Below are 56097 nucleotides of genomic sequence, written 5' to 3' on the forward strand. Positions count from 1 at the left end.
CGGTCGATGTCGAGGCGATCGGCTGCGACATGCTCTCGGCGACCGGCCGCAAGTTCCTGCGCGGGCCACGCGGCACAGGGTTCCTCTACGTTCGCCGCGACTGGCTGCGGCGGATGCAGCCGGTGATGATCGACCATGCCGCCGCGCCCTGGACCGCCCCCGGCGAATACACCCTGCGCGAGGATGCCCGCCGCTTCGAGAGCTGGGAGAACAATTATGCCGCGCGGCTCGGCCTCGGCGTCGCGGTGGATTACGCGCTGGAGGTCGGCCTGGAGAATATCGCGGACCGGTGCCGGCTGCTGAGCACGCGGCTGCGCGACGGGCTGGCGACGATCCCCGGGGCGCGGGTGCATGACCTCGGGCCGCACCCCGCCGCCATCGTTTCCTTCAGTCTGGAAGGGCGCGCCGCCGACACCGTGAAGGCGGCCATGGCGGCGCAGGGAATCAATCTCAGCACCTCCAGCCCCGGCAGCACGCTGCTGGACGCCGAGGCGCGGCAGCTGCCGATACTGGTCCGCGCCTCGCCGCACTACTACAACAGCGAGGCAGAAATCGACCGGCTGCTGGAAGCACTGGCCTGAGGCTCAGCGCCACATCGCCCGCATCTTCGCGGTCAGGTCGAGGCGCAGCGCCTCGGCCGCCGGGCGCGGCTCGTCCGAGGCGGCAGGCCACCAGCCGCGCTCGAACAGCGGCAGCAGGGCCGGGGGAATGAAGCGGCTGCGGCTGGCATAGACATGCCGGTCGCCCAGCGCGTTCTGCCCGGCGGTGAAGAAGCGCTGCGGCACCAGCAGCTGCAGCTCCTCCTTCGCCCGGGTCATGGCGACGTAGAGCAGGCGGCGTTCCTCTTCCAAGGCCTCGGCCTCCCCGGTGCCGAGGTCGGAGGGGATGCAGCCATCGACCAGGTTCAGCAGGAAGACCGCGCGCCATTCCTGCCCCTTGGCGGAATGGATGGTGGAGAGGGTGACGTAATCCTCGTCCAGCAGCGGCACGCCGGCCTGGCCGCTGGTGGCATCCGGCGGGTCGAGGGTCAGCTCGGCCAGGAAGCGGCCGCGCGACGGATAGCCCTGCGCCACCTGGCCGAGCTGCACCAGATCGGCGCGGCGCATCGTGGCATCCTCGTGCATCCGCTGCAGATGCGGCTCATACCAGTGGCGGGCGAGCTCCAGATCCTGCGGCCAGCCCGTCGGATTGCGGCGCAGCGCCGTCACCAGGGCGACGAAATCCTGCCAGGCGCCGCCGGCCCGCGGCGGGGTCGGCAGGGTGGCCAGCGCGCCGATCGGATCGACCGCCGGCGTCATCCCCTCCAGCACCCGCTGCGCCGAGGCCGGGCCGATGCCGGGCAGCAGCTGCAGGACCCGGAAGCCGGCGATGCGGTCGCGCGGGTTCTCGACGAAGCGCAGCAGCGCCAGCAGGTCCTTCACATGCGAGGCCTCGAGGAACTTCAGCCCGCCGAACTTCTTGAAGGGGATATTGCGCCGGGTCAGCTCGATCTCCAGCGGGCCGCTATGGCTGCCGGTGCGGAACAGCACCGCCTGCTGCTTCAGCCGCATCCCCGCCTCGCGGTTGGCCAGCAGCCTTTCCGCCACGTAGCGGGCCTGGTCGGCCTCGTCGCGCACGCCCATCAGCAGCGGCAGCGCCTCGCCGGGGCGGTCGGTCCACAGCGTCTTGGCATGGCGCTCGGGGCTCAGCGCGATCACCGCATTGGCCGCCGCCAGCACCGGCTGGGTGGAGCGGTAGTTGCGCTCCAGCGCGATGATGGTCGCCGGCGGCTCGAACAGCCCCGGAAAATCCAGGATGTTTCTGACGGTGGCCGCGCGAAAGGCATAGATCGACTGGGCGTCGTCGCCGACCACGGTGACGCCCTGGCCGTCCGGCTTCAGCCCCCGCAGGATCGAGGCCTGCAGCCGGTTGGTGTCCTGGTATTCGTCGACCAGCACATGGTCGAAGCGGCGCGACAGCGCGGCGGCCAGGTGCGGCTCGGCCATCATCTGCGCCCAGTAGAGCAGCAGGTCGTCGTAATCGAGCGTTGCTTCCCGCTGCTTCGCCTCGACATAGCCGGCGAAGATTTCTTTCAGTTGCGTGCCCCAGTCGGCGCACCAGGGGAAGTGGGTCGGCAGCACGACGTCCAGCGGCGCCTCGGCATTGACGCAGCGCGAATAGATGGCGAGGCAAGTGGCCTTGGTCGGGAATCTCTTCTCGGTCCTGGAAAAGCCCAGCTCGTGCCGGACCAGGTTCATCAGGTCGGCGGAATCCTCGCGGTCATGCAGGGTGAAGGCGGGGTCCAGCCCGATCTGCAGCGCATGGTCGCGCAGCAGCCGCGCGCCGATGGCGTGGAAGGTGCCGGCCCAGGGCAGCAGGCCGGGCAGGGGCCCGCGCGCGCCCAGGGCGGTGGCCGCCAGCCCCTCGACCCGGCGGGTCATCTCGGCGGCCGCCCGGCGCGAGAAGGTCAGCAGCAGGATGCGCATCGGATCGGCGCCCTGCCGGACGAGATGCGCGACGCGATGCGCCAGGGTCGCGGTCTTGCCGGAGCCGGCCCCGGCGATGACCAGCAGGGGAGAAGCGCCATGCTCGACCGCCCGGCGCTGCTCGGCATTGAGCCCGGCGAGAGGGTCCTCGGGGAGGGTCGGGGCGGCGGGCGATGGCGGGATCAAAGCGCGAACATAAGGCCCGATCGGGCCGCGCGGGTCAAGATTGCGGCGCCGCCTCCGGCCCGGCGCCCGGCGGATCGGTCAGCGCCGGCCCGTCCTGCCCGCGCATGCCCAGCCGCCCGAGCCCGGGCAGCTTCACCGCCGGCCGGCGGATGTCGAGCCCGGCGACGGCGCCCAGGATGTTCAGCTCGATCCCCTCGACCCAGCCCAGCGTCAGCCCGCCATAGCCGCCCAGCGTCAGCCGCAGCCCGGTGCCCGACTGCGTCACCCGCAGCCAGCGCCCGTCATGCGGGAAGTCCTTGCCGATGGCGGTGGGCGGCAGGGTGACGCCGATGCCCGGCACGGCGTCCAGGATGGCGGCGACGAAGGTATTGGAATTCGGCCCCGGCCAGGCCTTGTAGTCGCCGGGATGGCGCCAGGTGTAGCCGGCGATGGCGGCCTCGAAGCGCGGGATCAGGGCGGCGGCCTCGGCCCCGTCAGCCGCGAAGACGGTTTCGGGAAGCGCCCCGAACCAGCGGCCATCGGGCAGAAAACCGTCGCGGCGGATCGGATCGCCCCAGGCGGTGTAGTCGTAGCGGGTGTAGCTGCGGGCGCCCTCGGGCTTGAAGACGATCCAGCAATGCGTGGCGAAGATGCCGCGCCAGCGCACCGTCTGGGCGGCGAAGACCCGCACCACGGCGGGGCGGTGGCTGGCGGCAGGGGGCAGCAGCCCGGCGCTCGAGCGGTCGGCGGTGCGCCAGCCGGCGCCGCTGCCGCTGGCGGCGTAGAGCGCCGCGGAAACCGCCAGCGGCAGCAGGTAGAAGAGGGCGAAGAGCAGCAGGCCGAGGCGGAGGACGATCATGCCCGCTGCAGATTGGGGCCGTGGCGGCGGGGCGCAAGGCAGCGCTCAACCACCGCCCGCGCGACGCCGCCGGGCGAGCAGGATGAAGGACCAGGCGAGCTGCACGGCCAGCCCCAGCAGCATCGCCGGCGCCACGCCGATCCGCGGCAGCGCCAGGTGCAGCACCAGCAGCATCAGCCCGAAGCCGATCATCGCCTGCAGCGCCGAGGTGGCCAGCAGGGCCGAGGCGGCGGCACCGATGCGCGGCCGCAGGATGACGATCAGGCTGGACAGGCTGATCGGGAAGACCGCCGCCAGGCCGGTCGCCTGCGGCCCCAGCGCCCGGCTGGCCAGCACGACGAGCACGACGAAGGCCGCGACGCTCGCCGCCCGCAGCGGCAGGTCGCGCCGGCGCCGGGGCGGGGCCCCGGGCGCCGTGGGGGCGGGCGGCAGCCTGCGCAATGCTGCAAAACCAAGGGCGAAGGCGACGATGTTCAGCAGCGAGGCGGTCCATGGCGTCCAGGCCAGGGCACCGATGGCCGTCGCCGCCGCAGCCCAGCCGAGCAGCCCCAGCCCCAGCGAGCCGACCAGGCCCAGCCGGGTGGCCAGCAGGGCATAGGTGACCAGGAAGAGGGCGGTCGCGGCATTGGCGGCATAGCTGCCCAGGGCGCTGCCCGCCAGGAAGCCGGCATCGTGCTGCAGCGCCAGGAAGACATAGGCCGGCCCGGCCGAGACGGGCAGCGCCGCGATCAGGGCGCCCCAGAAAGGGCCCAGGCGTTCCGCCAGCCGCGCGGCGAGCACCACGATGCCGGCGGTGGTGGCCGCCTTCAGCAGCAGCGGGAGGAGGGTGTCCAAGCGGCGAGCCCCGATCCAGGCGGTGGAAAGATCCCGGCAGAGTCCTCACCGGCCACCGCCCTCCTGTCTCCCGTGCCGCCGGCCAGCCCGCCTCGTCAACCGGGGGGCAATGAAAGAGTGATCGCCCTGCCGGTCGCGGCGGCGCGAACAGGGCCGGGCCGCGGCCACCGGTGGTTCCCTGGCGCCGCGGCCTGGTGCCATGCTGGCCGCCCGCCACCTGATCCGGAGCCGCCGCATGGATATCCTCGCCTCCACCGATGCCTATGAGGACTTCCTGCGCCAGGAGCTGGGCGCCGAGGTGGTCGAGGAGGCGCTGCTGGAAAAGCGCGCCCGCATGGCGGGCGGCGCCTTTCCCTTCCTGCGCGCGACCTATTGGCGCTGGGCGGAGCAGGTGGCGGGTGTCGCCCCGGCGCTGATGGAGGCACCGGCCGTGCTGGCGGTGGGCGACATCCATCTGGAGAATTTCGGCACCTGGCGGGATGCCGAGGGGCGGCTGATCTGGGGCGTCAACGACTATGACGAAGCCGCCGAGATGCCCTACACGCTCGACCTGCTGCGGCTCGCCACCAGCGGGCTGCTGGCCGACCCCGAGGCCGATGCGCGGGAGATCGCCCGGCCGCTGCTGGCCGGCTATGCGGCCGGGCTCGACCAGCCGCGGGCAGCGGTGCTGGACCGCGAGCTCGCCTGGCTGCGCGCCCTGGTCGTGGTGCCGGAGAGCCAGCGCGCCGAATTCTGGGCCAAGCTGAAGAAGAAGCGGAAGAAGTTCCAGGCGCGCGACGACGCGGACCGGCCGGTCCTGTGGCCGCGCTACCGCGAGGCGCTGCTCGCCGCCCTGCCGCGCGGCGCCGGGCCGCCGGAGATCTGGTACCGCAGCGCCGGCCTCGGCAGCCTGGGCCGGCCGCGCTGGGTGGCGCGGGCGCATTGGCGCGGCGACTGGGTGATCCGCGAGGCCAAGGGGGTGGTGCCCTCGGCCTGGACGCGCGGCCGCCCGGGCGGGCGGGCGATCCGCTGCATGGAGATCGCCAGCGGCCGGCATCGCGCGCCGGATCCCTGGTACCGCGTGGTGGATGGGGTCGCGGTGCGGCGGCTCTCGCCCAACAACCACAAGATCGGCACCGACAAGCTGGTGGCGCATCCGGATGACGAGGAGGGCGAGGAGATGCGGCTCGGCCATGAGCTGCTGCTGCAGCCGCAGATGCTGGAGGCGATGGGGCGCGAGCTGGCGGCGATCCATCTGGGCCAGGGCCATCCGGAGCAGGCCGACCCGGCCGCCGCCATCGCCGCCGATCTCGCCGCCCGGCCGAAAGCCTGGCTGGCCGAGGCCGCCATCGCAGCGGCGCGGGACACCCAGCGCGACCAGGCGCGCTTCGCCCAGGCCTGGCACGGCTGAGGCCTGGCAAGGCTGAGACCCCGTCAGAGTCCTCGCCGCGGGGTGAGGACTCCAGCGGGAGAGGGGAGGCGCCGGCCGGCCCGCGCGGCGGGAGGTCATCGGACCCGGAAATCTGATATCGATACCAGAAAAGGAATTGTCGGACGATCCTTCAGCGGGCAAGCTGGGCCACGACCAAGAAAATCCCTGGAGGGGAGAAGACCGCCATGCCCGTGATCACCCGCCGCGCCCTGCTGGGCGCCGCCGCGGCCCTGCCGCTCGCCCGCCCCGCTCTGGCCGCCTGGCCGGAGCAGCCGATCCGCGTCATCGTCCCCTGGAATGCCGGCGGCCTGGCCGATATCGTCATCCGTGCGCTGAGCGGCCCGATGTCCGGCCCGCTGGGCCAGCCGGTGGTGATCGAGAACCGCCCCGGCGCCAATGGCGCGGTCGGCACCCAGGCGGTCGCCCGGGCCAATCCGGACGGCCATACGCTGATCCTGGCCAATGCCGAGACCCATGCGATCAACCCGCTGATCTATCCGAAATTGCCCTACAATCCGGTGACCGACTTTACGCCGGTCACCCTCTTCGCGCGCGGCCCCTTCGCGCTGATCATCCGCCCCGGCCTTGGCGTCGAGAATTTCGCCGGCTTCCTGGCCAAGGTCCGCGCCGAGCCCGGCAAGCTGACCTTCGCCTCCTGGGGCATCGGCAGCACGCCGCATCTGGCCATGGAAGGCCTGCTGAAGCAGAACGACCTGCAGATGCTGCACGTGCCCTTCACCGGGGCGGCGCCGGCCAGCACCGCCGTGGTCGCCGGCCAGGTCGATGCGATGTTCCTCAATGCCGGCCCGGCCGAGGCGGTGTCGCGCGACGGCAAGGTGAAGATCCTGGCGCTCGGCGCCGCCGAGCGGCTCTCGACCCTGCCCAATACCCCGACGCTCGCCGAACTCGGCCAGCCGATCGAGGCGGGCAACTGGTTCGGCCTGCTCGGCCCGGCGAAGATGTCGCCCGCCATCGCCGAGCGCATCGCGGCCGTGGTCGCCGAACAGCTGAAGCCGGCCCCGATGCGCGAGATCTTCCGCACCCAGGCCGCGGTGCCGACCACCACCACGCCGGAGGAGATGCGGAAGTTCATCGCCGAGGACACGGCGCGGTGGTCCTCCGTCGTGAAGGACCTCAACATCCGGCTCGACTAAACAGAAAGAAGGCCGGGGGAAGGAATTCCCCCGGACCCCCCTCTTCCTTCTGTCAGATTTCGACGCCGGCCCACTGCTCCACCACTTTCGCGATGGACGTGAAGTCGCTGTCCGCACCATATGTCGCGCTGGTCACGGCCAGCATCTGCCGCACCGCGCTGCCCACCACCATCGGCACGCCCATCGCCTCGGCCTCGTCGACGCAGAGCCGCACATCCTTGTGCGACAGCCCGGTGGCGAAGCCGAAATCGAAGCTGCGCGGGATGATGGCGCGCGGGAACTTGTCCTGCGTCGCGCTGTTGCGCCCGCTGCTGGCATTGATCACCTCGCACATCAGCGAGGGATCCAGCCCGGCCTTCACCCCCATGACGATCGCCTCCGAGGAGATCGCCAGCGCCGCCGCCGCCAGCAGGTTGTTGGCCAGCTTCAGCACCTGCGCCTGGCCGGCCTTCTCGCCGCAGAAGAAGGGTTTTCCCAGGACCGCCAGCACGGGCTCGATCTCGGCGAAGGTGTCGCGCGGCCCCGAGACCATGATCGCCAGCCTGCCCGCCGCCGCCCCGGTGATGCCGCCGGAGACGGGCGCGTCCAGCGCCACCCGCCCGGCCTCGGCGAAGGCGGCGCCGACCTGCTGCGCGATGCGCGGCCCGGTGGTCGAGAGGTCGATGAAGCGCCGCGCCCGCTGGCCCTGCAGCACGCCATCGGCCCCCAGCGCCACCTGGCGCACCACGTCGGGCGTCGGCAGGCTGCCCAGCACGACATCGGCGAGGTCCGCCACCTCGCGCGGGGTTTCGGCGCGCCGCGCGCCGGCGGCGACCAGCGGCGCGACCGAGGCCTCCACCCGGTCGCAGACCACCAGCGAATACCCGGCCTCCAGCAGGCGCAGCGCCATGCGGCTGCCCATCTGCCCGAGACCCACGAAGCCCAGCACCGGCTGCGTCATCACGTCCTCTCCCTGGGCTCCCGCGGCCCTCGCTGCCGGTCTAGGCAGCGGCGGGGCGGCGCACAAGGCAAAACATGATATCGATAACAGGATTCAGGAGCTGGCGCGCTGGATGATCTCGAAGCGCAGGTCGATCCGCATCCGCTCCGCCGAGCGGCCCTGGATGCGGTCCAGCAGGATCTCGGCGCCGCGCCGGCCGATCTCGGCGCGCGGCAGCCGCAGCGTTGTCACCGGCGGCACCATCTGGCCGAGGATCTCGAAATTGTCGAAGGCGGCCAGCGCCACGCGCCCGGGGATCGCCCAGCCGCGCCGCTGGCATTCGAAATGCGCGCCGATCGCCAGCACGTCGCCGGCGAAGAAGATGGCATCCGCCTGCGCGCCTTCCACCAGCCGCACCACCGCCTCGGCGCCCGAGGGCAGGCCGGGCGGCATTTCCAGCATCAGCCGCGGATCGGCCGGCAGGCCGAGCTCCTGCAGCGCGGCGCGGAAGCCGGCCTGCCGCGCCCGGCTGCGGTCGTTGCGCGCCGCCGGCAGCGTCACCAGCGCGATGCGGCAATAGCCCAGGCGATGCAGGTGCAGCACCATCGCCCGCGCCGCCTCCTCGTTGGAATAGCTGACCACCATGTCGATGGGATCGGCCGCCATCTCGCCGGTCTCCACCACCGGCACGCCGGCGCGGGCCAGCATCTGCCGCGCGCTGTCGGCATGGCGCGTGTTGTGCAGCATCAGCCCGGCGACGCGCTGCGCCAGGAAGGCGGTGATCAGCGCCGCCTCGTCCTCCTCGCGATCGCCGCAATCGGCGACCATCAGCTGGTAGCCCTGCCGCCGCAGCACCTCGGAGACGCCCTGGATGGTCGGCGCGAAGAGCGAGTTCTCCAGGCTCGGCACGATCAGCCCGATCACCCGGCTGTTCTGCGAGGAGAGGCTGCCGGCCAGCCGGTTCGGCACATAGCCGATGGTGGCCACCGCCGCCTCCACCCGCCGGCGGATCTCGGGCGAGACCTTCTCCGGATCGCTCAGCGCGCGCGAGACGGTCATGGTCGAGACCCCCGCCTGCTGCGCCACGTCGCGCATCCGCGCCGCCGCGCCCCGCTTGCCCTCGGCCGCCGTCACGGCCGACACTCCGCCTCAATCACGCAGCGCGCCGGAGGCAACCGGCGGCGCAGGGAAGGACTCCAGGCCCCATGACCGACACTGATGACGATGTCTATGCGATCCATGCCGTCAAATATGCGCATCACGACCGTCCGGCCTATGAGAATTTCATCGGGGCCGACCCGCATGACAATGCCAACATGCCACTCGACTACTTTGTCTGGGCCATTGTCGGGCGCAGGCGGACCTTCGTGCTGGACACCGGCTTCGATGCGCCGACCGCGCGCAAGCGCGGCCGCCAGCTGCTCTGCACCCCGGCCGAGGGGCTCGCGCGCATCGGCGTCCAGGCTGACCAGGTGCAGGACGTGGTGCTGTCGCACATGCATTACGACCATGCCGGCAACAGCGACATGTTCCCGGCGGCGCGCTACCACCTGCAGGACAAGGAGATGGCCTATTGCACCGGCCGCTGCATGTGCCACCAGGTGTTGCGCGCGCCCTTCGAGCCGACCGACGTCCAGGCCATGGTCGGCCGCCTGTTCGAGGGCAGGGCGCGGTTCCACGACGGCAGCGCGGAACTCGCCCCCGGCATCAGCCTGCACCATGTCGGCGGCCATTCGCTCGGGCTGCAGGTGATGCGGGTGAAGACCCGGCGCGGCTTCGTCGTGCTGGCCTCGGATGCAACGCATTTCTACGCCAATTTCCAGCAGCGCCGGCCCTTCCCCATCGTCGCCGACGTGGCGCAGATGCTGGAGGGCTATGACACGCTGCACCGCCTGGCCAGCTCGCCCGACCACATCATCCCGGGGCATGACCCGGCGGTGCTGGACCTCTACCCGGCCTCGGCGCCGGGGCTGGAAGGGCAGGCGGTGCGGCTCGACGCCGATCCGCGGCAGGGCGCGATGGCCTGAGGCGGGATCGCCGGAAAGCCCGGCGCCCGCCGCCGCGGCTAGACGGCGCGCACCCAGCCGCCATCGACATCCAGGACGGACCCCTGGATGTAGCTGGCCTCGGGGCCGAGCAGGAAGGCGGTGGCGGCGGCGATCTCATCCGGCTCGCCGAAGCGGGCAACGCCGGTGGCGGCCGCCAGCGCCGCGGCCGCGGCCTCGGCGTCCAGCCCCTGCTCCTGCTGCACGGTGGCGATCCGCCCGGTCAGCCGGTCGGTGCGGATGCTGCCGGGATTGATGGCATTCACCCGCACGCCGTCGCGCACGCCGCGATCGGCCAGCGCCTTGGTCAGATTGGCCAGCGCCGCATTGACCGCACCACCCACGGCGAAGTCGGCGCTGGCCACGCGGCCGCCGACCCCGGCGATCAGCACGATCCTGCCGGAGGCGGCCTGCAGATGCGGCCAGGCGGCGCGGCACAGCCCGGCGCCGCCGAACAGCTTCAGCGCGAAGCCCTGCTGCCAGGCGTCGTCGTCCAGCGAAAGAAAGTCGCCGCGTGGGGTGGCGCCGGCGCTGTGTACCAGCAGGTCCAGGCGGCCGAACTGCCGCACCGCCTCGGCCACCGCCTGCGCCGCGGCACCGGGCGCGGCGAGGTCGGTGGCGAAGGCGGCGGCGCCGGGCAGGGCGGCCGCCTCGGCCTGCAGCGCCGCCGCCGAGCGCGCCACCAGCAGCACGCGCGCCCCCTCCGCGGCGAGGCGGCGGGCGATGGCGAGGCCGATGCCGCGGCTGGCGCCGCTGACCAGGGCGGACTGTCCGGAAAACATCATGGGGTGACTCCAGGCTCGTGGGGCATCGCGGCCGATGGTGTCATCGCGCGGCCGGCTTGGACACCGGCGCGCTGCGCCACGCTGCCGCTTTCCGCCGCCCGCCAGGCCCGCGGTCGCCCCGGGGCCGCCGGGCGCGGCGCGAAACCCGCGGCCGGCGCCGGCCGTTAAACCCGCTCACCAGGAGGAAATCCGATGAGCGGCATCGAGATGAATCACGGCGGCACCGCCGACCGCAGCGGCGACGTGGAGCGCGACGAGACGGCCAGCCTGATCTCGTCCGAGAAGGTCGAAGGCACCGCGGTCTATGACACCGAGGGCAACAAGCTGGGCTCGATCCACAGCGTGATGATCGGCAAGCGGGACGGCAAGGTGTCCTATGCCGTGCTCTCCTTCGGCGGCTTCCTCGGCATCGGCACGGACTACTACCCGGTCCCCTGGAATCAGATGAAATACGACACGCGGATGGATGGCTATGTCATCGGCATTACCCGCGAGCAGCTCGAGGGCGCGCCGCGCTACGGCTCGAGCTCGGACTGGCAGGCGGCCAGCCGCGGCTGGTCGGGTGATGTCGATCGCTACTACACCGGTCCGGCCTTCCCCTCGCCGTAACGGCACCGTAGCCGTGCTGCCGTCTGGCTCCCTCCGTCCGAGAGGGGGCTGGATGGCGTGGCGCGTGCTCGCGCTTAGCGCGACCGGCGGAGCCGCCGCAGCCGGCCGCGGAACAGGCCGCGCCGGCTGAGCGCCTCGAACATCTCCTCCGGCCCCTCGGGGTCGAGCACCTCATGGTCGGCCAGCCAGGCCTCCACCGCGCCGAGGTCCGGCTCCTCGTAGGGCCGCAGCGACCGGCCGGGCCCGCGCAGTGCCTCGATGGCGGCGATCAGCGATCCCTCACGGGCAATGGCCTCGGCGACCGCCTCTTTCGGCACGCCGACATGTTCGGCCAGCAGGTCGTCGCGGGTGTCGCGGATGCGCGCCGACAGTTCCTCCGCCTCCGCCGGCGCGCCGGCATCGATGGCGACGTCGCATTCGGTGTCCAGGCGCATCGAGCGGTTGTTGAGGTTGGAGGAGCCGATGCGCAGCACCCGGTCATCGACGATCATGATCTTGGCGTGGCAGTAGATCGCCTCGCCTTCGGCGGTGAAGGGGTGATAGAGGCGGAAGCGCGTGCCCGTGGTATCGAGCCGCCGCAGCGCCTCGTGCAGCCGGGCGCGGGCGGTGTCCATCGCCACCGGCTCCAGCCAGCCCTGGGCGCTGACCGGATTGACCAGGACGATCTCCGGGCCGTCGGGCTCGGCCAGCCGCCTGGCGATGGCCTCGGCGACGCGGCGCGAGGCGAAATACTGGCTCTCGGCATAGATGCAGTGGCGCGCCGCGGCGATCAGCTCGAGATGCAGCCGCTCCACCTCGCGCACCGCCTCGCGGTCCGGCGTTTCCGGGCTGGAGCGGGCGATCGCCACCCGGACATCCTCGAATTGCGGCCGCAGGGTCGCGGGCCAGCAGCTGCCGCCCGCTGGAATCGATACCAGCGGCTTGCCCCCGGCGGCCAGCCAGCGCGCCTCCGCCAGCTCGCCCAGCGCCGCGGCCGCCTGGCCCTCCAGCGCCGTGGTGGCATCGTGCCAGGGCTTGTAGGGCCGCCCGCCGGGATTGACCCGCTGTGGGTCGTGGTCGCGATGCGCGCGCGTGTCCCAGCGCTCGCCCGTCATGTCGATGCCGCCGCAGAAGGCGGTGCGGTCGTCGAGGACGACGATCTTCTGGTGGTGCGAGGCCCCCGTCGGATGGGCGCCATCCAGCTTGGTGTGGATGCGGTCGTGCCACATCCAGCGCGCCAGGGTGAGGATGGTGCTGCCGCGGAACACCGTCTTGATGGCGCCCAGATCCCAGCGCAGCAGATAGACGTTCAGTTCCGGCCGCTTTCGCACCAGCCAGAGGATGAAGTCGCCGAGCTGGTCCGGGGCCTCGTCCTGGTTGCCCAGGCCCAGATGGATGCGGGCATCGAAGTCCCAGCCGATCAGCAGGATGCGGTGGCGCGCGGCCAGCATGGCGGCGCGGGCGACCCGGAAATACTCATCCGCGTCGACGATCACCGCCAGCTTCTCCGCCGGCTCGATGCGCCAGCAGGTCTCGCCCGGCCGAAGCAGGGATGCCGGGCCGGAAGAGGGCATCATGGACTCCATGTGCCCTTTAACCAGATTACGACGGCCTTGACGATGCCGCCGCCGGCTTTCCGCAGCGCGGAAGCGCCGTCCTTCCAGGCCAAGTCATTCCAGGCTGATCCGGGCGTCGCGCACCACCGTGCCGATCTTGTCGCGCTCGGTCAGCATGAACCGGACCAGCTCCTCCGGCGGGGCGGTGGTGACCTCGGCGCCCATCTCCAGCAGCAGGGCGCGTTCGGCCGGCGTGCCGATGATGGCGTTGATCGTGGCGTTCAGCTTCGCCACCACCGCCGGCGGCATCCCGGCCGGGCCGATCACCGCGTACCACTCGTCGATGGCGAAGCCGGGCAGGCCGGATTCGGCCAGGGTCGGCACCTCCGGGAGATAGGGCGCCCGGTTGGCCGAGGTCACCGCCAGGGCGCGCAGCCGCCCGTCGCGCACGAAGGGCAGGGTGGAGCTGGCATTGCCGAACATCAGCTGCAGCGACCCGCCGGCGAGATCGGCCAGCGCCGGCCCGCCGCCACGATAGGGCGCATGGGTCATGCTGGTGCCGGTCGCCAGCCGGAACATCTCGCCGGAGATATGCACGGCCGAGCCGATGCCGGGCGAGCCGAAGGCCAGTTCGCCGGGCTTCTGCTTGGCCAGCGCGATCAGCTCGGCGACGCTGGTCACCGGCAGGCGCGGATTGACCACCAGGATATTGGCCACCCGCGCATGCAGGGCGATCGGCGTGACGTCGCGGATCGGGTCGTAGCTGGCCTGGCGCTGCATCGCCGGCATGGAGATCAGCGTGCTGGTCACCATGCCGATGGTGTGGCCATCGGGCGCGGCGCGCGCCAGCTCCACCGTGCCGATGGCGCCCGAGGCGCCGCCGCGGTTGTCGATCACCACCGGCTGGCCGAGCGCCGCCGAGAGCGGCGCCTGCAGCTGGCGCGCCAGGATGTCGGTGGTGCCGCCGGGCGGCCAGGCGACCACCAGGCGGATCGGCCGGCTGGGCCAGCTCTCCTGCGCGAGGGCGAGGCCGGGCGCGGCAAGCGCTGCGGCCAGCAGGGCACGTCGTTGCATGGTCTTCCCTCCCATGTTGCGGCCGCGCCTCTGGGCCGGGCGCGGTCCGCGGGTCAGATCAGGCGGCGGACCAGCCGCCATCCACCGGCAGGGCGGCGCCGGTCAGGTCGGCCGCCGCCTCGCTGCAGAGCCAGGCGGCCAGCCCGGCCACCGCGCCGAGGCCGATGAAGCGGCCGGTCGGCTGCTTGCCGTGCAGCACCGCGGCCGTCGCCGCGTCGCGCAGCTCGCCGCGCTGCATGGCCGCCTCGATGCGCGATTCGATGCCGGGCGTCAGGCTGGTGCCGGGGCAGAGCGCGTTGCAGGTGATGCCCTGCCGCGCCGTCTCCAGCGCGACCGCGCGGGTCAGCCCGATCAGCGCCGTCTTGGTGACGACATAGCCGACCCGGTCGACGGCGCCGACCAGCCCGTAGATCGAGGACATGTTGAGGATGCGGCCCCAGCCCGCCGCCTGCATCGCCGGCAGCGCCAGGCGGATGGTGTGGAAGGCGGCCGAGAGGTTCACCGCGACATCGGCGTCCCAGTCCGCAGCCGGCATTCTTTCGACAGGCCCGAAATGGCGGGTGGCGGCGTTGTTCACCAGGATGTCGAGGGGGCCCACGGCGGCCATCAAGCTGGTGATGGCGGCCGGGTCGGCCAGGTCGGCATGGTGATAGGCGACGGCGACGCCATGCCGCGCGGCCAGATCGGCGCGCACCGGCTCCGCCGCCTCCGGCGTCGCCAGCCCGTGCAGATGCAGCGCGCAGCCTTGCGCGCCCAGGGCTTCGGCCACGGCCAGCCCCAGCCCCCCGGTCGAGCCGGTGACCAGCGCCCGGCGCCCCTGCAACGAACCTTCGGCTTCACCCAATTGACCGTCCCTCCCGGATGCGCCACCTTGATATCGATAACATAAGGGCGCGGCAAGCACCCGATCACCGGAGAGGAGCCTTCCACCATGCCCCGCATCCCCCGCCGGCCGCTGCTCGGCGGCGCCGCCGGCCTGCTGGCCTGCCCCAGCGTGCTGCGCGCCCAGTCGCGGCCCATCCGGCTGCTGGTGCCCTATGCCCCGGGGGGCGGCACCGACATCTTCGCGCGCGCCCTCGCCGAGGGGCTGACCGAGACGCTGGGGACGACGGTGCTGGTGGAGAACCGCGCCGGCGCCAATGGCTCGATCGGCTCGGAGGCGGTGGCGCGGGCCGAGCCGGACGGGCAACTCTTCCTGGTCGATACCGGCAGCCACGTCATGAACAGCTACACCATGCCGAGCCTGCCCTATCAGCCGCTGCGCGATTTCTCGCCGGTCGCCCTGCTGTCGAAGTTTCCGCTGCTGCTGACGGCCTCCGCCAGCGCGCCGTTCCGCGACGTGGCCGGGCTGATCGCGGCGGCGAAGGCCGCGCCGCGCAGCATCGGCTTCGGCACCTCGGATGCGGCGATCTCCTATGCCGGCAATCTCTTCACCCGCCTGGCCGGCATCGAGATGGTGGAGGTGCCCTATCGCGGCGCGGCCCCCATCCTGAACGACCTGGTGGCCGGGCACCTGCCGACGGGCTGGAACAGCACGGTGGCGGCGGCGCAGCATCTCTCCGCCGGACGGATCCGCGCGCTCGGCGTCACCACCCCGGCGCGCAGCCCGCTGCTGCCCGAGGTGCCGACGCTGGCCGAGGCCGGCGTCACCGGCTACGATTTCGCCGGCTGGTACGTCATGGTCGGGCCGGCGAAGCTGCCGGCGGCCACCGCCACGCGCATGCACGAGGCGGTGCTGAAGACGCTGGAACTGCCGCGGGTGCGCGAGCGGCTGCTGTCCATCGGCGCCGATCTCGGCGTGCTGGGGCCGGCACCGCTGGCCAGCTTCCTCCGCGAGGAGGATGCGCGCTGGGCCCAGGCCGCGCGCGACGGCCTGATCAGCCGGATGCAGTGACCATGACCGACCAGGATTATGCCGGCGCTTCGCTCGGCCGCTTCATCGCCGATCATCCGGCTGACGGGTTCTCGCCGGCGCTCTGGCATGAGGGGCGGCGCTCGCTGCTGAACTTCTTCGGCGGCGCGCTGGGGGTGGCGCGGGACCCGGCGGTGGAGACGGCGCTGAAGGTGATGGCGCCCTTCTCGGGGCCGGAGCGCGCCACGCTGATCGGGCGCGGCGAGAAGCTCGACGCCATGGGCGCCGCCTTCGTCAACTGCATCGCCGCCAATCTGCTCGACTTCGACGACACGCATCTGGAGACGGTGATCCACCCGACCGCCGCCGTCGCGCCGCCGCTGCTGGCCCTGGCCGAGCTGCGCGGCTTCTCCGGCACCGCGGTGCTCGAGGCCTTCCTGATCGGCGCCGAGGTGGAATGCCGCCTGGGGGTCGCGGTCTCGCCCGGGCATTACGCGCGGGGGTGGCACATCACCTCGACCTGCGGCGTGTTCGGCGCGGCGGCCGGCTGCGCGCGGCTGCTCGGGCTGGATCCGGTGCAATGCTGGACGGCGCTCGGCATCGCGGCCAGCCAGTCGGCGGGGCTGGTGGAGAACCTTCCCTCGGCGGCCAAGAATGTCGGCATGGGCAATGCGGCGCGCAACGGGCTGCTGGCGGCGCTGTTCGCCGAGGCGGGCTATGGCGCGGCGCCGGCGGCGATCGAGGGCAGGCTGGGCTGGGCGCGGGCGATGGGCGACGTGCCCGACCTGGCGCGGCTGGTCGGCGGCCTGGGCGAGCGGTGGGAGATCGCTCGCAACACCTACAAGCCCTATCCGGCCGGCATCGTCTTCCATGCGGTGATCGATGCCTGCCTGGAGCTGCGCGCCAAGCTGGGCGACGGGCTGGGCGAGGTGGCGGAGATCCTGGTGGAGGGCGACCAGCTGCTGCTCGACCGCGGCGACCGGGTGCTGCGCAACGAGCGCGACGCCCGCGTCAGCATCCACCACTGCGTCGCCGTCGCGCTGCTGCGCGGGCGGGCCGGGGTCGAGGATTTCTCGATGGCCGCGGTGCAGGACAGCCAGGTGGCGGCGCTGCGCGGCAAGGTGCGGGCCGGGCTGGATGCCTCGCTGCCGCGCGGCGCCGCGCGGGTGAGTGTGCGGCGGGCAGACGGTTCGCGGCAGGTGGCCGAGGTGCGCGAGCCGCGCGGCAGCGAGGGCCGGCCGATGTCGGATGCCGAGCTGGAGGCGAAGTTCCTGGCCAATGGCGGCTCACCCGCTCAGGCGGCCGCCGTCTGGGGCCTGGACCGTTGCGCCTCGGTCGGCGCCGCGATGCGCCTGTTTGCTGTCTCGTAGAAGAAGATGATGGGGGTATGGGGGAAGAATTCCTTCTTTCCCCATGCTTGCCTATCTGTTCCTTGCCAGCATCCGCTTCGCCGCGACATAGCCCCAGGTCATGTTCGGCCCGATCGTGGTGCCGGCGCCAACGGAGCGGGTGCCGAGCGGATTGGCCATGGCGACGCCGGCGCAGAACAGGCCGGGGATGATGCTGCCATCGGCGCGCAGCACTTCGGCCTGGTCGTTGGTGCGCGGGCCGCCCTTGGTCGCCAGGATCGAGCGGTTGAAGGGCATCGCCAGGAAGGGCGCGGTCGCGATCGGGTCCAGCCCGGCGCGCCGGCGCTTGTCGACGGCGGCGGCGTCGCGGCCGGCGGGGCGGCCGAAATCGCGGTCCTGGCCCGCGGCGGCGGCGGCGTTGAAGCGCTCGACCGTCGCCCGCAGCGTCGCCGGATCGAGGCCGATCTTCTGCGCCAGCTCGTCGAGGGTCGCGGCCTGGCGCAGCCAGGCCGGATCGTGCCGGGCGGCCCAGCGCACCAGCGGCAGGCGCTTCAGCATCGCCGCGTCGCTGATCACCCAGGCCGGCAGGTGCAGCGGCTGGCCATCGGCGCCGCGGCCATCGATGAACTCGCCGATGTTGAAGCGCAGCTCATTGACGAAGCGGTGGCCGTGGCGGTTGACCAGGATGGCATTGGGCTCGGTGTGGAAGGGCACCGGCATGGCCAGGACCCTTCCCTGATAGCGCTTGGGGATCGAGGGCGTCAGCGTCGCCTGGTCCATATGCGCGAGCTCGGCGCCCACCGCCGCCGCCATCTTCTGGCCGTCGCCGGTGTTGCTGTCGGGACTGCCGAGATAATCCACCGGCCCCGGGAAATGCCGCTGCAGCAGGGAAGCGTCCCATTCGAAACCGCCGGTCGCGATCAGCACGCCGCGGCGGGCGCGGTATTCCTTCCGGACACCGCGCTGCTCGACGATGGCGCCGGTGACGGCGCCGGTGCCGTCGGTGGTCAGCGAGACGGCCCGCGCCCCGCGCTCGATGGTGCAGCCGCTGTCCAGGCAGCCGCGCAGCAGGCCGATGATCAGCGCCGTGCCCTTGCCGCCGGTGCTGGTCAGCACCCGCCAGAGCAGCCGCGGCCAGAGCTGGAAGGCGGTGCGGATCGGATGGTGGTAGAGATCGGTCTCGACCGCCTCGTGATAGGTGAAGACCTCCGGGATGGTCGAGCGGCGCACCGCGAAGCCGAGCCGGCCGAGCCGCCAGCGGCTGAGCGGCAGCGGCGACATCATGCGGCCGCGCGGCTTGGCGCCGGGCAGGTCGCGCAGCGGATCGGGCTCGGGGGTGAGCGCGAAGCGCAGCGGGCTGTGCGCCTCGACGAATTCCAGCATTTCCGGCGCGGCCTCGACGAAGCGCTGCCAGAGCGCGTCCTCGGTCGCCGCCCAGCCTTCGGGCGCGGCGGCGCGGATATAGGCCAGGGCTTCCTCGGCGCTGTCCTCGATGCCGGCGGCGCGGGCATGGTGGCTGGCCGGGATCCAGGTGCCGGCACCCGACATGGCGCTGGTGCCGCCCAGCACCTCGGCCTTTTCCAGCACGGTGACGGACAGCCCGCCGACAGCGGCGGCCAGCGCCGCGGTCAGCCCGGCGGAGCCGGAGCCGAGGACGAGGACATCGGTGTCGATCGGGGCGGGCATGCTCATGCGCATCGCTTCTAGTCGGTTTTCCCAAACCGTAAAGTTTCCCAGGGCGCAAAGCTTGCCCTGGCTCCGGAACGAAGGCAGAATCATTCGCCCGCGACAGCGCCGTTGCGGAGGCTCCCGGGACACAGAGAACGGCCCATGAACAATTGCGAGCATCCGGCGCCGGGGCGTGGTAGGATCGGCGCATGAGCGACACGAGTGGGCCGCGCCGCCCCCGCCGGCTGCCCTGGGACTTCCATCCCTCGCTGACCGAGGAGCGGCTGATCGCCGCCGCCGGCCTGCTGGTGCGCGGGCGCGAGGATGCCGTGGCGCAGGCCGACTACTGGGCCGGCGATGATGCCTGGTCGATCGGCTGCCGCGCCTATTCCTTCACCAAGCACCAGGTGCGCGCGGCGGCCGAGGGCGGCCGCTACCACTGGCTGAAGGTGCTGGACCACACGCATCATTTCGTCTTCATGATCGACGACGTGCCGGTGCGCTTCTACCGCGGCGACGCCGAGGATCCCAGCAAGCGCACCCTGCTGCGGCAGCAGCTGGAGGCGGACCAGATCTCCATGGTCTTCGGCCGGGAATTCGAGGAGGAGGGGGTGATGTTCCGCCTCGCCATCGAGACCGACGAGGACGGGCATGTCAGCCGCGTCGTCTTCCTGGCGCTGCGCGGCGAGCAGGGCGTCGTCGAATGCTTCTGGCCGGTGCCGATGGCCGAGCGCGCCGCCGCCAAGGTCGAGGCGCCGCGCGGCCGCCGCAACAGCGCCGCCGCCCTGCAGCTGCCGCTACTGCCGGGGGCGGGGCCGGCGCTGCCCTCGGCCGCGCAGGGCAAGGCCGGGCGCCGCGCCGGCGGCCGGCCGGCACCGTCGCGCAAGACCGGCTAGGCCGTCAGCGGCTTGCGGCCCTCCAGCGGATAGGCCGGGTCGTTGTAGCCGGGCGTCGAGGGGTGTCCCGGCGGCACCAGGGAGTCGACCAGCGCCTCGTCCTCGGCCGTGAAGGTGTAGTCGAGGGCGCCGAGATAGTCCTGCCACTGCGCCTCGGTGCGCGGGCCGGCGATGGGCGCGGTGACCAGGCGGTTGTTCAGCACCCAGGCGACGGCGAACTGGCCGGCGGTGATGCCGCGGCTCTCGGCATGGGCGCGCAGCCTCTGGGCGATGGCGATGCTCTCCGGCCGCCACTCGGTCTCCAGCATGCGGCGGTCGGCGCGGGCGGCGCGGCTGCCGGGCTCGGGCGCCGCCTGGCTGGCATATTTGCCGGTCAGCACGCCGCGCGCCAGCGGGCTGTAGGGCACCACGCCCAGGCCGTAATAGGCGCAGGCCGGCAGGTGCTCGACCTCGGGCATGCGGTTCAGCGCGTTGTAGTAGGGCTGGCTGACCACGGGCCGGTCGATGCCGGCCTCGTCGCAGAGCCGGCAGATCTCCGCCACCCGCCAGCCGCGATAGTTGGAGACGCCGAAATGCAGGATCTTGCCGGCGCGCAGCAGGTCGGCCAGCGCCCGCACCGTCTCGGCCAGCGGCGTCGCATGGTCCTCCTTGTGCAGGTAGAGGATGTCGATGGTCTCGGTGCCGAGGCGCCGCAGGCTGTCCTCGGCCGCCTGCAGCACGTGACGCCGCGACAGGCCGCGGTCGTTCGGGCCGGGGCCGACCGGATTGGCCAGCTTGGTGGCCAGGACCCAGTGGCGGCGATGGGCGCGGATGGCGCGGCCGACCACCTCCTCCGAGCGGCCGCCATTATAGGCATTGGCGGTGTCGATGAAGTTGATGCCGTGATCGCGGGCATGGTCGATGATGCGGGCCGAGGTCGGCTCGTCGGTGGCCTCGCCGAACATCATGGTGCCGAGGCAGAGCGGCGAGACCTTCAGCCCGCTGCGGCCGAGGGGGCGGTACTTCATGGGGTTTCCTTCCTGGGGCTTCAGCGCAGCTCGCGGACCGGGGCGCCGGCGCGCCAGGCGGCGATGGCCTCGACCATGTCGGGGAAGAACTGGGCGTAGCTGCCCTCGGTGACATAGCCGAGATGCGGGCTGAGCACGGCGTTCTTCTCGGTCCGCAGCGGATGGTTCTCCGGCAGCGGCTCGATGTCGTAGACGTCGAGGCCGGCGGTGATGCGGCCCTGCCGCAGGGCGTCGAGCAGCGCGGCCTCGTCGACCAGCGGCCCGCGCGAGGTGTTGACCAGCACGGCGCCCGGCTTCATCGCCGCCAGCTCGGCGCGGCCGACAATGCCGCGCGAGCGCTCGGACAGCACCAGATGCAGGCTGACCACGTCGGAGCCGGCGAAGAGTTCTTCCTTGCTCACTTGGCGCACGCCGAGCTCGGCGCAGCGTTCGGCGGAAAGGTTCTGGCTCCAGGCCACCACCTCCATGCCGAAGGCGCGGGCCACGGGGACCATCTGCGCCCCCAGCCGCCCGAGGCCGGCGAGCCCGAGCACCCGGCCGTGCAGAACGCGGCCGATGCTGGCCTGCCACAGCCCCTGGCGCAGGCGCGCATCCTCCTGCGGCAGCTGGCGCATCGCCGCCAGCATCAGCGCCCAGGCGAGCTCGGTGGTGGCGTAGAGGGATTCGCCGCCGCGGGTGTGGCAGACGGTGACGCCCTGGGCGCGGGCGGCCGCCACGTCCAGCGCGCGGTTATGCGCGCCCGTGGTCACCAGCAGCCGGAGATTCCTCAGCTGCGCCAGCAGCGCGGCCGGCATCGGCTGGCGCTCGCGCATCAGGCAGACCACCTCATAATCGGCGAGGATCTCGGCGGCCTGCTCGCCCAGCGGCTGGTCGAAGAAATCGACCTGGGCCTGGTCGCCGAGGGACTGCCAGTCGGCGAGCGTCGCCCCCACCCGCTGATAGTCGTCGAGAACCGCAATGCGCATGGCTTCCCCCGTGGCTTTGGGCGCGCATCCTGCGCCCGGTTCCGCCGGGCCGCCAAGGGGGGGAGGGAGGATCGGCGCCGCCACCGCGGCGGCGCCGGAGAGGGAAGGGCCTATTCGGCCGCCTGTCGGTCGGCGGCCAGCAGCCCCTGGCGCCGGGCTTCCGCCAGGCCGATGTCGAGCACCTCGGCGACCACCGAGAACAGCTCGTCGACCTGGGCCTTGGTGATGATCAGCGGCGGGCAGAAATAGACGGCATCCGGGCTGGCGCGGACGATCAGCCCCTTCTCCATCGCCGCGGCCTGGATCATGGCGCCGATCCCGGCGGCGGCCGGCAGCACCGTGCGGCTGGCCTTGTCGGTCACCAGCTGCAGCGCGCCGATCAGGCCGACGCCGCGCGCCTCGCCGACCAGCGGATGGTCGAGGAAGCCGCGCAGCTTCGCCTGGAAATGCGCGCCCACCTCGGCGACATGGCCGATGATGTCGCGCTCCTCGTAGATCTTCAGCGTCTCCAGCGCGACGGCGGACGACACCGGATGCCCGGCATAGGTGAAGCCATGCGCGAAATTGCCGAGCCGGCCGGCGAGCCCCGTGATGGCCTCCGCGATCGGCGCGCTGATCAGCGTCGCCGAGATCGGCAGATAGGCCGAGGACAGCGCCTTGGCCACCGTCATGATGTCGGGCTCGATGCCGAAGGTGTCGCAGCCGAACATCTGGCCGGTCCGGCCGAAGCCGCAGATCACCTCGTCGGCGATCATCAGGATGTCGTGCTGGCGCAGCAGCGCCTGGACGCGCGGGAAATAGTCGCGCGGCGGCACGATGACGCCGCCGGCGCCGTTCACCGGCTCGGCGATGAAGGCGCCGATGGTCTCCGGCCCCTCCCGCAGGATCAGCTCTTCCAGGTTCTTCAGCAGGCGGTCGGTGAACTGCGCCTCGCTCTCGCCCGGCTCGCCGTAGAGATAGTGGCTGGGGCAGTCGGTGCGCAGCACCGGCCCCATCGGCAGGTCCCACGCATTGTGGTTGTGCGGCAGGCCGGTCAGGCTGCCGGAGAAGACGGTGATGCCGTGATAGCCGCGATGCCGGCCGATGATCCGCTTCTTGTTCGGCCGGCCGAGCGCGTTGTTGTAGAACCAGACCAGCTTGGCGGCCTGGTCGTTGGCCTCTGAGCCGGAATTGGCAAACAGCACCTTGGACAGGCTCTTCGGCGCGATCTTCAGCAGCGCCTCGGCCAGCTCGATGCTGGGCTCGGTCGAGCGGCCGCCGAAGATGTGGTAGGTCGGCAGCTGCTCCATCTGCCGCACCGCCGCCTCGATCAGCCGCTTCTCCGAGAAGCCGAGCGAGGTCGACCACAGCCCGGCCATGCCCTCCAGATAGCGCTTGCCGGAATCATCATGCACATAGACGCCGTCGCCGCGTGCCATGATGGTCGGGCCGCTCTCCTTGTGCTTCTCCAGGTTGGTATAGGGGTGGATCAGCGTGGCGACATCGCGGGCGGCGAGCGAATTCGGGTTGCTGGTCATGGCGCGGGCTCCAGGGCGGCTTGCGTGGTGAATCGCTAGCCCGCCGGCCGGGCGTCGCGACAGGGCCAGTTGCGCGAATTCAACCCGGCCAGCCGGCCACGATCTCGGGAAGGCCCTGGCGCGCCGCGCGGATCTCCGGCCGCAGCGTCTCCAGCGCGCGGCCGAGCCCGGCCAGCCCCGGCTCGATCCGCTCGGTGCCGATCGACGAAAAGCCCAGCCGGAAATTCCCCAGCCCCTGGCCCGGCTCATCGTAGAAGAATTCGCCGGGCTCGATGAGGACGCCCTGGCCGCGGGCGATCTCGGCCAGCTGCCGCGCCGACACGCCGGACGGCGCGGTGACCCAGACGCTGCTGGCGCCGACGCCGCGCTGCGTCCGGCAGCCCGGCAGATAGGCCGGCAGCAGCCGGTCCATCAGCCGGGCGCGCTCGGCCAGCACCCGCCCGACCCGCCGCAGATGGCTGCGGTAATGGCCGAGGCCGATGAAGCAGGCGAGGCTCCGCTGGTTGTTGCCGGGCGGGTGCCGCATGATCAGCCGGCGCAGTGCGCGCAGCTCGGCGATCACCGGCGGCGGCGCCACGACGAAGCCCAGCCGCAGCCCCGGCGACAGCGTCTTCGAGAAGCTGCCCACATGGATCACCCGCCGCGTCGCATCCAGCGCCCGCAGCGGCGGCGGCCGCACCCCCTCGGGGAAGAGGTCGGTGTCGTATTCATCCTCGACCAGGATGATGTCGCGGGCCCGCGCCAGCCGCAGCACCGCCTGGCGCCGCTCGGCCGACATCACCGCCGAGGTCGGGCTCTGGTGGCCGGGGGTCAGCAGCACCAGCTCGCACCCCGCGAAGGCCGCATCCGGCACCGCGCCCTCGGCATCCACCGCCAGCCGCCGCAGCCGGTCGGTCTGCAGCCGCGCCATGCGGCGCAGGTCGGGATAGCCGGGCTCCTCCATCCCCACCACGGTCTGCCGCCCGGCGAAGAGCCGCAGGATCAGGTAGAGCGCCTGCTGCGCGCCCAGCGTGATCATCACCTCGGCCGGCTCGGCCCAGATGCCGCGCCGCGGCAGCACCTGCTGGCAGAGCTGCTCGATCAGCGCCGGGTCGTCCTCGTCGATGCGGTCGACCGACCAGCTCTGGATGGCGCCGGCGCTGGAGGCGATCTTCACCGCCTCGCGCCATTCGGCGGCCGGGAACAGCCCGGGGTCCAGTTCGCTGGACAGAAAGGGGAAGCGGTAGCGCTGCCAGTCCACCGGCTTGGAGAAATGCGGCGTGCGGCCCGGGCGTACCGCGAAGCGCGCCTCCCAGCCCTCCTGCGGCGGCAGCGCCGCGGCCAGCCCGGCCGGCGCCGCCTCCTGCGGCGCGACATAGATGCCGCTGCGCTCGCGCGCCGTCAGCAGCCCCTCATCCACCAGCTGCTGATAGACCTCGACCACGGTGATACGGGCGACGCCCAGCAGCCCGGCCAGCTGCCGTCCCGAAGGCAGCCGCGTCCCCGGCGCCAGCCGCCGCGCCGCCATGGCCTGCAGCAGCGCCTGGCGGATCTGCGGCTTCAGCTGCCCGCCGGCACGGTCGATGCCGGCGAAGAGGCCGGTCCATTCAAGCTCGGGGTCGCGCGACATGCGGGCCATGATCGGCAAACGCCGCGCCAGGGGCAAGCGACCTCGACAGCCGCGCGGCGCCGGGCTCTGATGCGGCACCATCAGGACGGAGACCCACCGCATGCCCATGATCCGCGTCGAAATGTTCCCCGGCCGCACCGCCGAGCAGAAACGCGCCCTCGCCAAGGCGCTGACCGAGGCCTTCGTCACCCACGGCAAGACCACGCCGGAGGCCGTCAGCATCATCTTCGTCGACGTCGCCAAGGAAGACTGGGCGACGGGTGGCGTGCTGGCCAGCGACAGGCAGTAAGGTCGGGGGGAAGTATCCCCCCGAATCCCCCCTCTATTTCTGTCGGAAAGAGAGGGAGGGGTGCCGGGCCGGCCTCTGCTGCCGGTTGTTCCTCATTGGCCGTTTCGCCTGCCTGCTTCCGCCGAGGCAACCGCCCGGGCCAAGGCCGCGTTGCCGCTGCGGCAGGGAGGGATGTGCCATGCGCCTCGGTGGACCGGAAAGCGACAATATCGAGGATCGGCGGGGCCGCGGCGGCGGCGGCCGGGGCGGCATCGCCGTCGGCGGGCTGGGCGGCGTCGCCATCCTGCTGGTCTGCCTGTTCCTGGGCATCGACCCCTCGGTGCTGTTCTCGGACGGCCAAAGTCCGGCCCCGGCGCCGACCCAGCGCGAGGCCAGTCGGGAGCCCGGCCGCGATCCTGGCGCGCGCAACGCCGCGCCGCAGGAGGACGCCGGCCGCCGCTTCATCGCCCAGGTGCTGGGCGAGACCGAGCAGGTCTGGACCACCCAGTTCCAGGCGATGGGCCGGCAATACCAGGCGCCGGTGCTGGTGCTGTTCAGCGGCGCCACCCAGTCCGGCTGCGGCGGCGCCCAGGCGCAGATGGGGCCCTTCTATTGCCCGAACGACCGCAAGGTCTATATCGACCTCGACTTCATGGCCCAGCTGCAGCAGCAGCTCGCCGCCCGCGGCGATTTCGCCGCCGCCTATATCGTGGCGCATGAGGTCGGCCATCATGTGCAGAACGAGCTCGGCGTGCTGCGCCGCGCCGAGGAGCTGCGCCGCAGCAACGACGCCAATGCCGTGCAGGTGCGGGTCGAGCTGCAGGCCGACTGCTTCGCCGGCCTCTGGGCCAAGCGCGCCAATGATGCCCGCCAGATCCTCGAGTCCGGCGATGTCGAGGAAGGGCTGAGCGCCGCCGCCGCCGTCGGCGACGACCGGCTGCAGCGCCGCGCCGGCGGCCGGGTGCAGCCCGAGAGCTTCACCCACGGCTCCTCCGAGCAGCGCGTCCGCTGGTTCCGCCGCGGGCTGGACAGCGGCGCGCTCTCCGCCTGCGACACCTTCGCGAACGGGCGGGGCTGAGCCCCCGCCCGTCCGCGTCCCGGCTACCTGAAGCTGCCGGCCAGCGCCTCGGTCACCTTCCGCGCGAAGGCGGCCGGGTCGCGCGGCGCATCGCCATCCTGCAGCCGGGCGAGGTCCAGCAGCGTGCCGGCGGCCTCGGCCAGGTCGGTCTCGCTGCTCTCGGCCAGCTTGCGGATCAGCGGGTGGCGCGGATTGACCTCCAGCACCGCGAAGCTGCCGCCCGCGCGCCCGGCGCGGCGCAGCAGCCGCTGCATCTGCAGGTCTGGCCCCATCGCCGAGGCGGAGAGCAGAACGGCGCTGTCCACCAGCCGGTCGGAGGCGCGGACCTCGGCCACCTCCTCCTTCAGCGCCTCGGTCAGCTTCGGCAGCAGCGAGGACAGATCGGTGGGCTCCGCGGTCTCGCCTTCCAGCGGCAGCTTGCTCAGGTCGATATTGCCCTGGGTGATGCTGCGCAGCGGCTTGTCCTCGAAGCGGTCGAGCCGCTCCGGCCAGAAGCTGTCGATCTGGTCGGCCAGCAGCAGCACCTCGACGCCGCGCGCCCGGAAACCCTCGAGCTGCGGCGACTTGGCCAGCGCCTCGGTGTCATCGCCGACCAGATAGTATATTTCTGTCTGTTCCGGCTTCATGCGCGAGACGTAGTCGGCCAGCGACGTCCAGCCCTCGGCGGACGAGGACCTGAAGCGGATCAGGCCGGCAAGATCCTTGCGGTGCTCGGCATCCTCGTAGAGGCCTTCCTTCAGGATCGGGCCGAAATTCTCCCAGAAGCCGGCATAGCTCTCCGCCTCCTTGGCGCGGCTCTTCAGCTCGCCCAGGACCTTGCTGGTGACGGCGCGGCGGATGCGGGCGAGGACCGGCGTCGCCTGCAGCATCTCGCGCGAGACGTTCAGCGGCAGGTCCTCGGTGTCCACCACGCCGGTGACGAAGCGCAGCCAGGGCGGCAGCATCCCCGCCTGGTCGGTGATGAACATGCGGCGGACATGCAGGCGGACGCGGCTCTCGCGCTCGCCCTCGACCGCCTGGAACGGCTTCATGCCGGGGACGAAGAGCAGGGCGGAGAAGTCCAGCGCGCCCTCGGCCCGCCAGTGCAGCGTCGCCCAGGGCTTGTCGAAGGCATGGCTGACATGGCGGTAGAACTCGGCGTAATCGTCCTCCGAGATCTCCGACTTGGGCTTGCGCCACAGCGCGGTGCCGGCATTGGCCGGCTCCTCCTCGCCGTCATGCACCAGCACGATGGGCACGGTGATGTGGTCGGCCCATTTGCGGATGATGGTCTGCAGCCGGATCGGCTCCAGGTATTCGCCGGCATCCTCCTTCAGGTGCAGGACGATGTCGGTGCCGGGCTCGGCGCGGCTGGCCGGCGCCAGGGTATAGTCGCCGCGGCCCTCGGAGGCCCAGGTCCAGGCCTCCTCGCTGCCGGCATGGCGCGAGGTCACCTCGACCCGGTCGGCCACCATGAAGGCCGAGTAGAAGCCGACGCCGAACTGGCCGATCAGGCTGGGCCGGTCCTCGGCCTTGGCATCGGCCACCTTGCTGGCGAAGGCGAGCGTGCCGGAGCGGGCGATGGTGCCCAGGTTCTGCCCCAGCTCCAGCTTGGTCATGCCGATGCCGGCATCCGAGATGGTGATGCTGCGCGCCGCCTTGTCCGGCAGGATGCGCAGCTTGCTGTCGGCCGGGACGGCGAGCTCCGCATTGACCAGCGCCTCGAAGCGGCGCTTGTCGATGGCGTCGGCGGCATTGGCCACCAGCTCGCGCAGGAAGATCTCGCGCTCCGAATAGAGGGCGTGGACCACCAGGTCGAGCAGCCGCCCCACCTCGGCGTTGAATTCATGCCGCTCCACAGTCTCGCTCACCGGTCCTTCTCCTTCAGGGTCGATCGGGCGGGCCACGATATGCGGGAGGCGGGGCCGGGATTCAACCGGGCACGACCCGCCGCCCGCCCTTGGCACCCACCCCCTGGTATCCGGCGCCGCTTCGGGGCATGCATCGGGGATGCAGCCCGAGACCCTGACCCGTGACGACGCCGCCCGGCTGGAGGCCATGGCCGAGCAGCTGACCGCCAGCGGCGAATACCGCGTGCTGCGCCGGATCGCTCCCCGTGCGCCGATCATCCCGCCCGAGGGCGTTCCGGTGCGGCAGGGCATCGTGCTGGATCTCGAGACGACCGGGCTCGATCCGACCCAGGACGAAATCATCGAATTCGCCATGCTGCCCTTCACCTATGGGCTGGACGGCACGCTGTATGCGGTGGGGGAGCCCTTCAACCGGCTGCGCCAGCCCTCGAAGCCGATCCCGCCGGCGATCACCAAGCTGACCGGCCTGACCGACGAGATGGTGGCCGGCCAGGTGCTGGACCCCGCCGAGGTGCGCCGCTTCGCCGAGCCGGCGGCGCTGGTGATCGCCCACAATGCCGGCTTCGACCGCCGCTTCGCCGAGAAATTCTCCGACATCTTCGCCATCAAGCCCTGGGCCTGCTCGCTGACCCAGGTGGACTGGAAGGCGGAGGGCTTCGAGGGCAGCAAGCTCGGCTACCTGGCGATGAAGCTCGGCCTGTTCTTCGACGGCCACCGCGCGCATCACGACTGCCAGGCGACGCTGGAGATCCTGGCCCGCCCGCTGCCGGAATCCGGCCTGCCCGCCCTGGCGCGGCTGCTGGAGACGGCGCGGCGCCCGAGTTTCCGCCTCTGGGCCGAAGGGGCGCCCTTCGAGGTCAAGGACCGGCTGAAGGCGCGCGGCTATCGCTGGAACGGCGACAACAACGGCCAGCCGCGCGCCTGGTGGATCGACCTGGACGAGGCGGCGCTGGAAGCCGAGCGGGAGTTCCTGGCGGCCGAGGTCTATGGCCAGATGCCCCGCCTGCCGGTGAAGCGGCTGACCGCGCTGGACCGTTTTTCCGAGCGCGGCTGAGGCCATCCGCCGGTGCCGGCCCAGCGTTGATTAGCAAACTGGCGATAAATTCCTGAGCAATATGTAAAAAAGTGAACGGCCACGCCGCGTCGCTGAGAGGCCGGCGGTGATGGCCGTGGCCTCGCCGGACCCGGTGCGAGGCCGGGCGCCCCGTCGCCGGAGAACCTCCGAAGTGAGCCTGACCGTGAACCCCGACGCCCTCGCCGTGCGCGAGTCCGACGCGCTGTACCGCCAGATGGTGCAGGGGGTGAAGGATTACGCCATCTACCTGATTGATCCGGCCGGCGTGGTCAGCAATTGGAATGCCGGGGCGCAGCGCGCCAAGGGCTATACCGCGCAGGAGATCGTCGGCCAGCATTTCTCCCGCTTCTACACCGAGCCGGACCGTGCGGCGGGCCTGCCGCAGCGGGCGCTGGACCGCGCGCTGCGCGAGGGCAAGTTCGAGGGCGAGGGCTGGCGGCTGCGCCAGGACGGCAGCCGCTTCTGGGCGCATGTTGTCATCGACCCAATCTTCGGCGAGGAGGGCGGGCTGCTCGGCTACGTCAAGATCACCCGCGACTTGACCGCCCAAGTCGAGGCCAGCCGCCGCACCACCGAGCAGGAGCGGCTGTTCCGCCTGCTGGTGCAGGGCGTCACCGACTATGCCATCTACCTGCTCGACCCCGAGGGCGTGGTCAGCAACTGGAATGCCGGGGCGCAGCGCGCCAAGGGCTATACCGCGCCGGAGATCGTCGGCCAGCACTTCTCCCGCTTCTACACGCTGGAGGACCGCCGCAGCGGCCTGCCGCAGCGGGCGCTGGCCACCGCCCTCGCCACCGGCAAGTTCGAGGGCGAGGGCTGGCGCCTGCGCCGCGACGGCAGCCGCTTCTGGGCGCATGTCGTGATCGACCCGATCCGCGACGAGATGGGCACCCTGGTCGGCTACGCCAAGATCACCCGCGACCTGACGGTGCAGAAGCAGCAGTCGGACCGGATGAAGGCGGTCTCCGACAATCTCGACCTGGCGCTGGCGCATATGTCGCAGGGCCTCTGCCTGTTCGACGCGCAGGAGCGGCTGGTGCTGAGCAATGAGCGCATGCGCAGCCTGCTGCAGCTGCCGGAGACCGCGATCCCGCCCGGTGCGACGCTCACCGACCTGCTGTGGGAGCTGCATGCCGACCCCGCCATCGACTACGAGGAGACGGCGGCCAAGGTCCGCGCGCTCCGCCTGGCGCATCTGGCGGCGCTCGCCGCGACACGGGAGACGGTGAACGAGGAGATGCTGCGGCAGGACCGCTACCTCTCGGTCAGCCACCGCGCCCTGCCGGCCGGCGGCTGGGTCACCACGCTCGACGACATCACCGAGCGCCGCCAGATCGAGGACCGCATCGTCCACCTGGCGCATCACGACACGCTGACCGCGCTGCCCAACCGCGTCACCTTCCGCGACCGGCTGGAGGCGGCGCTGGCCGCGGGCGCCCAGGCACGCTGCGCGCTGCTCTATCTCGACCTCGACCGCTTCAAGCCGGTCAACGACACGCTGGGCCATCCGGTCGGCGATGCGGTGCTGCAGAAGGTGGCGCAGCGCATCACCGCGCAGCTGCGCAAGAGCGACGTGGTGGCGCGGCTGGGCGGCGACGAATTCGCCGTGCTGATGGATGGCTGCGACCGGGTGCAGGAGGTCAACCAGCTGGCCGACCGGCTGATTCGCGAGATCAGCCGGCCGATGCAGGTGAACGGCCAGCAGGTGGTGGTCGGCGTCAGCATCGGCATCGCCTGCGCGCCGCGCCACGGCACCGATCCCGACCTGCTGCTGCGCAAGGCCGACCTGGCGCTGTACCGGGCCAAGGAGCATGGCCGCGCCTGCCACCGCGCCTATGAGCCCGACATGGAGCTGGTGGTGCAGCAGCGGCGTGCGCTGGAGCAGGATCTGCGCCGCGCCCTGGAGCTTGGCGAGTTCGCCCTGCATTTCCAGCCGATGGTCGATACCGGCCGCGGCCAGGTCACCGGCTGCGAGGCCCTGCTGCGCTGGGAGAGCCCGAAGCGCGGCCGCGTGCCGCCCGGCGACTTCATCCCCTTCGCCGAGGAGATCGGGCTGATGGCGGAGATCGGCGACTGGGTGCTGCGCGCCGCCTGCCACGAGGCTGCCGCCTGGGCCCAGCCGCTGACCGTCTCGGTCAATCTGAGCACGACGCAGTTCCACCGCGAGGACCTGCTGACCCGCGTCGTCCAGGTCCTGGCGGAGAGCGGGCTGCCGGCCGAGCGGCTGGAGTTCGAGATCACCGAGACCGCGATGATCGAGGACATGGCGGGCGCCACGGCCATCCTGGAGCAGCTGCGCCATCTCGGCATCCGCATCGCCCTGGATGATTTCGGCACCGGCTACTCGTCGCTGAGCTTCCTGCGCAACCTGCCCTTCACCCGCATCAAGATCGACCGCAGCTTCGTCCAGGACCTGGGCGTCAAGCCGGAGGCGGCGGCGATCGTGCGGGCGGTGACCGGCATGTGCGAGAGCCTGAAGGTCGCCGTCACGGCCGAGGGCGTCGAGACCGAGCGGCAGATGGCCATGCTGCAGGCGGAGGGCTGCGCCGAGGTGCAGGGCTTCCTGATCAGCCGTCCCTGCCCGGCGGCGGAGCTGGCGGTCTGGATCGAGGATTACGCCCGCGCCCAGGCCGGCGAAGCGGAGGAAGTGCTGGCCTGAATCAGGCGAAGCGCAGGATATGCGTCCCCACCAGGCAGGTCCTGCCTTCCTGGTTGGTCACCTCGAAGCGCGACAGCGACCTGGCCGGGCTCTCCTCGACCGCCTCGATGGTATAGCGGACGGTCAGGGCATCGCCGGCGAAGACCGGATGGGTGAAGCGGATGCGGTCATAGCCGGCCGAGACCGGCGTGCCGCGGCAGCCGGCGGCCGCCGCCCGCCGCGACATCAGCGACGAGGCAGCCGAGACCAGCGCCATGACATGCGCGCCATGGGCGATGCAGCGTCCGAAGACGGTGCCCCTGGCGAAGTCGGCATCGACATGCACCGGATCGTCATCGCCGCTGAGCGCGGCGAAGGCGATGATGTCCTCGGCCGGGAGCGCCCGCTGGAACTCGACGCTGTCGCCCGGCGCCAGCCCGGTCGCGCTGCTCATTCCGCCGCGACCAATGTCGAGAAGCGCTCCAGCGCGGCCCGCGACCGCGGCGCGCCCAGCCTTGCCGCCAGCCCCATCGGCCCCTCGGCGAAGAGCGACGGCTCCATTCTGCGCAGGGTGGGCGAGATCGCCGGCACGAAGCCCATCTGGTCGATGACATCCTTCTGCAGGTCGGCATCGGGCGCGATCTCGACCAGCTCCGGCCCCTGCTCGCCGAGGCGGAAGACGGCGCGCTCGGTGACATAGAGCACCGGCTGGCCACGCTCCCGCGCGAAGGCGCCGGAGAAGGTGACCTGCTCGACCTGCCGCACCGCCTTCGGTGCGCCATTGGCGGTCAGCGTGCCGCCGAAGACCACCGCCTTGGCGCCCTGGCTGATATTGACGAAGCCGCCCGGACCGACGATGCGCCCGCCGAAGCGGGAGACGTTGACATTGCCCGCCGCATCGAACTCGGCAAAGGACAGAAAAGCGAGGTCGAGGCCGCCGCCATCGTAGAAGTCGAACTGGTAGGGCTGGTCGACCTGGGCATCGGGCGAGCGCGCGGCACCGGCCTCGTTGCCGCTGGCCGGGGCGCCGCCGATATTGCCCTGTTCATTCGTCAGGCAGACGCGGCGCAGCACGCCCTCCTCGGCGGCGACATTGGCGATGCCGGTCGAGATACCGGAGCCCAGGTTGCAGATGGCACCTTCGAACAATTCGAGGGCGCCGCGCCGGGCGACGATGCGCCGCGGGCCGGCGGGCAACCGAGGAATATCTTCCAGGGCGACGCGCAGATGGCCGGAATAGGCGGCACTGTCCTCGGTCTCGAAGGTCTGCCACTGGTCGGGATCGACCACCAGCGCATCGACCAGGATGCCCGGCACCTTGACCATCTTCGGATGCAGGCTGCCGCGGGGGACGATGCGCTTGACCTGCGCCACCACCAGCCCGCCGGCGCGCCGCGCGGCCTGGGCGATGGAGAGCATCTCCAAGGTCACCGCCTCATGCTCCATCGAGATATTGCCGTCCTCGTCGGCGGCCGAGCCGCGCACGAAGGCGATATCCACCTTGAAGGGCTTGTAGAAAAGATGTTCCTCGCCGTTGAACTCGCGCAGCTCGACGAGGTCTTCGGTCGCCGCCTTGCTCTGGCGGCCGCCCTCCAGCCGGGGATCGACGAAGCTGTGCAGGCCGATCCGCGTCAGCAGGCCGGGGCGGCCGGCCGCCATTTCCCGCATCAGCTGGGACAGCGACCCCTGCGGCAGGGTATAGGCCTCGATCTTCTCCGCCAGCGCCAGGGCCGCGACGCCCGGGCTGTTGACGAAGGTGCCGGAGACGACGCGCTTCAGCAGCCCTTCCTGTGCCAGATGCCCGGCACCGCGCGTCTTGCCGTCGCCGAGCCCCACCGGATGCAGCGCGGTGAGGGCGCGCGGATGGCCGCTGTCGCGGAACCGCGCGCCGACCGCGGCTAGCAGCGCATCGGGCACCGCATGGCCGCCGCCGGAGCCGCCGATCAGCAGGGTGTCGCCGTCGCGCAGCAGCTGTGCGGCCTCGGCCGCGGACATGCGCCTCATGATGCGCTCCTTCGCGGAAGGGGCGCCAGCGCCCCGGGGAAATGGCAGGCCAGGCGATGGCCCGGCGTGACCTCTCTCAGTGGCGGCAGCGTGCCGCAGATGTCCTGCGCCACCGGGCAGCGCGCGCGGAAGGCGCAGCCCTGCGGCAGGCGCAGCGTGCTGGGCGGCTCGCCGCCGAGCAGCACGCGCTGCCGCCCCGGCTCCGGGATCGCGCTGGTCAGCGCCACCGTATAGGGGTGCAGCGGGCGGGTGATGACCTCGTCGGCCGGGCCCTCCTCGACGATGCGGCCGAGATACATCACGGCCACGCGGTCGCAGAAGGCGCGCACCACGGCCAGGTCATGCGCGATGAACAGGTAGGAGAGGCCGAGCCGCTCGCGCAGCGACAGCATCAGGTTCAGCACCTGCGCCTGGACATTGACGTCGAGCGCCGAGACCGGCTCGTCCGCCACCACCACCGCCGGCTCCAGCGCCAGCGCGCGGGCGATGGAGATGCGCTGCCGCTGCCCGCCGGAAAACTCGTGCGGGAAGCGGCTGGCGAAGCCCGGCTTCAGCCCGACGGTGTCGAGCAGCGAGCCGACCCGTTCCGCCGCCGCCGCGCGCGACGGCACGCGGCGATGCGCCAGCAGGGGTTCCGCCAGGATGTCGCCCACCGTCATGCGCGGGTTGAGCGAGGCATAGGGGTCCTGGAACACCATCTGCAGCCGCGGCCGCAGGCTGCGCAGCGCCGCCGGCGTCGCGGTGGTGATGTCCTGCCCCTCGAAGGTGATGCGGCCGGCGGTGGGCGCGTGCAGCCGCGTCAGCAGCCGGGCCAGGGTCGACTTGCCGCAGCCGCTCTCGCCGACGACGCCCAGGCTCTCGCCCCGGTGCAGCACCAGGTCGACGCCATTGACCGCATGCACCATCGCCGGCTGCGCGAAGATGCTCTTGCGCGGCAGGGCGAATTTCTTTTCAAGGGCCTCCGCCTGCAGCAGCGGCGGTTCCGCGACAGCTGGCGCGCGGCGCTCGGCGGCGGCGGGCACCGTCGGGCGCGGCAGGCTGCGGCCATCGGCGGTGACCCAGCAGCGCGCGCGGCGGCCCGGCGCCACCTCCATCAGCGGCGGATGCTCGCTGTCGCAGCGGGCGATGCGGAAGGGGCAGCGCGGCGCGAAACGGCAGCCGGGCAGCGGGTTCAGCGGATCGGGCGGCGTGCCCTCGATGGCGGTCAGCCGGGCGCCGGCCGGCGCCTCCAGCCGCGGCACCGCATTGACCAGCGCCCAGGCATAGGGGTGGCGCGGATCCTCCAGCACCTCTGCCGTCACGGCCTCCTCCACCACCTCGCCGGCATACATCACGGCGACGCGCCGGCAGACGCTGCCGATGACGCCGAGATCGTGGCTGATCAGCACGATGGCCGTGCCGAATTCCTGGTTCAGCCCGCGCAGCAGGTCGAGGATCTGCGCCTGGATGGTGACGTCGAGCGCCGTGGTCGGCTCGTCGGCGATCAGCAGGGCGGGATCGTTGGCCAGGCCGATCGCCATCATCACCCGCTGCCGCATGCCGCCGGAGAATTCATGCGGGAAGGCGGCGGCGGCGCGTTCGGGCGCGGCGACGCCCATGCGGCGCAGCAGCTCGATGCCGCGGCGGCGGGCCGGCCTGGGCGCCATCTTGCCGTGGCTGACGATATGCTCGGTGACCTGGCCGAGGATGCGCTTGACCGGGTTGAGGCCGGTCATCGGGTCCTGGAAGACCATGGCTGCGCGGTCGCCGCGCCAGTCGCGCAGCTCGCGCGGCGACATGGTCAGCACCTCGCGTCCCTGGAAGCGGATCGAGCCGCCGATGATGCGCGCCGGCTCCTGCAGCAGCCGCAGCAGCGACAGCGCGGTGACGCTCTTGCCCGAGCCGCTCTCGCCGACGATGCCGAGGGTTTCCCCCGGGCCGAGGGTGAAGGAAACCCCGTCCACCGCATGCACCGGGCCGGCATCGGTCAGGAAGACCGTGCGCAGCTCCTGCACATCGAGAACCGGGGTGGTGTCCTGCGCGGTCGGCGTCTGCGGGGCGGCCATATGGTTCACTGCGTCCGCCCCTTGGGATCGAGCCAGTCGCGCAAGCCGTCGCCGCAGAAGTTGAAGCCGACCACGACGGTCAGGATGGCGAGGCCGGGAAAGGCCGCGACCCACCACTGCTCCACCAGCTCGCGCCCTTCGGCGACCATCGAGCCCCATTCGGCCACCGGCGGAATCACCCCGAGCCCGAGGAAGGAGAGGCCGGCGAAGGTCAGGATGGCGTTGCCGAGGTCGAGGGTGATCAGCACGGCGAGCGGCCCCAGCGTGTTCGGCATGATGTGGCGCAGCAGGATGCGGCGCGGCCGCAGCCCGAGCACCGTCGCCGCCTCGACATATTCCTGGCTGCGCTGGACGAGGGCCAGGGCGCGGCCGAGGCGGGCGAATTTCGGCCACCAGACGACCAGCATGGCGAGCACGGTGTTCAGCGGCCCGATGCCGAGCGCCGCGGCGATGGCCAGCGCCAGGATGATCGGCGGGAAGCACAGCACCAGGTCGGTCAGCCGCATCAGCCCCTCATCCCACCAGCCGCGCGCCCAGGCGGCGATGGTGCCGATGGCGGTGCCGAGCAGGGCGCCCAGGATGACGACGGAGAAGCCCGCCGTCAGCGACAGCCGCGCGCCATGCAGCAGGCGGGAGAAGACGTCGCGCCCCAGCGTGTCGGTGCCCATCCAATGCGTGGCCGAGGGCGGCTGCAGCCGCGCCGTGACATCGACCGCGTTGGGCTGGTAGGGCGAGATCCAGGGCGCCAGCAGGGCGATCAGGATCCAGGCCAGCACGATGCCGCCGCCGAACCAGGCCGGGCCGTAGCGGCGCAGCCGGCGGCGCCAGCGCGGCGTGGCGCGGGGCAGGGCCGCGGCGGTGGTCGCGCTCACCGCCGCACCCGCGGGTCGAGCAGGGCGTAGGACAGGTCGACCGCCAGGTTGACCAGCAGGAAGGTGACCGAGACCACCAGGGTGATGCCGACGATCGCCGGGAAGTCGAGCGCCGCGGCGGAGCGGAAGGTGTAGCGGCCGAGCCCCGGCCAGGAGAAGACGGTCTCCGTCATCACCGCCCCCGCCAGCAGGTTCGCATAGGCCAGGCCGCCCAGGGTCACCACCGGCACCAGCGCATTGGGCAGCGCATGGCCGAGGATGGTGGCGCGCTCGCGCAGGCCCTTGGCGCGGGAGACGCGGATGTAATCCTGCTGCAGGCTGTCGAGCATGGCGGCGCGGGTGGTGCGGGTGATCAGCCCGATGGTCGCCGCCGCCAGCACGATCGAGGGCAGCACCAGATGCGCCACCGTGTCGCCGAAGGTCTCCCAGTCGCCGGCGACCAGGCTGTCCAGCAGGAACAGTCCGGTGGGTCCCTCGGGCGGGAAGGCGACCGGGTCGAGGCGTCCGGGCCCCGGCGCCCAGCCCAGCGCGCCATAGAAGATGGCCAGCATGATGAAGGCCAGCCAGAAGGTCGGCGCCGAGACGCCGAGCAGCGAGACGACGCGCGCCACGCTGTCGATCCAGCCGTCGCGCCAGACGGCGGCGGCGATGCCGAGCGGGATGCCGATCACCAGCGACAGCAGGAAGGCCACCGTGGCCAGCTCGATCGTCGCCGGGGCGTATTGCAGGATGTCGTCGAGCACCGGCCGCCGCGTGGCGATCGAGGTGCCGAGATCGCCCTGCACCAGCCCCTGCAGGAAGATGCCGTAGCGTTCCCACAGCGGCAGGTCGAGGCCCCATTTGGCGCGCCAGCGCGCCACCGTCGCCGGGTCGCTGGCGGCGATGTCCCCGAGCTGCGCCAGCACCGGATCGCCGGGAACGAAACTGGCGATCAGGAAAATCACAGCGCTGGCCAGGATCGCCATCATCGCGGCGGTCACCAGCCGCTGGACGATGTAGCGAGACATCGGCCGCAACCCTCCCTGCATGATTGCTTGCTTGGCACCGAGCCTTGCCGATCGACGGCGGCCGATCAACCCTCTTTCTGGGCTTGGCGGGTGAAAAATTGGAACGTTATAATCCAGGAAAACGCGCCCGGGGGAGAGGATGGCCATGCAAGGCGAAGTGCGGCTCGGCATCGAGGCTGGCGTGGCCGAGCTGCTGCTCGATCGTGCTGCGAAGCACAATGCCATGACGCCGGAGATGGCGGCGCAGCTCGCCCAGCATGCCCGCGCCATCGATGCCGACGACCGGGCGCGCGCCGTGCTGATCCGTGGCGCCGGCGAGCGCGCCTTCTGCTCCGGCAGCGACCTCAATTCGCTCGCGGCCTATGCCTCGGCCTGGCATTTCCGCAACCGCGTGGAATATGCGGCGGCGCTGCGCGGCCTCCGCAAGCCGGTGGTGGCGGCGCTGCAGGGCTGGACGCTGGGCGGCGGCGCGGAGCTGGCGCTGGGCGCCGACTACCGCATCGCCGCCACCGGCACGCGCATCGGCTTTCCCGAGGTGCAGCGCGGCTGGGTCGGCGGCGGCGGTGCCTCGCAACTGCTGCCGCGGCTGATCGGCCATGCGGCGGCGACCCGGCTGCTGATGCTGGCCGAGCCGGTCGAGGCGGAGGAGGCGCTGCGCCTCGGCCTGGTGCATGAGGTGGTGGCGCCCGAGGCGCTGCTGCCGCGCGCGCGCGAGGTGGCGGCGAAGCTGGCCGGCTTCAGCCCGGTCGCGGTGCAGTCGGTGAAGGCGGCGCTGCGGGCGGCGATGGAATCCTCGCTGAGCGCCGGCATCGCCTATGAGAACGAGATGAACGTGCTGTGCTTCAGCGCCGGCGACCACCTGGAAGGCATCCGTGCCTTCAACGAGAAACGCCCGGCCGACTTCGCGCGATGAGAGGGGGCCCGGAGCGCGCGGCGCTCCGGGCGTTTCATGTCAGGCCAGCGTGACCTTTCCCATGTCGAGCTGCCAGCCGGCGGCCGTGAGCGGGAAGGTCTTGATGCTCTTGCGCACGCCGACCTGGTAGGTGGGCTGGAACAGGATGAAGTGGTTGGCCTGGTCGACCACCTTCTTCTGCCATTCGATCCAGAGCTTCGCGGCCTCGCCCATGTCCTGCGATTCGGAGGCCTGCTTGACCAGCGCCGCCATCTCCGGCGGCACCTCCCAGCCGACGCGCTTGGCGACGCGCTCGACCACCGCCGAGGCCCAGAGATCGTTGGACACGGCCGGCGGGTTCCAGAAGGTCAGCAGCCCACCCTGCATCTTGCCGGTGGTATAGACGGTGCGCAGATTGACCTGGTCCATCGGGTTCAGCTTGGCGCGGATATTGACCCGCGCCAGGTCCGACTGGATCTTCTGCGCCAGCACCTGGTAGGAAACGCCGGCCACCGCGGCATTGCCATAGGCGATCTCCATCTCGAAGCCATCGGCCAGCCCCGCCTGCTGCAGCAGCGCGCGCGCCTTGTCGAGGTCCTGGTGGAAGCCGACCTCCTTCGCCACCTCCTCGGTGCTGCCGACCACGCCGATCGGCAGGAAATGCGCCGCCCGCGTCGCCGCGCCGCCCAGCAGGTTCTTCAGAATGCCGTCATAGTCGATGGCGAGGCCGATGGCGTGCCGCGCCTCCTTCTTCGACAGCGCCGGATTGGCCGCCGGATTCTGCGTCAGCGCCATATAGACGTGGTCGAGGCTGGGCAGCTTGTCGATGGTGACATTGGGATCGCCCTGGAGCGCCGCCACATGCTCGGGGATCAGGTTGAAGGCGGCATGCACGTCGCCACGCCGCACCGCCAGCAGCTGCGCCGCGCTGTCCGACAGATGACGGATCACCACCCGCTCGAAGTCGCTCTGGCCGCGCCAGTGGTTCGGGTTGCGCTGCAGCATGATCTGTGAATTGCGTTCCCAGCGCACCAGGCGGAAGGCGCCGGTGCCGGCGCTGTTGCTGTTCAGCCACTCGGTCGCCTTGTCCTGGTCGCGCGCCTCCGGCCCGGCGACGGCGCCGTTCTTCACCAGCACCGCCTTCTCCATCACCGAGCAGGCCGGGTTGCAGAGGATCGGCAGGATCGGCGCGTTGGGCGCGTTCAGCACGAAGTCGACGGTATTGGCATCGACGATCTCGACCCGGTCGACGGCCTTGATATAGACCTGGGTCTGTTCCTTCAGGCCGATCAGCCGGTCGAAGCTGAACTTGACGTCTTCCGCCGTCATGGTGGCGCCGCTGGCGAACTTCACGCCCTGGCGCAGGGTGAAGCGCCAGCCCTTGCCGTCCGGCGTGCGCGCCCAGGCGGTGGCCAGCGCCGGCTTCGGATTGACGTAGTCGCCCGCCTCGAAGGTCATCAGCGTGTCATAGCAGGCGGCCAGCGTCATCGGCGGTGTGTATTGCGCCTGGCGCGCCGGATCGAAGGTGATGGTGTCGCTGGTGTCGAGGCCGATCACCAGCGTCTCGCGCCGCGATTGCGCCTGCGCCATGCGCGGCGTCAGGAAGGGTAGGGAGGCGGCGCCGAATCCAAGCAACTGCGCCAGCTCGCGCCGGCGAAGACTGATGATGTTCATGGACATTTCCTCCAACGCCGGGAATGATAGCAGGAAGATCGGAACGTTCCAATTTCCCGTGAGGGGCTGGACGAATCCAAAAAGACAGGGGAGGGGATGGCCATGCCGGTCGGTGTCGGCCTGATCGGGCTCGGCATGGCGGTGAAGCCGCATATGCGCGCATTGCGCGATCTGGAGAAGGCCGGGCGCATCCGGCTGGTCGGCGGCTTCTCGCCCTCGGCGGACCGCCGCGCCGGCTTCGCCGCGCAATGGGGCGCGCCGGTCTTCAGCCGGCAGGAGGCGCTGCTGGACCAGCCGGAGCTTGGGTTGGTGCTGATCCTGACGCCCCCCGGCACGCATCTGCCGCTGGCCGAGACGGTGGCCGCCAGCGGCCGCCACCTGCTGGTGGAGAAGCCGCTGGAGATCAGCGTGGCGCGCGGCGAGGCGCTGGCCGGCCTTGCCGAGGCGGCCGGCGTGCGCTGCGGCGTCTGCCTGCAGCACCGCTTCCGCCCGGGTGCCCTGCGCCTGCGCCAGGCGATCGAATCGGGTGCATTGGGAAAGCTGCTCTCGGCCAGTGCCAGCATCCGCTGGTGGCGCGACTCTTCCTACTTTGCCGAGGCGAGGCGCGGGATGAAGGCGCGCGATGGCGGCGGCGTGCTGCTGACCCAGGCGATCCATTCGCTCGACCTGCTGCTGCACCTGGCAGGGCCGCATCGCAGCGTCGCCGGATTCGCCGCCACCTCGCCGCTGCGCGCCATCGACACCGAGGACATCGTCGCCGCCGCCCTGCGCTTCGAGAATGGCGCGCTGGGCGTGATCGATGCCACCACCGTCGCGCGGCCGGGCTATCCGGAGCGGATCGAGATCGCCGGCACCGAGGGCTCGGCGGTGCTGGAAGCCAGCCGCCTGGTGCTGCATCGCGGCGGCGAGGTCGAGCGGATCGGCGAGGATCTGGCCGGCGGCGGCGGCGCCGATCCGATGGCCTTCGACCACCGCCCGCACCGCGCGGTCCTGGTGGAGATGCTCGATGCCATCGAGCAGGATCGCGCGCCGTCGAACGATGCCCGCTCGGCCCTGCGGGTGCAGCGGCTGATCGAGGACCTTCTGAGGGATGCGGAGACCCGTGCATGAGCATCACCGGCACCACCCGGCTTTTCGCCATCATCGGCGACCCGGTCGCGCCGCTGCGCTCGCCGGCGCTGTTCAACGCGGCCTTCGCCCGGCTGGGGCGTGACGCCGCCTTCCTGCCGATGCAGATCCCGGCCGGACGGCTGGAGGAAGCCTGGCCCGGCCTGACGGCGATGGAGAATCTCGACGGGCTGGTGGTCACCATGCCGCACAAGGAAGCGGTGGTGCCGCTGCTGCAGGCGCTCGGGCCGACGGCGCGGCTGACCGGCACGGTGAACACCGTCCGCCGCCGCGCGGAGGGCGGCTTCGAGGGCGAGATGTTCGACGGCGAAGGGTTCCGGGACGGGCTGGAACGTGCCGGTCACGCGCCACAGGGAAAGAGAATTCTGCAGATCGGCTGCGGCGCGGCGGGGCGGGCCATCGCCTTCGCGCTCGCCCGCGCCGGCACCGCGCAGCTGTCGCTGCAGGATGCGGCGCCGGGCCGGGCCGAGGCGCTGGCCGCGCAGCTGCGCCAGCATTTCCCGGCGCTGTCCTGCAGCCATGCCGGCGCCGCGATCGCCGGCCAGGACATCATCGTCAATGCCACACCGATGGGGCTGCGCGAGGGCGACCCGATGTCGCTGGACCCCGCGCTGCTTTCGCCGGATCAGGTGGTGGCCGATGTCATCCCCAATCCCGAGGTGACGCCGCTGATCGCCGCCGCCCGCGCGCGCGGCTGTCCGACCGTCACCGGCCGCGCCATGCATGAAGGCCAGGCGCGGTTGGCCGCGGCCTGGCTCGGCATCGAGGGTTGGGAAGGCTAGGCCGCCACCCGCCGATGCACCATGAGGTCGTTCTGGCCTTCCTGAACGACCTCGTGCTTCTGGTTCAACAGCGAGAAATCGAGCGTGACGATGCCGCGATCGGCATGCCGGGTCGGGCGGCAGGCGGCGACGCACACCGTCGCCTGCAGCCGGTCGCCGATCAGGATCGCCCCGGTGAAGCGCCAGCGCCAGCCGAGCGAGACGATGGCGGCGAGCTGCGTCTGCGCCCGGTTCTTCAGCCCATCCGCCAGCGCCAGTCCCAGAATCCCATGCGCCACCCGGCCGGGATAGCCGAGCGACTGCGCATAGCGGTCATCCATGTGGATGTCGAAGAAGTCGCCGGACAGGCCGGCAAAGGCCAGGATATGGGCCTCGGTCACCTGGATGCCGCCGGTCTGCCAGGACAGGCCGGGGGCGATCTCGTCGAAATGCAGGCGGTTGTCGGTCATCACAGCCTCCCCAGATGCAGCCCGCCATCGACATGCAGCGCATCGCCGGTGCTGAAGGGCAGGTCGCCGGCGGCCAGCAGGGCGATGGTGCGGCCGATATCGCTGGCCTCGCCCCAGCGGCGCATCGGCGACAGCCCGTCGGCGATGCGCTGCTCGTAGCGGGCGGCGACCGGCGCGGTCATCTCGGTGCGGATGACGCCGGGGCGGATCTCATGCACCGCGATGCCTTCCTCGGCCAGGCGCACGGCGAAGACCTTGGCGATCATCGAGACGGCCGCCTTCGAGGCGCAGTACTCGCCGCGATCCGGCGAGGCCAGCACCGCATTGGCCGAGGAGACGAAGACGATGCTGCGCGTGCCGGGGGCAGGGGCGGCGATCATCGCCCGGGCCACCGCCTGGGTCAGGAAGAAGCTGCCGCGCGCATTGATGCCCTGCGCCCGGTCCCAGGATTCGACCGAGACGTCCAGCAGGTCACCGCGCCGCAGCGCGCCGACGCCGGCATTGTTCACCAGGCAGGCGAGGTTTCCCCCTGCGCTGGCCGCCGCGACCAGCGCGGCATGGCTGGCCAGATCGGCCAGGTCGAAGCGGCGGAAGGCGAAGCAACCGCCCGCCGCCTGGACCAGCGCGGCGGTTTCGGCAGAGCCTTCCTCGTCGATATCGGCACAAAGGATATCAAAGCCGCGCGCGGCCAGCGCCTGGCAGGCGGCGCGGCCGATGCCGCGGCGGCCGCCGGTGACCAGCGCCAGGGGACGGGTCGAAGAAGGGGCGCTCATGCCAGCAGGCTCCTTGCCATGATCATCCGCTGGATCTGGTTGGTGCCCTCGTAGATCTGCGTGATCTTGGCGTCGCGGAACAGCCGCTCCACCCGCACCCCGCGGATATAGCCGGAGCCGCCATGGATCTGCACCGCATCCGCCGTGCGCGCCACCGCGGCATCGGAGGCGAAGCACTTGGCCATGCTGGCTTCCAGGGTCGCCCGCGCGCCGCTGTCGAGGATCTGCGCCGCGTGATGCACCATCAGCCGCGCCGCATGGGCGTCCTTCGCCATGTCGGCGATCATCCACTGCACCGCCTGGAATTCGGCGATGGCCTGGCCGAACTGTCTTCTCTGCTTGGCATAGTCGATGCTGTCGTCGAGCGCCGCCTGCAGGATGCCCAGCGCCAGCGCGGCGATGCCGATGCGGCCCTTGTCCAGCACCGACATCATCATGTGGAAGCCGCGCCCCTCCTGGCCCAGCATCGCGTCCGATGCCAGCCGCACCCGGTCGAAGCGCAGGCCGCCGACCGGCGAGGCGCGCTGGCCCATCTTGTGCTCCTTGCGGTCGCGCGACACGCCGGGGCTGTCGAGATCGACCAGGAAGATCGACATGCCGCGATGGCCCGCCGCCGGATCGGTGCGCGCCAGCACGGCGGCGAAATCGGCGACCGGGGCGTTGTGGATCCACAGCTTGGCGCCCTCCAGCACCCAGCCCTCGCCATCGCGCACCGCCCGCGTCTTCAGCCCGGCCAGGTCCGATCCCGCCTCGGCCTCGGTCAGAGCATAGGCGCAGCGCCGCTCGGCCCGCAGCAGCGGCCGCAGGTAGCGGTCCTGCTGAACAGCCGTGCCATGCTCGGTCAGCAGCGTGCCCAGCAGCTCGACCAGCCCGACCTGGTCGGCGACCGAGGCATAGCCGCGGCCGAGCTCCTCCATCACCAGCGCATAGGAGAGAACATCGGCACCGACGCCGCCCAGCGCTTCCGGCACGCAGATGCCGAACAGCCCGGCCTCGGCCAGCCGCTGGTAGAGCTCGGCCGGATAGCGCTCGGTCTCGTCGAGCTCGGCGGCGAGTGGCGCCACCGCCTCCTCGGCGAAGCGGCGCGCGGCGTCACGCAGCGCGCCATGCAATTCGCTGGCGCCCCTGGGCATCGCGGTGTCTGGCACCGTCTTTCCTCCCCTGCAGTATGCGAACAGAAGTCTAGGCGGCCCTCCGCTGCTGGGCGCCGCAGGATTCGCGGATCACCAGGGCAGGCGGCAGGATCTCGCGCAGCGGTTCCGCCTCGGGCGTGGTGATGCGATGCAGCAGCACGCGCGCCGCCGCCTGGCCGATGACATGCGGCGAGACGCGGATCGTGGTCAGCGGCGGATACCAATGCGCCGCCTCGCGCACATCGTCGAAGCCGACCAGCGCGACGTCGCGCCCCGGCATCCGGCCGCTGCGCTGCAGCCCCATGCCGGCGCCGAAGGCGACCGAATCGTTGAAGCAGACCAGTGCCGTCGGGCCTTTCGCCGTCAGAGCCTCGGCCGCCACCGAGGCCGCGCCGATCTCGGTGCGGCAGGGCAGGTGCTCCGGCGTTAGCCCGGCCCGCGCCATGGCCCGCGCATAGCCCTCCCAGCGCCCCGTGCTCACCGAGTTCTTCGCGGCACCGCCCAGGAAGGCGATCCGGCGATGGCCGAGCGCCAGCAGATGCTCCGTCGCCAGCCGCGTGCCGGCGCGGTTGTCCGGCCCGGCATGCGCGCCGCGGCGAAAGCTGCGCACCACCGTCGCATGCGGCAGCTGCCAGGCGCGCAGCTCCTCCGACAGCGTGGCCGGCGTGCCGGTGGCCGGCATGATCAGCACGCCATCCACCGGCTGCTCGCGGAAGCGCTCCAGCATGCGCCGCTGCCGCACCGGCGATTCCGCCGTGTTGGCCAGCATGGTGACGTAGCCGGCCTCGTCCAGCGCCTCCTCCACGCCGGCGGTCAGCTCGGCATAGAAGGGGTTGGTGATCTCGCAGACCAGCAGCCCGATGGTGTGCGACCGGCCCGAGCGCATCATGGCCGCCGACCGGTCATAGACATAGCCCAGCCGCGCCGCCGCTTCGCGCACCGTGCGCCGCGTCTCCTCGCGCAGCTTGCTGTCGTCGCGCAGCGCCAGCGCCGCGGTGGACAACGCCACCCCGGCCTCGCGGGCGACATCCTTGATCCGAACCCGTTGCATTCTCATCAGAGTGGAACGTTCCAATTTCACCGTCAAGGCACCGTGTGCGGCACAAGGCCAGGGGGCGTGCAGGCCCCCTGGCTCTTTCCTCGCTCGAAAGGGTCCGCCGCGCGGCGCGGCTAGGCCGCGCGCACCTTCGACACGAAGTCATCCACCGCGCCGGTCAGCTGCTCGGACTGGCGCGACAGGTCGGTGGCGGCGGCCAGCACCTGGCTGGCGGCGGCGCCGGTGCTGCTGGCGCCCTGGCCGACCGAGGCGATGTTCATCGTCACCACGCCGGTCGCCTGCGCCGTCTCCTGCACGGTGCGGGCGATCTCGGCGGTGGCGGCGCTCTGCTCCTCGACCGCGGCGGCGATCGCCACGGTGATGCGGCTGACCTCGTCGATCGTGCTGGCGATGGCGCCGATCGCCGCCACGGCCTGATGCGTCGCCTGCTGGATCGAGCCGATCTGCGCGCCGATCTCCTCGGTCGCCTTGCTGGTCTGGTTGGCCAGGTTCTTCACCTCGGAAGCCACGACGGCGAAGCCCTTGCCGGCCTCGCCGGCGCGCGCCGCCTCGATGGTGGCGTTGAGGGCGAGGAGATTGGTCTGGCCGGCGATCGAGGTGATCAGGTTCACCACCTCGCCGATCTTGCTGGCGCCCTCGGCGAGCACGCGCACCGTCGCATCGGTCTCGCGCGCGCGCTCCACCGCCTGGCCGGAGACGCTGGTCGCCTGGGTCACCTGCCGGCTGATCTCGGAAATCGAGGCGGAGAGCTGCTCGGCGGCCGAGGCGACGGTCTGCACGCCGCCGCTGGCGGCCTGCGCCGCGCCCGCCACGGAATTCGCCTGGGCATTGGTTTCCTCCGCGGTGCCCGACATGCTGCGCGCGGTCGCCTCCAGCTCGGTGGCCGCCGAGGAGACGACGCCGACCATGTCGCCGACCCGCGCCTCGAAGGCGGCGACCAGCTGCGCCAGGACCTCGGCGCGCTTCTGCCGGGCTTCCTGCGCGGCGGCCTGCTCGGCGGCCAGCGTATCGGCGTGCTGCAGGCCGGTACGGCATTCGTCGACGGCGCGCGACATGTCGCCCACCTCGTCGCCGCGCGCCAGCTCGGGCAGGCTGACCGCATAGTCGCGCTGGGCGACGCGGCGCAGCGCCGCGGCCAGGCCGACGATGCTGCGGGCGATGTGGCGGTCGAGGAAGATGGCCGAGGCCAGCCCGACCAGCAGCGCCACCAGCAGCCCGGCCCCGGTCGCCCAAACCGCCTCGCGGTACTCCGCCGCCGCCTCGGCCGCCGCCGCACTGGCGCCCGCCTCGTTGAGGTCGCTGAGCTGGTCCAGCGCGGTGAACACCAGGCGGATGGCGGCGTAGCCCTCGCCGTTGAAGCGGGCGATGGTGGCCCGGTCCCCGCCCGGCGCCGCCAGGAGCTGCTGCATCAGCCCCTGATAGGCGTCATAGCTCTGGCGCGCCTGCGCCAGCAGCGCCTCCTCGGCGGGGCTGGCGGTCAGGGCCGCGACGTCGGCGAAGTATTTCAGCGCCTCCTGGTGCATCTTCCGCAGCTCCGCCTCGCCGCTGGCGCGCTCGCCGGCCTCCTCGGTGCCCAGCTGCCGGGCGGCGCGGCTGCGCTGCAGGCTCAGGCTGTACTGGAGTTGGCCGATGCTGCGCACCGAGGGCAGCCAATTGGTCTGCAGCGCCTCGACCCCGCTCTGGACGCGGCTGACCTGCTGCAGGCCGATCCCTCCCACCACCATGGTCAGGAAGACCACGAGGCCGAAGGCCCCCAGCAGCTTGCTGCGCAGCCTGAGGCGGGAGAGCAGATGGCGCATCGACGAACCTTAATGATGTATTGGAACCTATCCCCACAATAGCGTGATAAGTGACCTAATTATTAACTCCCCGCTGGTGCTGCCACAGGCCGGCCTGCTGTCCCGCATGGCTCATCACGTCGCCGCGCCAGATGGTGGGAACCGTCTCGCTGCTGCTTCCATGCCAAGAAAAAGAAGACGAATGGCGCAAAGCCAGGCACCCGGCTCCCCAATGGAACCGGTAACAGGCGAATCATGATGATTTTAAAGGCTTCCCCTTGACTTGCCGCTTGGGGAAAATCCACTTCCTGCCGCCACGCCTCGTCAGCGGCTTCTTCCGGAATCCGCCTCGATGCACTGCTGGTCTGCCTTGTTTCCCCTTGGTGCCGCGAGGTGACCGGCTGGCGCGACCGTCTCCTGCCCCCCGCGCGCGACCCGCAGGCGCCGCCGCGCAGCCGGCCGGAGGGCATGCTCTACGGCGTCGATGACCGGCTGCCCCCTGGCCTGCTGCTGGGCATGGGGCTGCAGCACGCGCTGCTGGCGCTGGTCTTCGCGCTCTATGCCGCCATCGCGGCCGAGGGCATGGGCTTCGATCCGCGGCAGACCGTCGCCTATGTCAGCGCGACCGTGCTGGTGATGGGGCTGGGCACGCTGATCCAGGCGCTGTCCTGGCGCCTCGGCGCCGGCATGCTCCTGGTCACCATCCCCAGCGCCGGGCGCATCCCGGTGCAGGTCGCGCTGGTGCTGCACGAGGGCCTGGCCGCCACCATGGGCGCCACCATCGCCGGCGGGCTGCTGGCGCTGGCCATGGCGCGGCTGATCCCGCGGCTGCGCAGCCTCTTCCCGCCCGAGGTGATCGGCGTGGTGCTGGTGATGATGGGCGTCACCCTGGTCACCGCCGGCATGACCCGCGCCACCGGCCTGAGCCTGGCCGGCGGCACGCTGCAGGGTTCCGCCGTCCTGGCGGCGCTGGCCACCATCGGCTGCCTGGTCGGCATCGCCGTCTGGGGCGGCCCGGCGCTGCGCCGTGTGGCGCTGCTGGCCGGGGCCGTGGCCGGCACGCTGACCGTCGCCCTGACCGGCCAGCTGCCCTCGGCCGACACGCTGCGGGCCATGCCGCTGGTCGAGCTGCCGGTGCTGGGCCTCGCCCTGCCGCTGCCGGAATTCCGCCTGGTGCCGATCCTGGTGGTCGCCATCACCCAGTTCATCACCATCATGGACCAGTTCGGCGGCGCCCTGACGATGGACCGCATGACCGATGCCCGCTGGCGCCGCGCCGATATGGGGCTGGCGGCGCGGGCGGTCACCGGCCTCGGCCTGACGCATGTGCTGTTCGGCCTGACCGGGACGCTGCCGGGCGGCTCCTCCTCGGCGCATATCGGCCTGGTGCATGCGACCGGCATCGCCGCCCGCCGCGTCGGCCTGGCCGCCGGGCTGATCCTCATGGCCGCCGCCTTCCTGCCGCCGGTGGCCGGGCTGCTGGTGCTGACGCCGGCGCCGGTGGTCGGCGGCATCCTGCTCTACACCGCCGCCTACATGATCAGCGCCGGCATCGAGCTGATCATGGCGCGGATGATGAACCCGCGGCGCAGCTTCACCGTGGGCCTGGCGATCGTGCTGGGCAGCGCGGTGATGCTGCTGCCGGAGCTCGGCCGCCAGGCGCCGGAATGGCTGCAGCTCAGCCTGCGCTCCGGCCTGACCGTCGGCGCCGCCACGGCGGTCGCGCTGAACGCGCTGTTCCGCATCGGCATCCGCCGCCAGCTGCGCCAGGCGCTCGACCCCGGGCGCGAGGCGGCGGAGGCGGCCGAGCTGCTGGAGGCCGGCGGCCGGCTCTGGGGCGTGCGGCAGGAGACGGTGCTGCGCGCCGGCCATGCGGTGGGCGAGGCGCTGGAGGCCCTGCGCGCCGCCGGGCTGGAAGACCGCGTCACCCTGGCCGCCAGCTTCGACGAATTCTCCTTCGCCTGCCGGCTGTCCTATCGCGGGGCGGCGCTGCCGCTGGGCGAGGCGCGGGCGCCGGAGGCGGCGGCGCTGCTGCAGGGCGACGACCCGGAGGCTGCCGAGGCGGCGATGCGGCGGCTGTCAGCCGTGATCATCCGCCGCCTGGCCGATCGCAGCGCCGCCCGCCAGCGCGGCGCCGAGGCCGAGCTGCTGCTGGTCTTCAACCATTGAGGGCTATGGCGCGGCCACGGCATCGAGGAACAGCCGCCGCCGCGCATAGGACAGCCAGAAGCGGCGCTGGCCGATGACATCCTGGCCCAGCGCCATGGCGTAGGGGCGGCGCTCCAGCGCGGCGACCAGCACCGGATGGTCGTGCAGCGTCAGCCCGGCGAAGTCGAGCTGCGGCAGGCGCCAGGCCTGGGTGACGACGGTCTCCTCGCCGACGCCGTGCAGCCGAGGGCCCGTCGGCGCATCGGCCGGCATGCCGAGGGCGATGGCCAGGCGGCGGTCCAGCACCGTGCGCTGCGCCCCGGTGTCGAACAGCGCCGGCACCGCCCGGCCATTCACCCGCAGGGTGACGATCGGCACGGCCTCGCCATAGAGCTCGATCGGGATGCTCTGCGACGGCGTGGGCCAGCGCGGCCCGCCGGCGCCGCAGCCCTGGCCCGGCCAGAGCGTCAGCTGGCCTCCCGGCGTGTCCATCTCCAGCTCGTGCACCCGCAGCACATCGGCACCGAGCAGGCCCAGCCGGTCGCGCCGCGGCGGCGCGCCATGCCGGACGACCGGCACCGTCAGCCCCCGCATGGTCAGGGAGCCGAGCGTCAGCTCGCTCACCAGGGCATTGGCTTCATGGCTGCTGCCGCCGATGCCCCGGGCCTGGGTGCGCCGCAGCCCGTCCTGCGTCAGGCCGAGCGCCGCGGCCCCCTCCGGCAGCAGCGCGGTGCGCGCCGCGCCGGTATCGACCAGGAAGACGGCCGGCTGGCCATTGATGGTGAGCAGGGTCAGCGGGACGTTGCCATCATTGACCAGCGGCAGCCGGTTCGCCTGCTCCGGCAGGCAGGTCGCCGCACAGGCGCCGAGGAACAGCAGTGGCAGCAGGGCTAAGCGGCGGTGCCAGGGACCATGCCAAGGACGATGCCCAGGGCGATGCCGGGGGCGGGCGGGCAGGGCAGGCGGCATCGGGCGGCTCCGGTCAGGCTGGCCCCAGGCGGGCGACCCTGCGGCCTTAGCCGTTGCGGCGGCAGCCGGGAAGCCGGCCGAGCTGTGGCTTCATGGTCACAGCCGCGCCGCCTCGCGCCGCCGCGTCTTCGCGCCTGCAACCGGCAGCAGCGGCGGCTCGTTACAGCAGCGAGAAACAACGGGCGAGCATGAAGGGGGCAGCCAAGCTTCCGGAGGCAAGACCATGACACGGCATGACGCGAGCAAGGACCAGGCAGAGAGGATGATGCACCGGCGCACCCCCGCGGATCAGGCCTTCGATCGCTGGCTGCAGGACGGCCTGCAGCGCCGCCACCCCGCCACGGCGGAGGAGGAGATCCCCCCCGAGCTGATCGCCCTGGTGCTGGAGACCGCCCGCACTGGGCGTTGAACCGGGCGTTGAAGCGCGCCGGCTCAGCCAGCGCGGCGATACAGGCCGCTGAAGGTCACGTTCATGCCGCCGCAGCGCAGATTGTCCTGCACCACGAGATAGGGGCCGAGCAGTTGCATCCGGACGCGACAGCTGTCCGGCCCGCCTTCCGCATAGGCCCGGCTGCGCTCGCCATCGCTGCTGAAGCCCATCTGCGCGCCTGACGGGCGTGCCTCCGCCGCCAGCGAACCGATATTGACGCCGCCGCGCTCGACCCGCGCCGGATCGTCGCTGCCCCAGCTGGCGCTGCCGCCGATGCGCAGGCCCTGGCCCTCGACGCTGATGTCGATCTCCTGCTCATAGGCCTGGGCACCGTACCAGCTGCCCTGCCAGGCCTCGGGCGCGGCCGTGGCGGGCGGCGCCAGCGGTTCCAGCGCGCTGGCCGGCAGCCAGCCGCTGGTCAGCCGGCGGCGGGTGTTGAGATAGGTGGCACAGGCGAAGCCACCCTCGCGGCGCGAGATCACCACCACATCCCCCGGCGTCAGGAAGGCCCGGCCGGGCTCGGCCGACGCGTCGGGGCGGGACCGGAAGAACAGCCGCGCGCTGTCCCGGCCGACGGTTGCCGCCTCGAAGGTGTCATCGCCGGGGCGGACCCCCCAGCAGCCATTGTCCTGGGCCCGTGCCGCCGGCCGCTGCCCCTCCCGGGGCTGGGCCTCGGCCGGCAGGGGGCGGAGGGCCAGGCCGCCCAGCGCCGCGGCGGCCAGGAAGGGCAGGAGGTTCAGCGGCATCGGCCAGGGTATCCTCGAGGGCGGGCGGCAGCCTGCCGGGACCGCCGGCCGCCGGCAATCGGCCACCGCCCGCGCCCGTGCCTATTTCGCCTGGCAGGCGTCGAACAGCGCCGCCATCCCGGCCGAGGAGCCGGCCAGGGGAACGGTCTCGGTCTCGCCCTCCAGCGTGATCGACAGGCTGCCGCCGGTGGTCAGCAGGCGGCGCCAGGCGGCATCGGCCTCGAAATCGCCGATCAGCATCAGCGCATCGCCCAGCTCCTGCATCTCGCCCCGCATCGCCAGGCGCTGCTGCCCGCCGGGGGTGGCGAAGTCGACCTGCACGGTGCTGCCGTCGCGGGCGCGGTCACGCTCCTCCAGCAGGCGCATCTCGACCCGGTGGCCGCCGCGGCGGCAGAACAGGGCCAGCGACTGGTCGCTGGTCTCCGGCACCTCGCGCGCCACCAGCAGGCCCTCGCCGGTCTGCCGCATGGCCCAGTGCATCTCCTGCGCCGTGGCCGGCAGAGCGGCTAGCCCCGCCAGAAGCGCCAGGGCCGTCATCCTCGTCAGCATGCTCAGCGGTTCTCCAACCCATTGGCGGCGCGCTGCTGCCGGATCTTCTCCCGGCTGGCCAGCACGGTCTCGCGCAGTTCTGCCAGTCCGGCGCGGATCCGCGCCAGGGCCGCCTCGTGGCCCGGCTTGGGGGTGGCGGCATTGGCATGGGCCGCGTCCCAGTCCAGCGCCGCCTGCAGGCTGGCGGCCAGCGCGTCAACGTCGCCGAAGGCCCATTCGTTGATCGGCCGGCCGACGGATTCATTCAGCGCGGCATAGAGCGCCGGCTCGCCGTCGCGCGGCAGGTCCGGCGTCACCGCCAGGCGGAACCGGGCGCGCAGCTGCGCGACATAGAGCCAGCGCACCGCCTCCTGCCGCGGCCCCTCGCGGAAGCGCCGCGCCGCCAGCGCATAGAGGCCGGCCGGCGGCAGGGTCTCGGCCTGCTGCTCCAGCTCGGCCAGCGGCATCCGCATGAAATCCTGCGCCGCGGCGGGGCAGGCCAGCAGCAGGAGAAGCGCCGAGCGCCGGGTCAAGCCATGCTGAGCCATCTCTGTCCGGTATCCTGAAGGCGGCCGGCAGGAAGGCCGCGCCGCGGCGGCGGCGGGCGGCTCCCGATGGCCCGCCGGTGGCGGAAGCGCCGCACCCCGTCTGCCGGGAAGCGCGGCGGCGCCGTCACCATCGCCGGGCGGCAGAGGACGGGCAATTCAACAAAAGCGGCAGCGCGGTGGCCCTCAGTGACGGATGAAGGACAGCACGATCTCGAAGGCGATCAGCAGCAGGATGGCGGTCTCCAGCACCTCGGCGCGGCCGCCGGCGGCCTCGCCATGCAGGGCGGTGTAGGTGTCGCGGATGATCGCCAGCTTGCGATCCACCGCGGCGCTGACCTCGGGGACACGGAACAGGTCCATCGCCGCGGCATAGACGCGGGCGAGATAGACGTCCTCCGTCACCTGCAGCGCATTGTCGACGCGCTCGGCCAGCTGGCTGACCTCGGCCACCAGCATGTGCAGCTGCTGCGCCAGCCCGGCATAGCGGCGCGAGGCCAGCAGGTGCGAGCGGCGCCGTGCCGCCTCGACCAGGTCGCGCATGCGCGGCAGTTCGGCATCGAGCAGCTCGTCATAGCTGCGCATCTCCAGCAGCTGCGCATTGGCCATCTCGATGACGTCGGCGACATCGGTCTCGCGCCGCGGCTCGTAGATGAAGGCACGGTCCCAGGTCAGCACCACCAGGTCGTCGGTGTGGTAGGAGAAGCCCTGGCGCAGCAGGTCGCGGCGGGCGCCCTCCGACAGCGGCCGGGTCTCGCCCGACAGCAGCGGCACCAGATCGGCCTGCTGCTGCAGCGCTGCCGCGGTCATCGGCCGGTCGAAGGCATCGACCACGGCGATCAGATAGTCCTCCTGCAGCGGCGCCGCGCTCGGGCGGATGAAGGCCTCGCCGAGCAGCGCGCGCAGCTGCGCCAGCAGCGCATCCCAGGGCGCATCGACCGCCTCCAGCCCCGTGGCATGGTCGAGGCGGTTGGCCAGGGCGGTGAAGCCCTCCCAGTCCAGCCCGCCGGCCGGCAGCTTCAGGGTGAAGGCGGCGACGCCGAAATCATAGAGGCGGATGCCGCCCTGGGCGGTGACCGTCTCGGCGCCGAGGCGCAGCGCCACCGGGCCGAGCGGCAGGGCGAGCGGCGGCACCCCGAAGGAGACCGCCTTGGCGGGGGTGCCGGCCAGGCGGCTGCGGGCGCTGGGCCCCTGGGCGCGGGCGGCCCAGAGCGCCTCCGCCCGCTTCAGGTCGATCTCATAGGCCAGGTCGAAGAGGCGCAGCGCCACCACCTGGCCCGAGGCCACCTGCAGGCTTGCCGTCGTCATCATCCGCCATCCGCTGTTCCGGGCGGGGCTTAGCGGTGGCGGCGGCGCCTGCCACGCGACAGTTTGGTGACAGCGAGGCTCAGCCCGGCGACCATCGGGTCGCCGGGTCGAGCGGCCAGATCGGCCGCGGCACATGGCGGAAGGGGATGCGCGCCAGCATCGGCGAGACCAGGCCGGGCCCGTCGATCTCCAGGATGCGCTCATCGGGGAAGAGGTCGTCGAAGCCGGCGCGGAAATGGCCGCGCGACTTGACGACGATGCCGCGCAGCGCCCGGACGTCGATGCCCAGATGCTCCAGCATGGCGGTGTCCAGGCACTGGTGGCGGATCGAGACGAAGACCACCTCGATCCTCCCCGCCAGCCGCAGCCAGGCGGTGGGGCCGAGCGACTGCTTCCTGCCGGCGATCATGCCGCGGCGGCCGACGATCTCGCCGTCGGAGAGCGCCATGACCTCCGCCTCGACCTCGAGCGGATCGCTGCCCGGAAAATCCTCGCCACGGTTCAGATGGGCGGTGAAGCGGGCGCCCCGGCCCCGCGCATGCGCCTCGGCGGCCAGTGCCGGGTCGTAATGGATGGCGAAGGCGGTGCCGGTGATGCCGGCATCGAGGAAGGCGCGCAGCACGGCCGAGGTATTGCCGCGCCCGCCGCCGCCGGGATTGTCGGCGACATCGGCGAAGAGCAGCGGCGGCAGGGCAGGATTCCCGACCACCTCCTGCAGCCGGGCGACGGCGGTCTCGATCGGCATCAGCTTCGCCACCAGCTCCTCGCGCCGGTCCCAGAGCAGGGTGGCGATCTCGGTGGCGACGCGCTGCGCCGCGGCCTGATCGCCACGCGCGGTGACGATGACGCTCATGCCGTTCTTCGGGCTGTCGCCCAGGCTGAAATTGCCGAGGACGGAGACATTGATGATCGGCCCGGTGGTCAACTGCTGGCCGCGCTCGATGGCGGCGCCATAGGGGCCACGGTCGGAGAGCAGCGCCACCGAGGGCGGCAGCAGCGGCAGCCGGATGAAGGCTTTGGCCGTCTTCACCCCCGACAGCAGCGCGCGCATCCCGACGGCCGCTTCGGCACCGCGGGCGCGCATGTCGGTATGCGGGTTGGTCCGATAGGCGATCAGCAGGTCGGTGTGCTCGACCATCTCGGCACTGACATTGGCGTGCAGGTCGAGGGTGGAGACGATCGGCACATCCGGCCCGACGACGCGGCGGAGCATGGCGTAGAGCACGCCCTCCGGATCCGGGTCGATGGTGGCCGAGGCGGCGCCATGCGCCTCGACATAGACCCCGTCGAGCGGTAGGGCGGCGCGCAGCCCGGTTTCGAGCAGCGCCAGGAAGCGGTCGAAGAAGGACTGCTCGACCGGGCCGCTGGCACCGGCGCCGGTGATGGCGACGGGCAGCGGCGTCCAGGGGCCGGCCGCGTCCATGGCAGCGACGAAGCCGACCAGCCCGCCCGGGTCGCGCGGCGTGGCGCTGCGCACATCGGCCAGCAGGTCCTCGCCCTGCAGCCAGAGTTTCGCGCGGAACTCCTCCTCGGTGGCCGGTGGCGCGAAGCCATTGGCCTCCAGCATGAAGCCGAGCAGGGCGATGCGGGGCGGGGCGGTCATGGGCGGGGCTTTCGTCACGGCAAGGGGCGGGGCGGCCGGCGGCATCAGCCGCGCCGCACCCCCCAGAAGATCGGGAAGGAGGCGGGCACGACATCGACGATGTCGCTGCGATAGGCGGTCGGGTTGAAGATCTGGCCGACCGGGATGAAGGGCACTTCCTCGAAGGCGATCACCTGCATCTCGGCGGCGATCCGCTTCTGCTCCGCCAGGTCCGGCGCGTCGAGCCACTGGTCGCGCAGCGCCTCCAGCCGCGGGCTGGTCGGCCAGCCGAACCAGCCCTGCGGGCCATTGCCGCGCAGCGGCACGTGGCTGGAGGGATCGGCGACCGTCAGCCCCTCATAGGTGGTGGTGAACAGGCTCCAGCCGCCCTTCTCCGGCGGCTCCTTGCTGGTGCGCCGCTGCACCAGCGTGCCCCAGTCCATGCTGGCGAATTCGATGGTCAGGCCGAGATTCTTCAGCAGGTCGACGGTGACCTGGGCGAAGGCCGCCTGCACCGGATAGTCGGAGGGCGACATGACGATGATGCGCTCGCCCTTGTAGCCGCTCTCCTGCACCAGCCGGCGGCTCTGCGCCAGGTCGCGCGGGGCGGTCAGCGCCTG

50 protein-coding genes (2 of these 50 running past the window's edge) are annotated in these 56097 nt (G+C 71.8%); 17 read left to right on the plus strand and 33 right to left on the minus strand.

Features of this window, described 5'->3' with window-relative positions:
* Positions 1 to 581: the final stretch of an aminotransferase class V-fold PLP-dependent enzyme gene (locus tag WFI16_RS15160; RefSeq protein WP_419898662.1), read on the plus strand. The gene continues 595 nt to the left of window position 1, outside the view; 581 of the gene's 1176 nt are visible here — the last part of the coding sequence; the start codon falls outside the window, past its left edge; its stop codon occupies positions 579 to 581.
* A 3-nt stretch (positions 582 to 584) separates the two neighbouring features.
* Here WFI16_RS15160 and WFI16_RS15165 read toward each other — a convergent pair whose 3' ends face one another.
* The 3 genes from WFI16_RS15165 to WFI16_RS15175 are packed head-to-tail and all read right to left on the minus strand — an operon-like array spanning position 585 to position 4323.
* Positions 585 to 2651, minus strand: a complete 2067-nt coding sequence (locus tag WFI16_RS15165) for an ATP-dependent helicase (protein WP_419898663.1) — start codon at positions 2649 to 2651, stop codon at positions 585 to 587.
* A gap of 34 nt (positions 2652 to 2685) precedes the next feature.
* Complete coding sequence (locus tag WFI16_RS15170) at positions 2686 to 3489, minus strand: DUF3750 domain-containing protein (RefSeq protein WP_419898664.1); 804 nt, start codon at positions 3487 to 3489, stop codon at positions 2686 to 2688.
* 45 nt (positions 3490 to 3534) lie between these two features.
* Entirely contained in the window at positions 3535 to 4323 is a 789-nt protein-coding gene (locus WFI16_RS15175; RefSeq protein WP_419898665.1) for a hypothetical protein, read from the minus strand.
* Positions 4324 to 4558: 235 nt separating this feature from the next.
* Here WFI16_RS15175 and WFI16_RS15180 point away from each other — a divergent pair, with 235 nt between their 5' ends.
* Positions 4559 to 5713 (plus strand): DUF2252 family protein, encoded by a 1155-nt coding sequence (locus tag WFI16_RS15180; RefSeq protein ID WP_419898666.1) that lies wholly within the window; start codon positions 4559 to 4561, stop codon positions 5711 to 5713.
* 206 nt (positions 5714 to 5919) lie between these two features.
* The gene (locus WFI16_RS15185) at positions 5920 to 6888 is read left to right on the plus strand and encodes a Bug family tripartite tricarboxylate transporter substrate binding protein (RefSeq protein ID WP_419898667.1); all 969 of its coding nucleotides are present in this window, start codon (positions 5920 to 5922) and stop codon (positions 6886 to 6888) included.
* Between the two features lie 52 nt (positions 6889 to 6940).
* Here WFI16_RS15185 and WFI16_RS15190 read toward each other — a convergent pair whose 3' ends face one another.
* Together WFI16_RS15190 and WFI16_RS15195 are read right to left on the minus strand one after the other, a co-directional pair.
* Positions 6941 to 7828 (minus strand): NAD(P)-dependent oxidoreductase, encoded by an 888-nt coding sequence (locus WFI16_RS15190; protein ID WP_419898668.1) that lies wholly within the window; start codon positions 7826 to 7828, stop codon positions 6941 to 6943.
* Between the two features lie 93 nt (positions 7829 to 7921).
* The gene (locus WFI16_RS15195; RefSeq protein WP_419898669.1) at positions 7922 to 8941 is read right to left on the minus strand and encodes a LacI family DNA-binding transcriptional regulator; all 1020 of its coding nucleotides are present in this window, start codon (positions 8939 to 8941) and stop codon (positions 7922 to 7924) included.
* A gap of 71 nt (positions 8942 to 9012) precedes the next feature.
* Between WFI16_RS15195 and WFI16_RS15200 the strand changes: the two genes are divergently transcribed.
* A complete protein-coding gene (locus WFI16_RS15200) occupies positions 9013 to 9834 on the plus strand; it encodes an N-acyl homoserine lactonase family protein (RefSeq protein WP_419898670.1) in 822 nt (273 codons plus the stop codon).
* Positions 9835 to 9872: 38 nt separating this feature from the next.
* Here WFI16_RS15200 and WFI16_RS15205 read toward each other — a convergent pair whose 3' ends face one another.
* Positions 9873 to 10637: an SDR family oxidoreductase gene (locus tag WFI16_RS15205; protein WP_419898671.1), complete on the minus strand. Its 765-nt coding sequence runs from the start codon at positions 10635 to 10637 to the stop codon at positions 9873 to 9875.
* A gap of 192 nt (positions 10638 to 10829) precedes the next feature.
* On the opposite strand from WFI16_RS15205, the gene WFI16_RS15210 reads away from it, so the two are divergent.
* Complete coding sequence (locus WFI16_RS15210) at positions 10830 to 11246, plus strand: PRC-barrel domain-containing protein (RefSeq protein ID WP_419898672.1); 417 nt, start codon at positions 10830 to 10832, stop codon at positions 11244 to 11246.
* 74 nt (positions 11247 to 11320) lie between these two features.
* Here the strand turns inward: WFI16_RS15210 and WFI16_RS15215 are convergent, their stop codons facing one another.
* The 3 genes from WFI16_RS15215 to WFI16_RS15225 all read right to left on the minus strand — a co-directional run bounded on the left by WFI16_RS15215 (position 11321) and on the right by WFI16_RS15225 (position 14699).
* The gene (locus WFI16_RS15215; RefSeq protein WP_419898673.1) at positions 11321 to 12799 is read right to left on the minus strand and encodes a phospholipase D-like domain-containing protein; all 1479 of its coding nucleotides are present in this window, start codon (positions 12797 to 12799) and stop codon (positions 11321 to 11323) included.
* 96 nt (positions 12800 to 12895) lie between these two features.
* The gene (locus WFI16_RS15220; protein WP_419898674.1) at positions 12896 to 13855 is read right to left on the minus strand and encodes a tripartite tricarboxylate transporter substrate binding protein; all 960 of its coding nucleotides are present in this window, start codon (positions 13853 to 13855) and stop codon (positions 12896 to 12898) included.
* Positions 13856 to 13913: 58 nt separating this feature from the next.
* Complete coding sequence (locus tag WFI16_RS15225; RefSeq protein ID WP_419898675.1) at positions 13914 to 14699, minus strand: SDR family oxidoreductase; 786 nt, start codon at positions 14697 to 14699, stop codon at positions 13914 to 13916.
* 87 nt (positions 14700 to 14786) lie between these two features.
* Here WFI16_RS15225 and WFI16_RS15230 point away from each other — a divergent pair, with 87 nt between their 5' ends.
* Together WFI16_RS15230 and WFI16_RS15235 are read left to right on the plus strand one after the other, a co-directional pair.
* Positions 14787 to 15749 carry a tripartite tricarboxylate transporter substrate-binding protein gene (locus tag WFI16_RS15230; RefSeq protein WP_419898676.1) on the plus strand — a complete coding sequence of 321 codons (963 nt, stop codon included), beginning with the start codon at positions 14787 to 14789 and terminating at the stop codon, positions 15747 to 15749.
* Between the two features lie 2 nt (positions 15750 to 15751).
* The gene (locus WFI16_RS15235; protein WP_419898677.1) at positions 15752 to 17077 is read left to right on the plus strand and encodes an MmgE/PrpD family protein; all 1326 of its coding nucleotides are present in this window, start codon (positions 15752 to 15754) and stop codon (positions 17075 to 17077) included.
* A gap of 51 nt (positions 17078 to 17128) precedes the next feature.
* On the opposite strand, the gene WFI16_RS15240 is transcribed toward WFI16_RS15235, so the two are convergent.
* A complete protein-coding gene (locus tag WFI16_RS15240; protein ID WP_419898678.1) occupies positions 17129 to 18748 on the minus strand; it encodes an FAD-dependent oxidoreductase in 1620 nt (539 codons plus the stop codon).
* Positions 18749 to 18933: 185 nt separating this feature from the next.
* On the opposite strand from WFI16_RS15240, the gene WFI16_RS15245 reads away from it, so the two are divergent.
* Positions 18934 to 19620, plus strand: coding sequence for a hypothetical protein (locus WFI16_RS15245; protein ID WP_419898679.1), 687 nt, complete (start codon positions 18934 to 18936; stop codon positions 19618 to 19620).
* Here WFI16_RS15245 and WFI16_RS15250 read toward each other — a convergent pair.
* From WFI16_RS15250 to WFI16_RS15265, 4 genes are all read right to left on the minus strand, one after another.
* A complete protein-coding gene (locus WFI16_RS15250) occupies positions 19617 to 20627 on the minus strand; it encodes an aldo/keto reductase (RefSeq protein WP_419898680.1) in 1011 nt (336 codons plus the stop codon). The genes WFI16_RS15245 and WFI16_RS15250 overlap by 4 nt on opposite strands.
* 20 nt (positions 20628 to 20647) lie before the next feature.
* On the minus strand, positions 20648 to 21592 hold the full coding sequence (locus WFI16_RS15255) for a D-2-hydroxyacid dehydrogenase family protein (RefSeq protein ID WP_419898681.1): 945 nt from the start codon (positions 21590 to 21592) through the stop codon (positions 20648 to 20650).
* Positions 21593 to 21702: 110 nt separating this feature from the next.
* Positions 21703 to 23109: an aspartate aminotransferase family protein gene (locus tag WFI16_RS15260; protein ID WP_419898682.1), complete on the minus strand. Its 1407-nt coding sequence runs from the start codon at positions 23107 to 23109 to the stop codon at positions 21703 to 21705.
* A 79-nt stretch (positions 23110 to 23188) separates the two neighbouring features.
* Positions 23189 to 24718, minus strand: coding sequence for an aminotransferase-like domain-containing protein (locus tag WFI16_RS15265; protein ID WP_419898683.1), 1530 nt, complete (start codon positions 24716 to 24718; stop codon positions 23189 to 23191).
* A 100-nt stretch (positions 24719 to 24818) separates the two neighbouring features.
* Between WFI16_RS15265 and WFI16_RS15270 the strand changes: the two genes are divergently transcribed.
* Positions 24819 to 25007, plus strand: coding sequence for a 4-oxalocrotonate tautomerase (locus tag WFI16_RS15270; protein WP_419898684.1), 189 nt, complete (start codon positions 24819 to 24821; stop codon positions 25005 to 25007).
* 178 nt (positions 25008 to 25185) lie between these two features.
* Positions 25186 to 26064, plus strand: a complete 879-nt coding sequence (gene ypfJ, locus WFI16_RS15275) for a KPN_02809 family neutral zinc metallopeptidase (protein WP_419898685.1) — start codon at positions 25186 to 25188, stop codon at positions 26062 to 26064.
* A gap of 23 nt (positions 26065 to 26087) precedes the next feature.
* On the opposite strand, the gene htpG is transcribed toward ypfJ, so the two are convergent.
* Positions 26088 to 27914 (minus strand): molecular chaperone HtpG, encoded by a 1827-nt coding sequence (gene htpG, locus WFI16_RS15280; RefSeq protein ID WP_419898686.1) that lies wholly within the window; start codon positions 27912 to 27914, stop codon positions 26088 to 26090.
* Positions 27915 to 28053: 139 nt separating this feature from the next.
* On the opposite strand from htpG, the gene WFI16_RS15285 reads away from it, so the two are divergent.
* Both WFI16_RS15285 and WFI16_RS15290 read left to right on the plus strand, forming a co-directional pair.
* Positions 28054 to 28968, plus strand: coding sequence for a 3'-5' exonuclease (locus tag WFI16_RS15285; RefSeq protein ID WP_419898687.1), 915 nt, complete (start codon positions 28054 to 28056; stop codon positions 28966 to 28968).
* 172 nt (positions 28969 to 29140) lie between these two features.
* Positions 29141 to 31648, plus strand: coding sequence for a sensor domain-containing protein (locus WFI16_RS15290; RefSeq protein WP_419898688.1), 2508 nt, complete (start codon positions 29141 to 29143; stop codon positions 31646 to 31648).
* A 1-nt stretch (position 31649) separates the two neighbouring features.
* On the opposite strand, the gene WFI16_RS15295 is transcribed toward WFI16_RS15290, so the two are convergent.
* Genes WFI16_RS15295 through WFI16_RS15315 form a run of 5 tightly spaced genes read right to left on the minus strand, consistent with a single transcriptional unit; the run spans position 31650 to position 37555 of the window.
* On the minus strand, positions 31650 to 32081 hold the full coding sequence (locus WFI16_RS15295; RefSeq protein ID WP_419898689.1) for a MaoC family dehydratase: 432 nt from the start codon (positions 32079 to 32081) through the stop codon (positions 31650 to 31652).
* On the minus strand, positions 32078 to 33631 hold the full coding sequence (locus WFI16_RS15300; RefSeq protein WP_419898690.1) for an acyl CoA:acetate/3-ketoacid CoA transferase: 1554 nt from the start codon (positions 33629 to 33631) through the stop codon (positions 32078 to 32080). Before WFI16_RS15300 ends, WFI16_RS15295 begins: the two co-directional genes overlap by 4 nt.
* Complete coding sequence (locus WFI16_RS15305) at positions 33628 to 35676, minus strand: ABC transporter ATP-binding protein (RefSeq protein ID WP_419898691.1); 2049 nt, start codon at positions 35674 to 35676, stop codon at positions 33628 to 33630. The genes WFI16_RS15300 and WFI16_RS15305 overlap by 4 nt, the downstream gene beginning before the upstream one ends.
* A 5-nt stretch (positions 35677 to 35681) precedes the next feature.
* The gene (locus tag WFI16_RS15310) at positions 35682 to 36548 is read right to left on the minus strand and encodes an ABC transporter permease (RefSeq protein ID WP_419898692.1); all 867 of its coding nucleotides are present in this window, start codon (positions 36546 to 36548) and stop codon (positions 35682 to 35684) included.
* A complete protein-coding gene (locus tag WFI16_RS15315) occupies positions 36545 to 37555 on the minus strand; it encodes an ABC transporter permease (RefSeq protein WP_419898693.1) in 1011 nt (336 codons plus the stop codon). Before WFI16_RS15315 ends, WFI16_RS15310 begins: the two co-directional genes overlap by 4 nt.
* A 145-nt stretch (positions 37556 to 37700) precedes the next feature.
* Between WFI16_RS15315 and WFI16_RS15320 the strand changes: the two genes are divergently transcribed.
* Positions 37701 to 38468: an enoyl-CoA hydratase/isomerase family protein gene (locus tag WFI16_RS15320; RefSeq protein ID WP_419898694.1), complete on the plus strand. Its 768-nt coding sequence runs from the start codon at positions 37701 to 37703 to the stop codon at positions 38466 to 38468.
* 39 nt (positions 38469 to 38507) lie between these two features.
* Here WFI16_RS15320 and WFI16_RS15325 read toward each other — a convergent pair whose 3' ends face one another.
* A complete protein-coding gene (locus WFI16_RS15325; protein ID WP_419898695.1) occupies positions 38508 to 40121 on the minus strand; it encodes an ABC transporter substrate-binding protein in 1614 nt (537 codons plus the stop codon).
* 102 nt (positions 40122 to 40223) lie between these two features.
* Between WFI16_RS15325 and WFI16_RS15330 the strand changes: the two genes are divergently transcribed.
* Positions 40224 to 41231 carry a Gfo/Idh/MocA family protein gene (locus WFI16_RS15330; protein ID WP_419898696.1) on the plus strand — a complete coding sequence of 336 codons (1008 nt, stop codon included), beginning with the start codon at positions 40224 to 40226 and terminating at the stop codon, positions 41229 to 41231.
* Positions 41228 to 42031 carry a shikimate dehydrogenase family protein gene (locus tag WFI16_RS15335; protein ID WP_419898697.1) on the plus strand — a complete coding sequence of 268 codons (804 nt, stop codon included), beginning with the start codon at positions 41228 to 41230 and terminating at the stop codon, positions 42029 to 42031. The genes WFI16_RS15330 and WFI16_RS15335 overlap by 4 nt, the downstream gene beginning before the upstream one ends.
* Here the strand turns inward: WFI16_RS15335 and WFI16_RS15340 are convergent.
* The 5 genes from WFI16_RS15340 to WFI16_RS15360 form a co-directional block, all read right to left on the minus strand.
* Positions 42028 to 42480, minus strand: coding sequence for a MaoC family dehydratase (locus WFI16_RS15340; RefSeq protein ID WP_419898698.1), 453 nt, complete (start codon positions 42478 to 42480; stop codon positions 42028 to 42030). The two genes, WFI16_RS15335 and WFI16_RS15340, sit on opposite strands and share 4 nt — an antisense overlap.
* Positions 42480 to 43253 (minus strand): 3-ketoacyl-ACP reductase, encoded by a 774-nt coding sequence (locus tag WFI16_RS15345; RefSeq protein WP_419898699.1) that lies wholly within the window; start codon positions 43251 to 43253, stop codon positions 42480 to 42482. Before WFI16_RS15345 ends, WFI16_RS15340 begins: the two co-directional genes overlap by 1 nt.
* Positions 43250 to 44386, minus strand: coding sequence for an acyl-CoA dehydrogenase family protein (locus WFI16_RS15350; protein WP_419898973.1), 1137 nt, complete (start codon positions 44384 to 44386; stop codon positions 43250 to 43252). The genes WFI16_RS15345 and WFI16_RS15350 overlap by 4 nt, the downstream gene beginning before the upstream one ends.
* 49 nt (positions 44387 to 44435) lie before the next feature.
* Positions 44436 to 45437 (minus strand): LacI family DNA-binding transcriptional regulator, encoded by a 1002-nt coding sequence (locus WFI16_RS15355; protein ID WP_419898700.1) that lies wholly within the window; start codon positions 45435 to 45437, stop codon positions 44436 to 44438.
* 119 nt (positions 45438 to 45556) lie between these two features.
* Positions 45557 to 47242, minus strand: a complete 1686-nt coding sequence (locus WFI16_RS15360) for a methyl-accepting chemotaxis protein (RefSeq protein WP_419898701.1) — start codon at positions 47240 to 47242, stop codon at positions 45557 to 45559.
* 372 nt (positions 47243 to 47614) lie between these two features.
* On the opposite strand from WFI16_RS15360, the gene WFI16_RS15365 reads away from it, so the two are divergent.
* Positions 47615 to 49390 (plus strand): uracil-xanthine permease family protein, encoded by a 1776-nt coding sequence (locus WFI16_RS15365; protein ID WP_419898702.1) that lies wholly within the window; start codon positions 47615 to 47617, stop codon positions 49388 to 49390.
* A 3-nt stretch (positions 49391 to 49393) separates the two neighbouring features.
* Here the strand turns inward: WFI16_RS15365 and WFI16_RS15370 are convergent, their stop codons facing one another.
* Positions 49394 to 50338: a retroviral-like aspartic protease family protein gene (locus tag WFI16_RS15370; RefSeq protein WP_419898703.1), complete on the minus strand. Its 945-nt coding sequence runs from the start codon at positions 50336 to 50338 to the stop codon at positions 49394 to 49396.
* Positions 50339 to 50561: 223 nt separating this feature from the next.
* Between WFI16_RS15370 and WFI16_RS15375 the strand changes: the two genes are divergently transcribed.
* Positions 50562 to 50747, plus strand: coding sequence for a hypothetical protein (locus WFI16_RS15375; protein ID WP_419898704.1), 186 nt, complete (start codon positions 50562 to 50564; stop codon positions 50745 to 50747).
* A 23-nt stretch (positions 50748 to 50770) separates the two neighbouring features.
* Here WFI16_RS15375 and WFI16_RS15380 read toward each other — a convergent pair whose 3' ends face one another.
* The 6 genes from WFI16_RS15380 to WFI16_RS15405 all read right to left on the minus strand — a co-directional run.
* Positions 50771 to 51514 carry a hypothetical protein gene (locus tag WFI16_RS15380; protein WP_419898705.1) on the minus strand — a complete coding sequence of 248 codons (744 nt, stop codon included), beginning with the start codon at positions 51512 to 51514 and terminating at the stop codon, positions 50771 to 50773.
* An 81-nt stretch (positions 51515 to 51595) separates the two neighbouring features.
* Complete coding sequence (locus WFI16_RS15385) at positions 51596 to 52063, minus strand: hypothetical protein (protein WP_419898706.1); 468 nt, start codon at positions 52061 to 52063, stop codon at positions 51596 to 51598.
* Positions 52064 to 52065: 2 nt separating this feature from the next.
* Positions 52066 to 52590: a hypothetical protein gene (locus WFI16_RS15390; protein ID WP_419898707.1), complete on the minus strand. Its 525-nt coding sequence runs from the start codon at positions 52588 to 52590 to the stop codon at positions 52066 to 52068.
* A 183-nt stretch (positions 52591 to 52773) separates the two neighbouring features.
* Positions 52774 to 53895 (minus strand): hypothetical protein, encoded by a 1122-nt coding sequence (locus tag WFI16_RS15395; RefSeq protein ID WP_419898708.1) that lies wholly within the window; start codon positions 53893 to 53895, stop codon positions 52774 to 52776.
* A 79-nt stretch (positions 53896 to 53974) separates the two neighbouring features.
* The gene (locus tag WFI16_RS15400; protein WP_419898709.1) at positions 53975 to 55498 is read right to left on the minus strand and encodes a M81 family metallopeptidase; all 1524 of its coding nucleotides are present in this window, start codon (positions 55496 to 55498) and stop codon (positions 53975 to 53977) included.
* A gap of 44 nt (positions 55499 to 55542) precedes the next feature.
* Positions 55543 to 56097, minus strand: the 3' portion of a protein-coding gene (locus WFI16_RS15405; protein WP_419898710.1) for an ABC transporter substrate-binding protein. It continues 1050 nt past the right edge of the window; only the last 555 of its 1605 coding nucleotides appear in the window; its start codon lies off the right edge, out of view — the gene reads right to left on this strand; it ends in the stop codon at positions 55543 to 55545.

The organism is Roseomonas sp. USHLN139, assembly GCF_037145735.1.
Taxonomy (GTDB): domain Bacteria; phylum Pseudomonadota; class Alphaproteobacteria; order Acetobacterales; family Acetobacteraceae; genus Pseudoroseomonas.

Coding starts and splice junctions, on each gene's coding strand:
- WFI16_RS15170 (WP_419898664.1), bottom strand. CDS start 3,489: ATGATCGTCCTCCGCCTCGGCCTGCTGCTCTTCGCCCTCTTCTACCTG.
- WFI16_RS15180 (WP_419898666.1), top strand. CDS start 4,559: ATGGATATCCTCGCCTCCACCGATGCCTATGAGGACTTCCTGCGCCAG.
- WFI16_RS15185 (WP_419898667.1), top strand. CDS start 5,920: ATGCCCGTGATCACCCGCCGCGCCCTGCTGGGCGCCGCCGCGGCCCTG.
- WFI16_RS15190 (WP_419898668.1), bottom strand. CDS start 7,828: ATGACGCAGCCGGTGCTGGGCTTCGTGGGTCTCGGGCAGATGGGCAGC.
- WFI16_RS15200 (WP_419898670.1), top strand. CDS start 9,013: ATGACCGACACTGATGACGATGTCTATGCGATCCATGCCGTCAAATAT.
- WFI16_RS15205 (WP_419898671.1), bottom strand. CDS start 10,637: ATGATGTTTTCCGGACAGTCCGCCCTGGTCAGCGGCGCCAGCCGCGGC.
- WFI16_RS15210 (WP_419898672.1), top strand. CDS start 10,830: ATGAGCGGCATCGAGATGAATCACGGCGGCACCGCCGACCGCAGCGGC.
- WFI16_RS15215 (WP_419898673.1), bottom strand. CDS start 12,799: ATGCCCTCTTCCGGCCCGGCATCCCTGCTTCGGCCGGGCGAGACCTGC.
- WFI16_RS15220 (WP_419898674.1), bottom strand. CDS start 13,855: ATGCAACGACGTGCCCTGCTGGCCGCAGCGCTTGCCGCGCCCGGCCTC.
- WFI16_RS15230 (WP_419898676.1), top strand. CDS start 14,787: ATGCCCCGCATCCCCCGCCGGCCGCTGCTCGGCGGCGCCGCCGGCCTG.
- WFI16_RS15235 (WP_419898677.1), top strand. CDS start 15,752: ATGACCGACCAGGATTATGCCGGCGCTTCGCTCGGCCGCTTCATCGCC.
- WFI16_RS15240 (WP_419898678.1), bottom strand. CDS start 18,748: ATGAGCATGCCCGCCCCGATCGACACCGATGTCCTCGTCCTCGGCTCC.
- WFI16_RS15245 (WP_419898679.1), top strand. CDS start 18,934: ATGAGCGACACGAGTGGGCCGCGCCGCCCCCGCCGGCTGCCCTGGGAC.
- WFI16_RS15250 (WP_419898680.1), bottom strand. CDS start 20,627: ATGAAGTACCGCCCCCTCGGCCGCAGCGGGCTGAAGGTCTCGCCGCTC.
- WFI16_RS15255 (WP_419898681.1), bottom strand. CDS start 21,592: ATGCGCATTGCGGTTCTCGACGACTATCAGCGGGTGGGGGCGACGCTC.
- WFI16_RS15260 (WP_419898682.1), bottom strand. CDS start 23,109: ATGACCAGCAACCCGAATTCGCTCGCCGCCCGCGATGTCGCCACGCTG.
- WFI16_RS15265 (WP_419898683.1), bottom strand. CDS start 24,718: ATGTCGCGCGACCCCGAGCTTGAATGGACCGGCCTCTTCGCCGGCATC.
- WFI16_RS15270 (WP_419898684.1), top strand. CDS start 24,819: ATGCCCATGATCCGCGTCGAAATGTTCCCCGGCCGCACCGCCGAGCAG.
- ypfJ (WP_419898685.1), top strand. CDS start 25,186: ATGCGCCTCGGTGGACCGGAAAGCGACAATATCGAGGATCGGCGGGGC.
- WFI16_RS15285 (WP_419898687.1), top strand. CDS start 28,054: ATGCAGCCCGAGACCCTGACCCGTGACGACGCCGCCCGGCTGGAGGCC.
- WFI16_RS15295 (WP_419898689.1), bottom strand. CDS start 32,081: ATGAGCAGCGCGACCGGGCTGGCGCCGGGCGACAGCGTCGAGTTCCAG.
- WFI16_RS15300 (WP_419898690.1), bottom strand. CDS start 33,631: ATGAGGCGCATGTCCGCGGCCGAGGCCGCACAGCTGCTGCGCGACGGC.
- WFI16_RS15305 (WP_419898691.1), bottom strand. CDS start 35,676: ATGGCCGCCCCGCAGACGCCGACCGCGCAGGACACCACCCCGGTTCTC.
- WFI16_RS15315 (WP_419898693.1), bottom strand. CDS start 37,555: ATGTCTCGCTACATCGTCCAGCGGCTGGTGACCGCCGCGATGATGGCG.
- WFI16_RS15320 (WP_419898694.1), top strand. CDS start 37,701: ATGCAAGGCGAAGTGCGGCTCGGCATCGAGGCTGGCGTGGCCGAGCTG.
- WFI16_RS15325 (WP_419898695.1), bottom strand. CDS start 40,121: ATGAACATCATCAGTCTTCGCCGGCGCGAGCTGGCGCAGTTGCTTGGA.
- WFI16_RS15330 (WP_419898696.1), top strand. CDS start 40,224: ATGCCGGTCGGTGTCGGCCTGATCGGGCTCGGCATGGCGGTGAAGCCG.
- WFI16_RS15335 (WP_419898697.1), top strand. CDS start 41,228: ATGAGCATCACCGGCACCACCCGGCTTTTCGCCATCATCGGCGACCCG.
- WFI16_RS15340 (WP_419898698.1), bottom strand. CDS start 42,480: ATGACCGACAACCGCCTGCATTTCGACGAGATCGCCCCCGGCCTGTCC.
- WFI16_RS15345 (WP_419898699.1), bottom strand. CDS start 43,253: ATGAGCGCCCCTTCTTCGACCCGTCCCCTGGCGCTGGTCACCGGCGGC.
- WFI16_RS15350 (WP_419898973.1), bottom strand. CDS start 44,386: ATGCCCAGGGGCGCCAGCGAATTGCATGGCGCGCTGCGTGACGCCGCG.
- WFI16_RS15355 (WP_419898700.1), bottom strand. CDS start 45,437: ATGCAACGGGTTCGGATCAAGGATGTCGCCCGCGAGGCCGGGGTGGCG.
- WFI16_RS15360 (WP_419898701.1), bottom strand. CDS start 47,242: ATGCGCCATCTGCTCTCCCGCCTCAGGCTGCGCAGCAAGCTGCTGGGG.
- WFI16_RS15370 (WP_419898703.1), bottom strand. CDS start 50,338: ATGCCGCCTGCCCTGCCCGCCCGCCCCCGGCATCGCCCTGGGCATCGT.
- WFI16_RS15375 (WP_419898704.1), top strand. CDS start 50,562: ATGACACGGCATGACGCGAGCAAGGACCAGGCAGAGAGGATGATGCAC.
- WFI16_RS15380 (WP_419898705.1), bottom strand. CDS start 51,514: ATGCCGCTGAACCTCCTGCCCTTCCTGGCCGCCGCGGCGCTGGGCGGC.
- WFI16_RS15385 (WP_419898706.1), bottom strand. CDS start 52,063: ATGCTGACGAGGATGACGGCCCTGGCGCTTCTGGCGGGGCTAGCCGCT.
- WFI16_RS15390 (WP_419898707.1), bottom strand. CDS start 52,590: ATGGCTCAGCATGGCTTGACCCGGCGCTCGGCGCTTCTCCTGCTGCTG.
- WFI16_RS15395 (WP_419898708.1), bottom strand. CDS start 53,895: ATGACGACGGCAAGCCTGCAGGTGGCCTCGGGCCAGGTGGTGGCGCTG.
- WFI16_RS15400 (WP_419898709.1), bottom strand. CDS start 55,498: ATGACCGCCCCGCCCCGCATCGCCCTGCTCGGCTTCATGCTGGAGGCC.